Here is a 57,493-nt window from a genome sequence, read left to right on the forward strand (position 1 = left end):
CGATGACATGATTGCGCGCCTGCGCCCTTGGATCGAAACGGAAAGCCCGACCTTCGATGCAAGCGCAGTTAACCGCATGGTTGAGGTTGCCGCTTATGATTTTGCTGCGGCAGGTGCCACAATTGAATTCATTCCGGGTCGCATGGGGTTCGGCGGCTCCCTGCGCGCTCGTTTCCCGCATAAGGATCAGGGCAAGCCGGGTATTTTTGTGTCAGGCCATCTTGATACGGTTCATCCGCTCGGTGTGATCAACATCAATCCCTATCGCCGCGAGGACGGTAAACTTTACGGCCCCGGCATTCAGGATATGAAGGGCGGCAACTTCGTGGCGCTTGAAGCCATGCGTGAGATCGCACGGAGCGGTCTTGCAACAAAGCTTCCCGTTACGTTTCTTTTGACACCGGATGAAGAAGTCGGCACACCGTCAACCCGCGATCTGATTGAGCAGGAAGCGCTCAAGAATAAATATGTTCTGGTGCCGGAGCCAGCATTGCGTGATGGCGGAGCGGTTGTCGGTCGTTATGCAATCGCGCGATACAATCTTGAGACTGTAGGCAAGCCAAGCCATGCCGGTTGGCTTCTCAAAGAAGGCCGCTCGGCAATCCGTCGTATGGCCGAAAAAATTATCGAGATCGAAGCGCTCACAACAGACGATTGCACCTTCTCGGTTGGAGTCATTCATGCAGGCCAATGGGTCAATTGCGTCTCATCAAGCTGTAACGCCGAAGCGCTTAGCATGGCCAAAACGCAAAAAGACCTGGAAGACGGCGTTGCGCGGATCATGGCGCTTGGCGGAGACAAAGACGGGGTTGAATTGATCATCACCCGTGGCGTCACGCGTCCTGTGTGGGAGCCGGGTCAGCCGCAGGATATGAAGCTCTTCAACTTTGCCAATGATATCGCAAAGGAGATCGGCTTCACCATGTCCGTTCAAAGTTCGGGCGGCGGCTCGGACGGTAATTTTACCGGCGCGCTTGGTGTCCCGACAATCGATTCAATCGGCGTGCGTGGCGAAGGCCTGCATACGCTGGGCGAACATATTTTCGAAGACAGTCTGGTCGAACGTGCTCGCCTTCATGCGGGCCTGTTTCTCTCACTGGAATAACAGCCAGAGGTGCGGCCATGGCCGATGCTACAAGATCAACGGCAACCCGCATTGCGGGTTTGCTGAGCGAAGTCACGATCAATGTGGATCAATGGGGCGTCGCCCATATCAGGGCAGAGAACCTGCATGATCTGTTTTTCGCGCAAGGTTTTAATGCCGCGCGCGATCGGCTCTGGCAGATCGATATAGCACGCAAGCGCGGGCTTGGTCTGCTGGCGCGTGATTTTGGCCCCGGCTATCTTGAGCAGGACAGGGCTGCACGCCTGCTGCTTTATCGCGGAGACATGGCGCCGGAATGGACGGCCTATGGTCCGGATTCGGAACAGATATGCACGGCTTTTGCTCAAGGCATCAATGCATATATCGATGCCTGTGAAGCAGGCGAGCGGGCACTTCCGCCGGAGTTCTCTCTGCTCGGTCACAAGCCTGATCGTTGGTGTGCTGTAGATGTCGTTCGCGTACGCACCCATTCGCTGACACGAAATGCATCATCAGAGCTTCTACGCTCAAAAGTCATGGCAAAAGCGGGTGTGGAGCTGGGTGGTAAGCTCGATCAGTTGCGCAAGGAATTGTCGCATGGCGTGGTGCCAAAGCCGGTCGACGGCTTTGATCCCAACATCATGACTGACAGGGTTTTGCGTGACTTCCAGCTCGCTGTCAGTCCCGCCACCTTCTCCAAAGAACGCTTGGCTGCAACACTTGATGAAGCAGGTCTCTGGACGGTCGTTTCGGCGTCCGGCGACATCGCGCGCGCCTCTTTTGAAGAGGGTTCCAATAATTGGGCAATCGCAGCTGAAAAGACCACGACCGGGCGACCGATACTGGCACTCGATCCCCACCGGGCCCATGGTTTGCCATCGATACGCTACGTCGTTCATCTCACCATGCCGGGCCTTGATGTGATCGGCGCAGGTGAACCTATGGTTCCCGGAATATCCATGGGGCATAACGGTACCGCTGCCTTTGGCCTCACCATCTTTGGAGCCGATCAGGAAGATATCTACGTTTATCAGACTGATGAAAACAACCACGACCAATATGCCTATCAAGGCAATTGGGAGCGGTTCACGACGATTACTGAAGCCATCCCCGTTAAAGGGCATCTGGATCAAACCGTCGAACTCAAATTCACGAGGCATGGTCCTGTGCTCTATGAGGATAAAGCGAACAACCGCGCTTTTGGCCTGCGTACAGTCTGGATGGATGCGGGCATGGCACCTTATATGGCCAGCCTGTCCGTCATGCGGGCTAAAAACTATGCTGATTATGCCAGAGCGCTGGATGGCTGGGGATGCCCGTCGGTTAATCACATCTATGCAGATACAACGAACACCATTGCATGGAAGCCTTCAGGGGCCACGCCTGTTCGCGAGAACTGGGACGGACTTTTACCTGTCCCCGGTGATGGACGTTATGAGTGGAATGGCTATCTGGCTCCGCAGTCTGGCCCTGTTGAAGTTAACCCGCAACGCGGCTTTATCGCGACCGCCAACGCCATGAATGTGCCTGATGCGTGGACAGCCAACAATCCGGCCATTGGTTATGAATGGCTGGATAGCAGTCGTCACGACACCTTGCATCAAGCACTGTCGCGCAAAGCAACCATATCGCTTGAAGACTGCGCACGCCTGCAAGCCTCCACTTTTTCGCCTATTGCCGCGCGAGCACTGAAAAGCCTCAAGGGACTGTTCCAGCATAGTGATGATCCGGCTGTTCTGCTGCTTCGCGATTGGGATGCGGACCTTTCGGCAAAATCTGCAACGGCAGCGCTTTTTGAAGTCTGGTTTAGCAAGTATCTTGGTCCACTTGTTGCAAAGGCCGAGGGTGCCGCCCCGGATGTTGTACCGCTGCTCATGCCATCAGATTCACCAAGCATTGTGTCATGGCTGGAAAATGCGGAAACATCCTCCAAGCATATTGCGGCAATTCAGCAAAGTCTCACCGATGCCTGGGCTGAATGCGCCTCATTGATGGGGGCGGATGCTACGCAATGGGCATGGGGCGACATTCATAAGCTTGAACTCCGCCATCCCTTACAGTCGTTGACAAAGAACGACTGGTCGATTGAGCCGTTAGCCTTGGGTGGCAGCAGTTCGACGCTTAATTATGCCACGTACCGACTGCACGACTTCTCAGTTGTCGCGGGTCCATCTGTCCGGATGGTCATTGATGTGGGGGATTGGGATAACAGTTTGTTTGTCAATAATCCCGGACAATCGGGTTTGCCTTCATCGGAGCACTATAAGGATCTTCTAGCAAATTGGCAGGAAGCAAGCCCAGTTCCACTGCTCTATTCAAGAGAACGTATTGATAAGGTGACCACAACTAAAATAATGCTGAGAGCGCGTTGAAGATGCCTACGCTGCAGGGGGTTATTACTTCATTGTTATAACGACATAGGTCGGATAGACCTCAACGAAAATCACGGGCGTTGCATTGATAATGGTCGCCTGATCAATCGGTGAGATTCGAACGTTCGCAAGCATATTCTCCAGTTTGGCGCGGTTCTCTTTGCTGCTGAAGAATTTATCTTTTTCGTCTTCTGCGTCGACTTTGCCAAACTGGTGCACATTAGCTCGGTCCTGTCGGATGATGCCTGCAACTTTTGTAAGGCGCTGGCCAGATGAACTATAGTGGTCGCGCTCGCTTAAACGGGCGTAATAAGTGTCAATAGGTTTATCAGCTGCATTTGCAATTCCCGTAACCACCAGCATCATAGCTGCCATGATAATCAAGCGCATGATTTCTCCTTATATCCACCTTTAAGCCACTAGCAGTTTCGTGCGTGTTCTTCAGTCTATTCTTATCGTTTTACCCTCTTTTTTTGCAGCGAGCTGATAAAGGCGGAATTTTATAGTTTTGCCTCGCCTGCTGGCTGAGACCCGCCTGTACTGTTTCGAATAATTAGTGGAGACGCGATAACAGATTGGTGGTCGCGCTCGCCAATCTGCCCGGGCTCGCTTTCAGCGAGGATTTCTATCGCGCGCTCAACCATTTTTTCGCCGTCGTGAACCAGTGTGGTAAGGTTGTAAGATGCCCAGCCAGCTTCTGCTATATTGTCATAACCTCCAACGATGATGTCATCAGGGATGCGAACACCGATTTCCTTCCGTAAAGCATCTATAGCGCCAAGCGCCAATAGGTCGTTTGCACAGTAAATCGCATCTGGTAGCTCTTTTGTCGAACTCATCATGTCTTTAAGCTGTTTGATCGCAGCATATCCCGCTTCATAGCGATAGTTGCCCTCTAAAATGAGAGGGGGCTCGAAGCCAGTTTCCTCAAGACGCTTACAAAAACCGAACTGTCGATCAATGTTTGCCTGACTGTCGACTGGGCCGGTAATATAGGCAAACTTGCGTGCGCCACGTTCAATGAAATGCTCGGCCATAACACGCGATGCACCAACACTATCGCAGCTAATCGAATGCACCCATTCGCCGGAAAAGCGGGTGTTAAAAGAGATTACTGGTACGCGCAGTTGCGATAATTGTTCCAGCGCTTCTGGACTAAGAACCGCGAGTGCGCTGACGATGGCATCAACACGATAGCCTGCCAGCATTGGCACAATATCATCGAAAGTGTGTCCGCTTTCGACGTGCACCAGCAAGATGCGCCAGCCTTCTGCCTGGAGCATCTTGGAGAAGGTTTCAAGAACGGATGTATAGAAGGGGTTGTATAGGCCGCCTATTACCACCGCTACTAGTCGAGAGCGATGACTTAGCATGATGCTCGGGATGAAGCTTGGGCGATAACCCAGTTCTTCCGCTGCAGCCAAGACTTTTTTGCGCGTTTCGGGTGAAACGCTAGCGCCCGGCTTAAAGGTTCGTGAAACAGCGGATTGAGAAACGCCTGCCAGTCTCGCCACATCAGTGGATGATGCGTAGGGCTTATCACGTTTCATTCCATATCCTTTGCGGCTTCATGTCCCGTTTTTGAACAATCATCAGGTTTCGTTTTGCCATTATGTTCAAATGCTTTCAAGGATTTGAACTGACTTTCGCGTTGTCAGATAGCAATCACCAAAAATTTTCTATTGACGACACGCAATCTCTTTGCATAGCTATGCACTACTAGTGACTAGCTAGTCAATGCGGGTTTTGGGAGGAAAAACGCATGAGCCTAATTCGTACGACGCCATTCAGCAGGCGCGCCTTCATGAAGGGTGCTGCAGGTCTTGGTGCACTTTCAGCTTTCAGTGGAATGTCTTCGCTGCGCGCACTTGCCGAGCAGAAGCCAACGCTGGTGAATGCGATCCGTTCGCTTTCAAATCCATATCACGCCGCATGGAATAAAGGCGGCGAAGCTTTCGCAAAATCGCTTGGTCTGGACTATGTGACGCTCGTTACTGAAGGCGATAGCGAGAAGGGCATTGCCGATATTCGTGCAATTTTGGCACGCACAGGCGGTAATGCGGTTATCAATGTCGATCCAAACGACGCTGCCGATGCACGCCCTATTGTGGAAGCTTGCGCTGCAGCTAAAGCACATGTGCTGACGCAATGGAACAAGCCTGCCGATCTGCATCCTTGGGATCATGATCCATATTACGTTGCGCATGTGAGCTTCGATGGTCAGCGCTATGGCGCGGAGACTGCCGAAATCCTCATTAAGTCCATTGGTGGCAAGGGCGGAATTCTGGGTCTCGGCGGCACACTGTCGAACACGGTTGCTATTGATCGTCGTCAGGGCCTTGAGAAAGCGCTTGCAGCGCATCCTGATGTGCAGCTTCTTGATTTTCAGGTTGCCGATTGGCAATCAAGCAAGGCGTTTGACGTTGTTAGCGCATGGCTTACCCGTTTTGGCGACGACATTAAGGGCATCTGGTGCGCGAATGATGATATGGGTATCGGCGCGCTGGAAGCATTGCGTGCGGAAGGTCTCGCCGGGCAGATTCCAATCACCGGCGTTGATGGCATCGGAACAGCTGTTGAAGCTGTGAAGAATGGCGAGTTTGCCGCGACCGTTTCGTCTGATCCGTTCTGGCAGGGCGCTATGGGGCTTGCAATTCCTTACAGCGCGCGCGCTGGCGTCTTTGATCCATCGAAAGAGCCAAAAGATCATCGCGAGTTCTACGGTACGGCCTTGGTCGTGACCAAAGACAATGTTGATGATTTTTACGAAAACAACATCAAGAACACACCGAACCTTGATTTCAAGGATCTTTGGGGGCGTGCAAGCGGACAGATCCGCGAGGGTTAAGCCCCTCGCAGTCTGATGCGACACGCCGTATTCGGCGGAACATTGCCTGACAGGAAAAGCATATGAGAGTTGCGAGCCAGGATTTCAGTCCGGCGGACGCTAAAGGCGTAGCCATATCTAAAAACGGCCCTCAAAGCCGAATGCCGGAGCTGATGCGTCGGCTCGCACCTCTTATCGTGTTAGTCGTTCTATGCATTAGTTTGGGATTGATCAGCCCCAACTTCTTTTCGGTCAATAATTTCGTACGCATTGCATCAGCTTCGTCCATTCCAGTGGTGCTGACGCTTGGCGTAACGTTTGTGATCCTGCTTGGCAGCATCGATCTTTCCGTAGAAGGCGTGATGGCGATTGCAGGTGTGGTGCTGGCTTCCATGGTGGCGGCGGATAGTTCATGGTTGGGCAGTGTGTTGGGCGTAATCGCGGCAATTGCCGTGGGTGCTGCAATGGGTGCTTTTTCCGGCCTGTTGCATGTCGTCCTGCGCATACCGTCTTTCATGGTGACGCTTGGCATGTGGTTTATCGGGCTTGGCATTGCCACTTTGATGGTTGGCGGCGGGACGATTGCTATTCGTGAGGCTGCAATACGCAGTTTCGCTTTGGAGCGTTTTGCGGGGCTTCCATTCACTGTCTGGATCGCGCTGGCGGCCTTGTTTGTAGCTTGGGTGGTACAAAACCATACGCGCATTGGTCGCCATATCTATGCGCTTGGTGGCGGCGAGGACATTGCGGTTCTTTCCGGTGTATCGGTCCTGCGCACCAAATTGTTTGTTTTCGCGATGGCTGGTGCGTTTTATGGTCTTGGTGCAGTGCTTGCTGCCGCGCAGCTTGGGCAGGGCAATGCGGATATTGGCACGGGTCGCCTGTTCACCACAATCACGGCTGTTGTTGTCGGCGGAACCTCGCTTCTAGGCGGACAGGGCGGCGTGCTGCAATCGCTTATAGGTGTTCTCATAGTTTCCGTTCTGGCTAACGGCATGGTTCTGCTCGGTATTCCGCCTTATCTGCAACAGGCGTTTCTTGGTCTGATGATCATCGGAGCCGTTGCTTATGCCACGCGCCGCACCCGCTTCAAGATTGTGAAATAAGCCATGTTGACGATCAGTGGACTGACAAAATCGTTTGGCAGTGTTCATGCTCTCAAGGGTGTGGATCTGGAAGTCCATCCGGGCGAAGTGGTTGGACTTGTGGGCGAGAACGGCGCGGGTAAATCAACCCTTATGCGCATTCTCGCTGGCACCCAGCGTCCTAGCACTGGCACAATCACGCGCAACGGAAAGCCTTTTGCCGTCAACTCGCCGCAACAGGCGAACGACCAAGGCGTCGCTATGGTGTTTCAGGAGCAGTCACTGCTGCTGAACCTGTCGATCGCACAGAACATATTTCTTGGTCAGGAACAACGTTTCATCCGTTTTGGTCTTGTGAACTGGCGCAAGATGAATGAAGCGGCGGCCAAGCATTTGAAGCAGGTCGGTATTCACACCGATCCGTCTAAGCTTGCGGGTGATTTGTCCTTTACTGAACGGCAGATGGTGGAGCTTGCCAAGGCGTTGTCATTGGCCGATCGTGTCGAAGGCGATCTGATTATTTTGCTTGATGAACCAACATCGGTTCTGGAACAGTCTGAAATCGACATTCTTTTTGAGCGTGTTCGGGCACTCAAATCACGTGCAAGCTTTGTATTTGTGTCGCATCGCCTTGATGAAGTGCTGGAAATCAGCGACCGCATCTACGTGATGAAAGACGGGCAGGGCGTTGCCACGATGGATGCGGCGGGCGTCGATGGTGCTGATCTTCACCGGATCATGGTGGGCCGCGAAATGCACACCGAATATTATCTGGAGTCTGAGCAAACCGAACCGAGCGACAAGATTGCGCTCGAAGCGCGCAATCTGTCTTGCACGGGTAAATATCACAATGTCGATCTGTCGCTTCGCGAAGGCGAGATATTGGGTATTGCCGGTGTGATTGGTTCCGGGCGAGAAGAACTTATCCGTAGTTTCTTTGGCTTTGAAACACCGACATCGGGCGAAATGCTTCTTAATGGCAAGGCGGTTAAGCTCGCTAATCCGACTGAGGCGGTGGCGCGTGGTATTGGCTATATTCCAAGCGAGCGCAGGCTTGAGGGTCTCGTGATGATGATGCCGATTGCCTCCAACATCACGCTATCGCGTCTTGATGTTGTGGAAGGCCCGATTGGTATTCAGCATAGCCGCGAGACGGCATTGGCTGAAGACTGGATCAAGAAACTCTCCATCCGTGCGCCGGGGCCTCATGCTCTGTGTCAGGCATTAAGCGGTGGCAACCAGCAGAAGGTCGTTCTGGCCAAGTGGCTGACGGCTGGCTCCCGCATTCTGATCCTTGATCACCCGACGCGTGGCGTGGACGTGGGTGCGAAGGAAGAAATCTTCCGCCTGATGCGTCAGCTAAGCCGCGATGGCTATGCGATCATCCTAATCGCCGACACTCTCGAAGAGACTATCGGCCTGTCCCACAACATTCTTGTCATGCGTGACGGTGAAGTCACAGCGCGCATTCCTGCCCCGACAGGCGCAAAGCCGTCGCAGGTGCAACTGGTCGAACACATGGTGTGATCATGAACGAGAAAACCGCTCTCCCCAACGTTTCCGGTGTATCCACCTTGTTTACCGCAGCACAATTACGTCAATATGCACCGCTTGGCTTTCTGGTCGTTATGGTCGTGCTTATCTCGACCTATTCGCCGGGCTTTGCCAGCGTCAATACTGGTTTGATTTTGCTTGCAGATACCATGGCGCTGTTTACGCTTGCGGCTGGCTTGTCCTTTGTCATCGTAATCGGTGGCATTGATCTGAGCCTGCCAGCCGTGGCGTCACTTGCAAGCGTAGTAACGGCCATGCTCTTGCCTGAAGTCGGGCTGTTGGCCTTTCCAGTCGCGCTTCTTTGCGGCGTTGGTGCCGGGTTGTTCAGTGGGCTTGTGCATGTGCGCTTGAAAATTCCTTCTTTTATCGCAACGCTTGCCACTGGCGGCGTGGTCTCAGGTATCGCGCTTTATCTTTCCAAAGCACGTAGCATTGGTATCAGTGCGGCTGACCGTCCAATGCTCAACTGGATTGCTGGCACGACGCTTGGCGTTCCAAACATCATTCTGCTTGGATTACTGATGTGCCTCATCGGTATTTACATCCAGCGTTATACCCGCTTCGGTCGCTATTGCTATGCCATTGGCGCTGGCGAACCTGCCGCTATTGCTGCCGGTATTCATGTGGATCGCCAGAAGGTCTATGCTTTCGTCTTGTCTGCGCTCTTTGCAGCGGTTGCAGGCATCATGCTTGCTGCGCGTATGACCAGCGGTTCGCCAACGGGTGCCAGCCAGTTGCTTCTTCCAGCTATCGCCGCGGTTCTCGTTGGCGGTACGCCAATCACCGGCGGTCTTGGCGGTGTCGGGCGTACGTTGGTCGGTGCGCTTATCGTGTCGGTGGTGCGCATTGGCATGACATTTGTCGGCATCGACATCTTCGCCCAGCAGATCGTTTTTGGCGCTGTGCTCATTCTAACCGTCGCCGTCACCATGGATCGCGACAATATCCTCATCGCAAAATAGGCAGCCGCACGGCTGTATCGCAGGAGTTACTATGGATCTGCAATTAAAGGGCAAGACTGCCGTCATCACCGGCGCGTCAGTCGGTATCGGTTTGGCTATTGCTGAAGGTTTGGCGGCAGAAGGCACCAATCTTGTGCTCGTGGCGCGCGGCAAAGAACGCGTAGAAGCTGAAGCTTTGCGCATTGCTGAAAAATTCGGCGTCAATGCTATTGGCGTTGCTGCCGATATGGCGACTGTGGAAGGCACCGATGCTGTTATCGCTGCTGCCGCTTTCGCCGGTGGCGCAGATATCCTCATCAACAATGCAGGTACTGGCTCAAACGAAACCATCATGGAAGCGCCGGATGAGAAGTGGCAATTCTACTGGGATCTGCATGTCATGGCCGCAGTCCGCCTTGCGCGTGGACTGGTGCCGCAGATGAAGGCGAAAGGCGGCGGCGTTGTGCTGCATAATGCTTCGATCTGTGCCGTGCAGCCACTTTGGTATGAGCCGATTTACAATGTCACTAAGTCTGCTTTGATGATGTTCTCAAAGACGCTTTCTACCGAAGTCATTGGCGACAATATCCGTGTTAACTGTGTTAATCCCGGCCTGATCCTGACGCCTGACTGGGTGAAAACTGCTAAGCAGCTCACGGCTGACAAGGGCGGAGACTGGGAAGGTTATCTGCAAGACGTAGCCAACGAACATGCAGCCTCCAAGCGTTTCGGCACGCCGGAAGAACTCGCGCATTTCTTCGTTTTCCTATGCTCGCCGCGTGCAAGCTACAGCGTTGGTTCGACTTATTTTGTCGATGGCGGGATGCTCAAAACCCTTTAACGGGGTCGTTCAAGAATTCTCTACCTGGAGAACAACTCGTCGGAATTGCTCCTACAATTCCGGCACTTTTTTATGCCGAATTCAGATAGGTTGCATCTTGCGCATATCGCTGAGCAAACGCTTCATGCGATGAATGCGGTCTTGCTCGCCAGTCGGGCGGCGCATGGCAACGCTGGTCGAGAGAATATCGATCACCACCAAAGCGGCAATGCGCGAAATGGTCGGCGTGTACATATTTGTATTTTCAAGCGTTTCGACGATGAGCGAAACATCGCAATAATTGGTTAGCGGTGAATCTGAACCCGTAAGGCAGATTACCGCTGCACCGTTTTCTCGCGCAATACGGGCGATCTCGATGATCGAACGGGTGGTGCCAGTATTGGATATGACGAAAGCTACCGCACCTGGCTTCATCATCGACGCAACCATCAGTTGCTGGTGCGAGTCGAGTTCCGCACCGCAAGGCACGCCAAACAACGGGAATTTCTGCTGTGCATCCCGCGCAACTATACCCGAAGCGCCGAAGCCAAAAAACACGATAGCGTTGCAGTTCGACAGAATGTTGATTGCTTTGTGCAGCGCATCTTTATCCAGGCGCGACCGTGCCCAGTCGAGACTGGTCATAGTATAATCGAAGATTTTTTCAGCAACCACTTCCGGCTCGTCGGTTTCGACCAGAACCGAGTGCGTTGCCGGTGTGCCGAGTGCAAGGCTTTGGGCAAGCTTGATCTTTAAATCCTGAAAACCTGTGCAGCCAACTGCGGTTGCAAAACGCAAGACTGTCGGTTGGCTGACATCGGCAAGGGTTGCGGTCTCGCTGACCGTAGCGTTCATGATGCGGTGGGGATCTTCGAGCACAACATCGGCGACCTTGCGGTCTGATTTGCGGAGTTCAGGTCGCATGGTGCGAATGACTTCAATAATGTTGCGGCTGTTGAGGCCACGTGTCTCGCTGCGCCCTTCAATATCCATTCAAAAATCCCTCTCGCGGCCTCGTGTTTCGGGTCGCATTCTCAATATGTTACAGCATCAATTCGCAAATCGGAATCGATTTTTGACAAATATTCAATAGGTTAGGGCGCGGCTTACAAAAGCAATTTCCGTGCGTGCTCTGTGAATAGCAATGTCACTCATTGCGTTAACCGCAGCGTCAATGTTTTCCGGTGCTTCGGTGTTGAAGTCAAACATCCCATAATGATGGGCGATCATGTCTGTGCACTGAAGTGTTCTTGCTAGCGTAATCGCTTCTTCAAGCGTGAAGTTGCCCGGAACGCCATTGTTCGAGAGTTCGGGTCTTCGGCCATTTACCGGTAATAATGCTACATCGGGATTATAAGCGGTAACTTCGACTTCCAAGCCTTCAAAGGGAATGCAGTCGCCAGAGTGCCAGATGCGCAAAGCACCGCAATCAAACACATGGCCTAGAAATTTGTGATCGCCGTTTGGGTCTGTTTCCAGTGTCTCATGGGCGGCGCGTGTTGCAGTGATTTTGATCGGTCCGAGTTCGTATGCTTCTCCAGCACCAATCAAAGCCATACGGTCTTCTGATACACCTGAGCGGATCAATGCCTGTTCTTTCATCGCGCGGGGGCTAAGCAAAACTGCATTTGGATTTTGCTTGAGAAGTGTCGGCAAAGTGCCGGGGTCCATATGATCCGTGTGTGCATGCGTACATGCCACCAGATCGACATAATGAATGCCATTGGGTGAAACCGGCGGCGGCATCATGCGTGCATGTGGTCGCGGCGTGCCCTTGTATTTTTCGGCCAAGCTATCGGACAGATAAGGGTCAATGACGATGCGTTTTTCATGTGCTTCGAGCACAAAACCCGCTTGCCCCAGCCAGAAAAGACGAATGCCGGATTGCGGTGGTTTACGCAGATATTCTTCCAGTGGAAGTGTCTGAGCAATTTCCTGCAAACATCCCGGCATATCGAAGTCCTTTAATTCTTAAGTGCGGCGACCAGATTGTCAGCAGCAATTTTGGTGGCTCTGTCAACGCTTTCCGCAGTGAACCCGCCAATATGGCTGGTTGCAATAACGGCTGGGTGCGAGGCAAGATCCAGTGACAAAGGCGGCTCTTGTTCGAACACGTCTGTTGCGTAGTTTGACAACTGACCACAGTTGAGAGCGTCGATAATCGCCTGATCATCGACCAGCTTTGCGCGGGCAGTGTTGACGAGAATAAGTCCCGGCTTTGCGGTTGCCAATCGTTCACGCGAGATAAGTGTCGAGCCATCGCGCGGGGCGGGGCAATGCAGCGTCACAATATCAGCTTGAGCGATGATGTCGTCAACTTCTGCAAAGCTAAATGAGTCAGTAGGCAGGCCAAGATCAGGCTTGAGAGGATCATAGCCCAGAACCTTTGCACCAACTGCCACCAGCATACGTGCAACTTCGCGGCCAATCGCGCCACAGCCGATAACGCCAACGGTACGACCGCGAATTTCGATGCCGCGCTGGCGAGGCCAGCCACCGGCTTTGATGCCGGTATCAGCTTGTGGAATGGAGCGTAGTGCGCTGAAGATTAGGCCTATGGCCAGTTCTGCAACGCCGAGCGAATTCGCACCTTCTGCAATCAGCACCTTGATACCGCGTTCGGTTAGAAGTTCGACCGGCAAATTATCGGTCCCAACTCCATTGCGGCTGATGGCTTTGAGCGAACGTGCCGCTTCGATGACGCGCGGCGAGACGGGCTCCACACCCGCCAGCCAACCCGAAACATCGCTTACAAGACGCACAAGTTCGTCCTCGTCGGGCGTTTTTCCCGGCGTGGAATAGACGATTTCGAAGCCTGAATTGCGCAGGCTTTCGATGTGTGGATGCGGCTCGGCAGTAAGCGAGCGCGGCGTAACGAGAATACGCTGTGCCATCATTACCGTCCTGCCGCCTCAATAGCGATTTCCGAAATGCGGTCGAAAGCAGGACCGCTTGTTGGAATATCGATATGGAAGACTTCCGCGATCACCTGCGTCCAGCCGTGGATGAAGTAGGTCCAGCCATCCACAACTTGCAGCGACTTTTCCTGTTCTTGCGCGCGCGCCTGAGCAAGGAAAACGAGATTGCCACGATAGTTGAGATCCCAGACGACTGACTTTTCCGGGAAAATGGCCGCATCAGACAAAGGCGAGCCGGGCGCATCTTTGCCGAGGCCTGTCGCATTGATGATGAATGAACCGGGCTTGAGGCTGTTAAGCACAGCGTCATTGTCTTCCGGGCGTGGAGCCAGAATATATTCAACCTCAACGTCGCTGGCGACTTCCGCATGAATGCGCTTGATTTCATCAAGGCGATGCTGGCTGCGGTTAGAAACAATGATACGGCCCGGCACGTTTTTGCCGCGTGACTGGCGCATCAGGTGCCATGTTATTGCAATGGTTGAGCCACCTGCACCCATCGAGAAAAGATCGGCGCCCGTGCGTTCAAAATAATCCGCTCCAAGGAAACCGTCGATGGAAAGACCGGAGGAAATCGGATCTTTCGCATGACAGATAAGCTTGCCGTCCTTCTTAGAAATGCAGCTTGTTTCGTCCATTAGCAGCGCGTGCGGATCGATCACATCGAACATATCGCGGCATGCATGGAAGAGATCAATCTTGTGCGTGGTGACGAGAGCGCCCATGGATAGCGGGTCGTTACGGATGAACTCAACCGCTTCGCGGTAAGCTTCAGGCTCGTCATGCAGCTTAAAATCGATGCCTCTGATCACAGCGTCTTTAAGGCCAAGATATTCAGCCCAAGCCGGAAACACTTTCATGATCGAGCTTTTGCCGGTGGTCACGCCAATAAAATACAGTGTCGGCTGGGTCGCTGGCTGATACTTGCTCATGCACGCTTCTCCAGAGTTTCGCGCGCCACTTTCACGGCGCTGGCGGCATTCTTCTTGATTTCGTCAAAGCGGCCTTCGCGAATGTCTTCGGTCTTGGCGATCCATGTGCCGCCGACGGCCACGACCTGCTTGATTGTAAGCCAGTCGCCGATTGTGCCTTCTGTAACGCCACCGGTCGGGATGAAACGCACGCCAAGATGAGCGAATGGTGCTGCAATGCCGGAAAGTGCTTTCGGTCCGCCTGCAACACCCGCCGGGAAGAATTTTGCCAAACGCACACCCTGCGCGGTCGCAAGTGTCAGGTCGGTTGGTGTCATGATGCCGGGGCAGAATGGCAGATTGGCCTTGGATGCAGCATCAACGATGCGCGGGTCGTAGCCCGGTGCCAAACCAAAACGTGCGCCGCTTTCGATTGCTTTATCAAGATTGGCTGTGTCAAGAATCGTGCCCGCGCCAATGCAAAGTTCAGGACGTGCATCGCGGATTGCCGCCAGAACATCTGCCGCGGCTTCGGTACGGAACGTGATTTCAGCAACCGGCAAGCCGCCTTCGAGCAGTGCATCGGCCAGAGGAACGGCATCTTCGACGCGCTCAATCGCGATAACAGGGACGACGCCAAGGCTGGCGATTAGGTCAATAGGATTGCTCATGGCAATATCCTTCAAGTTGAATTTTCAGGCGTATTCGCGCATCAGCGCATCGACGGTCGCTGCATCGCGCGGCTTGTAATTCGGGTTTTCGACCAACTCCCAGCCGCCGTCTGCCTTGGCGATCACGCGATGGCGCATCCCGTTCGACTTCTCGATGATTCCATAATCCTGTCCGCTGTCGGACGGATAGGCGAAGACCATAACGAGGTCGGTATCGCCTATATTGATCGAGCGATGGATCCAGAATGGCGGCACGTAGCAGATTGTCTGTGCCTTGATCTCAACGATGCGGGTTTCGCCTGCGGGCGATTCGAGCTGCATCAGTCCGTGTCCGCTCTGTCCGTAGTAAATTTCCGGACGATCAGCCTTAGCGTGAATATGACCGCGGGTAAGAAAGAACTCGTTTCCAACGCGGCCCGGATTCATGCGGGTAACACCATAGATCAGGTCACCGCTATGGCTGCCGGGCTTGAAGTCCTCGACATCGTAAACAACCGTATTTCCATGCGTTTCGCGCAAGACTTTAAAAGCTTGTTCGTCACCATAGAGACCAACAAGGTCATTCAGGCGTTTTTCGTAGCGGCCAGTATTGCCGCTCATGCCGCCAGATTTCGGATCGACGACGCTCGCTACAGGTTCGCGTAACATTTATTCCTCCATTACGTAGTGAAATTACATAAAATATGATATGAACACAATCAAGTGGGTAATTACGGTTATATAACTGGTAAAAACGTTACAAAATTGACGTTAATTTTGTTGACGTAGAATTATTGTGTAATTATGCTACCTAAATACGACATAAGATCGGTAGGAGCCGATCCATATCCAGGAGGAGAAACCCGTATGCATTCTTTGAAGTCCGTCACGCTGAAATTATCGCTGGCTGTTGCCACGTCTTTTGTCGCGCTTGCCGCCGCGCAGGCTGCTGATTGCAAGATCGGCATTTCGATGAAGACGCTCGATGCGCCTTATTTTGCAGCGCAGGAAGTTTCGGCGAAGAAACGCGCGGAAGAGCTGGGTTGTGAAGTATTGACCGCCGACGGTCAGAATGATCTCAACAAGCAGGTTTCGGACGTTGAAGATATGGTTGCGCAGGGCATCAATGCGCTCATCATCAATCCACGCGACAGCAAGGGCCTTGTTCCAGCTGTTAACGCTGCAACTGCCGCTGGCGTAAAGGTTTTTGTGGTTGATTCCACGCTCGATCCATCGGCTAATTTCGTTACACTGGTTCAGTCTTCGAATGCCAATAACGGCCAGCTCGTTGGCCAGTGGCTCGCTAACCAGACCAAGGGAAAAGATCTCAAGATCGCTCTGATTTCCGGCGATAAGGGCAATGAAGTTGGTCAGGAGCGTCGTCTTGGTGTGCTCGCTGGTCTGGTTGAAGGCCAGTTGCGCAACGAAGGCCGCGTCCGTTTTGAAGTTGTCGGTCAGGGCTGGGGCATGTGGAACAACGAAGGTGGCCTGAAGGCTATGGAAGACCTTCTGACCGCAAATCCGGACATTAATGTTGTCTTGGGTGAAAACGATTCAATGGTACTTGGTGCACGCAAGGCATTGGAGCAGTCCAATCAGCTCGACGGCGTTGTTCTCGTTGCCGCAGCCGATGGCCAGAAAGAAGCCATGGCGATGATCAAAGAAGGCAATTACGGCGCGACCGGCCTTAATGATCCGGCACTTGTAGCTGCAACCGCAGTTGATCTAGCGAAGAAGGCAATTGATGGCGCGCTGCCAGCCGATACCTCAAAGATCACCTATACAACACCAGTCGCCATCACCAAGGATAATGTGGACAAGTATTACAAGCCAGACGCTGTATTCTAAGAATGCCCGCCTTCATAATGCAGCCGGTCTGGTACTTAAGCATCGGCTGCATTATGGGAATGCCTGAGGAGGCCTGCGAGGCTGATGTTATGTGTCAGTTGTGTTCGTGAAAGCGGTCGTAGTGAGACCATTTCTTCCGGGCTGAAGTGAAATGCGGGTGGAGCGTCCTGGATCTTGACGGTCTGGAATGATTGAAATGGAAAATCTTGTAGAGCTGACGGGCATAGCGAAGTCGTTTGGCGGCGTTCATGCACTTCGTGGTGTCGATTTTTCGCTCCGCGCTGGTGAGGTTCATGCCTTGCTGGGTGAAAATGGCGCCGGTAAATCAACGCTGATGCGTGTTCTCGGCGGTGAGTTTGTCCCGACTCGAGGCACAGTCAAAATTGGCGGTGAAGAACAGCATTTTCGCGGGCCAATGGACGCGATGTCCAAAGGCATCGCTGTTATTCATCAGGAAATGGCGCTCGCAACGGACCTGACCGTTGCTGAAAACATCTTCATGTGGATGTTGCCATCGGTTATCTCGTGGCCGGAACTCAACAAGCGCGCCAAAGAACTCACCACGAGCCTCGGCTTTTCCATTGCGCCAAGTGCTATTGTTGGCGATCTCCCCATCGCACATCAGCAGGTTGTCGAGATTGCGAAAGCCTTGTCGCGTAATGCGCAAGTGATGGTGTTTGACGAGCCGACTGCCGTTTTGTCCGCGCGCGATGCAAATCGTCTTCTTGATATTATTCGTACACTGCGCGAGCGCGGCGTTGGAATTATCTATATCTCGCATCGCCTTGATGAAGTGTTCAGCATTGCTGATCGCATTACGATCATGAAGGACGGTGCTTCTGTCACGACGACAGAATGTGCATCTGTGACCGTTGACGATGTAATCCGTCTTATGGTCGGGCGTCCGCTAAAGGCGCTTTTCGGTGAGGATCTTGAGCGCAAAGTTGGAAATGAAGTTCTTCGCCTTGAAGAACTTTCCGATGGATCGCGTATCAAGGGCGTGTCACTGACAGTCAAGGCTGGTGAGATCATCGGTCTTGGTGGACTTGTCGGGGCAGGGCGCACAGAATTGATGCGACTGGTTTTTGGTGCGGAGCGCGCGAAATCAGGACGTATTTTTATCCATAGCAAAGAAAAGACCATTCGCAATCCACGCGATGGCGTCAAGGCTGGTGTTGGTCTTGTGCCGGAAAGCCGCAAGGATCAGGGCTTGATCCTTGATTTCCCGATCCGCGTTAATTCCACCATGGCAAAGCTTTCGCCCTTGGTGAACCTGTTTGGTTTCGTGAAGGCGCGCGCCGAACGTTCTACGGTCGAAACGCTGTCAAAGCGGTTGCGTCTCAAAGCTGGCAGCATCGAAGACCCGGCGTCCAGCCTTTCCGGCGGCAACCAACAAAAGGTCGTTCTTGCCAAGTGGTTTCATGCTGACGGCGACGTACTGATTTTCGACGAGCCGACCCGTGGCGTCGATGTTGGCGCAAAGACAGAAATCTACTCGCTGATCAAATCGCTTGCGGCTGAGGGCCGGGCGGTTGTGGTGATCTCCTCTGAGCATCTTGAGCTTTTCGGTCTGTGCGACCGCATTCTGGTCATGCGTGAAGGCGCGGTGACAGGCTCGTTGCAGCCAGAGGAATATTCCGAAGAAAATTTGCTGAAGCTTGCCATGGTCAATACGGCCAGCAGCGAGCCTTCTGCATTAGCTAATTGATTGGGTAAAAACGTGACCGAAGTTGTTGAAACGCCAAAGAAAACTTTCAATGCCGGAGCTCTTCTCAATCGTTATGGCACGGTTGCCATTCTGATTGCAGTTCTGATCGTGGCTGCTTCCTTGTCAAATGTCTTCCTGACAGAACGCAATATCATGAACGTGCTGCGTCAGGTGGCAGGTCCAAGCCTCATGGCGGTTGGTATGCTGTTTGTCATTCTGACACGCGGTATCGATTTGTCGGTTGGTTCTGTGGCTGCACTCGGCAGTGTGTTATCTGCCATTCTCATTCAGCAATATGGAACTGGCATGGCTATTGGCGGTGTACTGCTGGCCGGTGCTGCGTGCGGTCTGGTTTCCGGCATTCTGGTTGCTTATCTCAAGTTGCCGCCTTTCGTGACGACCCTTGCCGTCATGACCATCGCACGCGGTCTTGCTTTCATCTTCTCATCGGGGCAGCCGATCATGATGGGTGACGCTGGCTCCGCTGTAACCGCATTTGGCTCTGGTACGCTTGGCAGTGTCCCATATCCGGTCATTCTCATGATCGTTATCTTTCTGATTGCCGGTGCGGTTTTGACCTTCACGCGGTTTGGTCGTCTGGTTAAGGCAATTGGTTCCAATTCCGAAGCGGTTCGCCTGTCGGGCATCTCGGTCTCTTATTATACGCTTTCGGTTTACGTGATTTCGGGCGTGCTTGCCGCCGCTGCGGGTATCATTTCGACCAGCCGTACGGGTATTGGTTCGGCCAATATCAGTGTTGGCGCAGAGCTTGATGCAATCGCGGCGGTTGTTATCGGTGGTGCGAGCCTGATGGGTGGTCGCGGCGGTGCTTTTAACACCTTCATCGGCGTTATCATTCTTGGCATTATAGCGAATATGATGAACCTTGCCCGCGTTCCAGGCTATCATCAGCAGGTCTTCATGGGCTGCATCATCATCGGCGCGATGCTTCTGCAATATGCATCAACCTGGCTGCGTAAGAACTAAGCCGATTATATCCTCCTCCAAACCCGATGACGTGTTCCATGCCAAATGAACTCTCACTTGCAATTGACGTCGGAACGGGCAGCGTGCGCGCTGCCCTCATGGATGGCCGTGGCAATGTCGTTGCCGTAGCCGCTCGTGAGCATGAGCAGGTCGTGCCGCAATTTGGTTGGTCGGAACAGCGTCCGGCGGATTGGTGGCAAGGTGTGGCTGCATCGATCCGCGATGTGCTGGATAAGGTTCCAGACGCTCGTGGTAGGATCATAGCCGTTGCTGCTTGTGGGCAGATGCATGGCACGGTTCTGGTTGGTGACAAGGGCGAATTGGTGCGCGATACCGCGCCTTTGTGGAACGATAAACGCACCGTTGATTATGTAACGGCCTTTGAAGCGAAGCATCGCCCGGCTGACTATCTTGCGCACAGCGCCAATCCAGCGGCACCGTCATGGCCGGGTTTCAAGCTGCAATGGCTACGCGACCATGATGCGCAAGCATTTGCTCGCACGGCTGCCGTTTTGATGCCGAAGGACTACATCAATCTGAAGCTCACTGGTGAAATTGCGATGGATCGCAATGATGGTGGTGCAAGTTTCCTAATGGACCCACGCACTGGTGACTGGTCGCAGCATATGGTCGATCTGCTTGGGTTGGATCGCAATCATCTAGCTCCTTTGCGCAATCCCACTGAAATTCTGGGGCATATCACGGCAGAAACCGCACGCGAGACAGGCCTTCGCGAGGGGACGCCAGTTTTGGTTGGTGGTGCGGATTATCCTGTTGCCTTGCTGGGCTCTGGTGTTTGTCGTCCGGGCGTCGGTTCCGAAGTGATGGGCACGTCTGCGATCATCACCGCGATTACTGAAAAGCCTTTGCTTGATCCATCCGTTTGTAATGTCGGCACGGTGGAAGGCAATTGGGGCGCGTTTATGCTACTGGAATCCGGCGGCGATGCGATGCGCTGGGCGCGTCGTGCTTTCCATGACAAGCAGGTTTCCTACGAGGAAATCGTAGCGAAAGCCGCAGAAGCGCCTGCCGGTTCCGAGCGTCTATTCTTCATGCCTTATCTTGCGGGTGAGCGCCTTGGCGAACACCGCAATGCGCGCGCGCAATATTTTGGCATCGGCGCTGCACATGGCATTTCGCACCTGCATCGTTCGGTACTGGAAGGCGTAGCCTTCGCCGTCAAACGCCATATCAATATTCTCGATAGCATTTCCGGTTCCAAGCTTGAGCGCGTGATTGCTTCTGGCGGTGGTGCCAAGACGGAATTGTGGCTGAAAATCAAAGCCAGCGTCTATGGCATACCTATCCTCGTGCCGAAGGAAGCGGAATGCGGTCTGGTCGGTTGCGCGATCATGACTGCTGCTGCAACAGGACGCTATTCAAGCGTTGAAGATGCAGCCGATGCGCTTGTGCAATATTCGACAGAGATCAAGCCCGACCCGCAATGGTCGGAAATCTATGCGCCGATGCAGGCCTTCTTTGAGAAGCTCTATACGCATAGCCAATCGCTCTATGACGATCTCGACAGGTTGCCGCAATGAGTGCACGTGCAGTTCTTTTTGACATGGATGGCACGCTCGTTGATAGCGAACCATTGCATTATGAAACGCTTTTGGAAGCTATCGCAGCCTTTTCGGGTGTGGTTCCGGATAATTTCGAAAACCGCGTAACCGGCACAACCATTGCCGATTGCCACTCCATGCTGCGGAACGAGACCGGCTTCACGGCTGATCTTGATGCTTTCGTCAAAGCAAAATACGCGGCTTATGTCAGTGGGGCGATCCGATTGAAATTGCGCCCCGGCACGGCGGAAGTTCTGGCCTATCTCGATAAGGCCGGCATTCCCTACGCCATCGTTTCCAATTCGGATCGTATGTTGGTTGATGCAAATCTGCGTGCGGTTGGTCTTCTGCGCCCTGATTTCATCAGTGTATCACGCAATGACGTGCGCGAAGGTAAACCTTCGGCAGAACCCTATTTGCGTGGTGCATATCTGCTTGGCGTCGAGCCTTCGCAATGCATCGTTGTTGAAGATAGCGTGCCGGGCGCACGTGCTGGCCTTGCGGCAGGCATGACCGTTATCGGTTGGCCGGAGCCACATCGCACCGATCTTACTTTCCCGGACGGCGTAATAACTGCAGATCCCGAAAATCTTCTTTCCAGTTTGCAGCCGCTTTTAAGCGCGGTTGCCCAATAGCAAGTCAGACAAGGATAGCATTTCCATGTTTCTCGAAAAGTTCAGAATTGACGGCAAAATTGCAGTCGTCACGGGTGCCGCGCGCGGCATCGGTCTTTCTGCCTCTGAGGCGTTAGCCGAGGCTGGTGCTAAGGTGATCCTCACCGATATGAGCCAGGAACTGCTGGACAAGGCCCTGGCTGAGCTATCCGCCAAGGGCTACAGCGTCGAGGGCGAATTGCTCGACGTGACTGATGTTGAAGGCGTTCAGCGTGTGCATGATGCGGTTATTGCACGCCATGGCCGCGTTGATATTCTCGTCAACAATGCCGGTATTGCGATCAGCAATCATCCAGCCGAGACAATGGCAGATAACGTCTGGAACAAGGTTATCGACGTTAATCTCAATGGTGTGTTCTGGTGCTGCCGTGCATTTGGTAAGACGATGCTCGAGAATGGTTCGGGCAACATTGTCAATGTTGGTTCCATGTCCGGTTTTATCGTCAACCGTCCGCAGGAACAGGCTAACTACAACGCATCCAAGGCCGCAGTGCATCATCTGACACGTTCGCTGGCTGCTGAATGGGGTGCGCGTGGCGTTCGCGTCAACTCGGTCGCGCCGACCTATATCGACACTGAAATGAACAAATACGTCTATGACGATCCCGAAATGTATCGCCATTGGGTTGGCGGAACGCCAATGAACCGTCTGGGCCGCACGGATGAAGTTGCGTCCGTCATTCTTTTCCTTGCAAGCGAAGCATCAAGCCTCATGACCGGCTCGATCGTTCTGGCCGATGGAGGCTATGTATGCTGGTAAATGCAGCTTCAACTGTGCGCGGTGCACGTTTTCCGGGTCGTTATATTCAAGGTGCGGGCATTATTGCGCGTCTTGGTGAAGAGGCCGCAAGCTTTGGTGACAAGGCTGTTGTTCTTCTCGATAATGGCATTTTCGACATTCTGAAACCAAAGGTTGATGCAGCATTTGCCTCTGGTCCAGAGGCGCGTATCGTGCGCCATGGCGGCGAATGCTCGGAAAGTCAGATTGCAGCACTTGTTGCAGAAGCTCGCGAAGCGGGCGCGAAAGTCGTCATTGGTGTTGGCGGCGGTAAGGCGCTGGATACTGCAAAAGCTGCAGCACGTGATCTCGGTCTTCCGTCGATTATCTTTCCAACGATTGCTGCATCTGATGCACCGTGCAGTGCGCTTGCTGTTGTCTATAATGACGATGGCTCGGTGGCTTATGATACGTTCCTGCCAAGCAACCCAAATTTGGTTCTGGTGGATACGGCGCTGATTGCACAGGCTCCGGCTCGTTTTCTCGCTGCCGGTATCGGTGATGCACTCGCAACTTTCTACGAAGCGGACTCCTGCCGCCAGTCGAGCGCGTTCAACTGCATGAAAATGCAGGGTGTTAGCCTTGCTTATGAAGTTGCACGTTTCTGCCGCGATACGATCTTCGAATTTGGTGCTGCTTCACTCAAGGAATGCGATGCCAAGCAGGCAGGCCCTGCGATGGAACGCGTGATCGAAGCTAATATCCTGCTTTCCGGCGTTGGTTTTGAGTCCGGCGGCGTTGCCGCAGCTCATGCTATCCATCACGGCCTTTGCGAACTCGATGATGTTCATCATCATCTGCATGGCGAAAAAGTTGCCATTGGTGTTCTCGCTGGCCTCAAGCTGCACGGTGCAGAAGAAGAATTCCAGAAGGTCCGCGAATTTTGTCTCTCGGTGCGTCTGCCAACCCGTCTCGCCGATATTGGCATTGAAGACGCGACGGACGAGAAGCTTGAAATCGTTGCCAAGCGCGCCTGTCGCGCAGGTGAAATCATTCATAATGAGCCGATCAAGGTAACGCCCGATATGGTCGTCGCCGCACTAAAGCAGCTTATCTAGCATTTATCGGGAGGTTATCATGCAGGAAGTTATTTCGTCTTTCGCCAAGGATCTGTTCGCTGGCAAGCGCGTGCTAGTTTCGGGTGCTACGAGCGGTATTGGCCTTGAGATTGCACGTGGCTTTGCGGCGCTCGGCGCCTCGGTTGCTGCAAGCGGCAGCTCACTTGCTAAGATTGAGAAAGCTGAAAAAGACGAAGCCAATAAGGGCATTGAGTTCTATGAACTCGACGTGCGCAGCAATGACGACGCCATTGCGTTCATGGCTAAGCAGCCACGCATCGACGTTTTGGTCAATGCACAGGGCATCGCGCGCGATCAGACCGAATGGGAAAATGACGTATTCAATGATGTCATGGACGTTAATCTGAACAGTGTTTTCCGCCTGACCATGGCGGCATACCCAAAGCTGAAAGAAAGCAAGGGCTCGATTATAGCGATTGCTTCGATGCTGAGCTATTTAGCCGATGCTGGTGTGCCTTCTTATACGGCCAGCAAGACCGGCATTCTTGGTCTTACGCGCGTTCTGGCACATAAGTTTGGTCCAGATGGCGTGCGCGTCAACGCAATCGGACCGGGCTATCATCGCACGGATATGACCCGCGCTCTTTGGGAGAATCCGGCAACAGAACAGCCAATTGCACAACGTTCAGCCTTAAAGCGTTGGGGTGAGACCGACGATCTGGTTGGTGCGGCACTCTTTCTTGCTTCGCCTGCGGCAAACTTCATCACTGGCGTTACACTGCCGGTTGATGGCGGCTTCCATAGCGGCTAATTTTATTTATTGAATTCAAAACGCGACCGAGCTTTCAGCACGTTGAAGCTTGGTCGCATTTTAAGTTTGCGATCAATTTTGATTTTACACCTTTCGTCTCGCCACTGTCTGGCGCTCGATCAGTTTGAACCCAACATCAATTAGTGACGATGCGGCTGCCGATATTTCTTCGGTATCGCTTTTTTCAAAAAGATTAAGTAACAATTCACCCGTTTTCACACCAATCCCAACAGCATCGACACGTATCGTTGTCATTGCCGGAACGCACTGACGCGCAATATCGAAGTCGCCGAACCCCATCAATGATAGTTGATCGGGCACCTTAATACCGCGACGATGGCATTCCATAAGTGCACCAAAAGCCGAAATATCCGAAACTGCGAATACAGCTTCCACATCTGGTGCGCGCTCTAGCAGAGTTGATATGGTCCGCGCGCCGTGATCATGCGAAACAGGTGCTGTTCCTTCACGCACTATTAGTTCATCGCTCACTCCCGCCTCACGCAACACGGAGGCAAACCCCATCAATCGACTTTCGCCGCGAAGATCTATAGCGTCCGCGTCTGTACGAGAGCCAAGTGCCCCTATGCGACGATGGCCAAGTGATAAAAGATGGCGTGCGGCGGCGCGCCCAACTTCATAGTTAGAAAAGCCTACAGAATGATCGATTGGCTTGTCGGGTTTCCCCCATATTTCGACGATCGGAATATCGGCACGCAGCAGCATTTCTGTGGCAGCTTTTGTATGGACCGTACCTGCAACTACAATTGCATCAGGACGTCGTTCAAGCATCGCTCGAATAATACGCTCTTCTTCCTCGAGCTTATACATCGTAAAGCCGATAAGCAGCTGATAACCTTTTGGACGCAACGACTCTGCAAGTCCCTGGGCGGTATCCGCAAAATTGGAGTTGGTCAGCGTCGGTAGAATGGCGGTGATGAAATTCGTACGCCGTGATGAGAGACTGCCAGCAACTCTGTCTGGTACATAACTTAGCTGCTCGATAGCTTCCATCACTCGCTTGCGGGTAGCTTCAGATACCAGTTCCGGATCTGCAAGAACGCGCGAGACAGTCATTTGCGATACGCCTGCAAGACGTGAAACATCTCGCATAGTTGCTTTTCTAGGGGCCGAGGCGATCATTCAAAGTCCTGTCCGGTCTGTTGTTTCATCAGGCGGTTTGCCTCAGGTCGCCCGTGGGAATGCTCTCATAGACAACGTGGTAGAAACGTCCGTCGAACATTTCCATCATTCGGTCTGTAATAACGCGCCCTTCTAGTCGTACCGGAGATGCCAAAGCTTCCTCAACTGCTTTCATGGACGGATAGTCTATTTCTTGAACCATGGCGATAGGTGGTGAACCGGGGTCGACATTCATCATACGCATTACACGCACTGCCTGTGCGTTTGGCATTCGTTTCCAAACAGGAAGTAGTTGCTCTTTCACAATGCGAAAGAATTCCTCTTCTCGGCCTGGGTGAATTGTACCTTCGAAAATTGCTGAACGTGTATGCATGGAAATTTCCCATTACCCATTTTATGTTGCAATGATATCGATAACATGCACTATTGCAAGCAGTAAGAATGACGACTTGTTCATTCTCAGCAGATTTAAATACTGGGGGAGATGTATTAGAAATGCCGTCTACGGGATGATATTTACCGGTTAGACGGTGCTTTTCTGGAGAGAAATTGAGAATCAAGTAGCATTCTACTAGCTGCCCTCTCTCGAGTTCTAAGTGTTATCGAAAACATCAAACGATAAGTCAAAAAAGCGAATTTCACCATATAGCGATGATGTCTTGCTTTCACTCAAGGAGGATTGATTGAAAGCGAGAAACTGGAGGAGCGATCATGCATATTCTGAAAGCAATTCGTAACATTGCCATGGGTTTGACCATGGTGGGCATGGCAGGTGTGGTAGATGCTCACGCCGTGACGATCAGTGACATTACGGCACGAGGCACCGTCAAGATCGGTGTGTTGACCGGTGCTCCTCCGATGGGCATGGTTGATGAAAAGGGCAATCCAACCGGCTATGATGTGGACGTGGCCAATCTGCTTGGTACCTATCTCAATTTGCCTGTTGAAGTTGTTCCGCTGACCCCACCAGCACGTATCCCCGCACTACAAACAGGCAAGGTAGACTTTCTTGTAGCAACGCTATCTCCTACTGGTGAACGAGCAAAGACAGTGATGTTCACTCAGCCATATAATGCATTCAATATGGATATCATTTCCGGTCCTGATCAGAACTTTGCAAAGCTTGAAGATCTTGCAGGGAAGCGTGTATCTGTGAACCGTGGTTCCACGCAGGAAACAGCGCTTCGCAAAGCGGCAATTCAGGGCCTTGAAATCGTGGTTTATGAAGACGATTCCACAAGCGCGCAGGCATTGATCGCGGGGCAGGTGGATGCTGTAGCGCTACCTTCCACCGTGGGTGAGGCTATTATTAAGCAGCGCCCAGAAGCGGGTTTAAAGGTTGGCTTTACATTCTTCCAGCAGGGCAATTCCATGGCGACCAAGCTTGAAGATTTTGAGCTACGTCAATGGCTCAATACAGCAATCTATCTCATGAAGATTTCCGGAGATTTGGACAAGATTGCAGTCAAGTGGACAGGTCGCCCTATGCCAGATCTGCCATCTTTCTAATTGATGGCTCCGTCGGCGGTTAGAGTGGATCTCGAAAAATGCTCTAGCCGTTCTGACGGGATTTTCACGCTCTTGCATAGAGATATCCGCACAAGCGCTGACATTCAGCGGGAGGCCGGACCATGTCCTATACATTTCAGTTTGGAGTCATAGCCCAGTATCAGGATGCCCTTTTTGCTGGCATTTGGCTGACTATTAAACTGTCGATCATGTCGATCATTCTTGGCTGCGCGGGCGGTATTCTCTTTGCCTCTTTGCGCTCGATGAACAGCGGGATAACCCGCTTCTTGATTGATGGCTATGTCGAAATTATCCGCAATACACCATTTCTGGTGCAGTTGTTTATCATCTATTTCGGTTTACCGGCGGTAGGCTTTCGCGTGGGTGCGGAAGTTGCAGCGCTCATTGGTATGACCATTAATTTGACAGCCTATTCGACTGAAATCATTCGCTCCGGTATCGAGGCGGTACACAGATCACAGATCGAAGCTGGCGAAGCGCTCGGCTTTACACGGCTGCAGATTTATCGCCATGTCATTATTTTACCGGCCTTGGCAAAGGTCTATCCGGCTCTTTGCAGTCAGTTCGTTCTTATGATGCTCGCATCCAGTGTTTGCTCGGTTATTTCGACCCAAGAGCTTGCGGCATCTGCAGCGTTTGTTGAGTCGCAGACCTACCGCTCATTCGAGGTCTATATTGTCGTTACGCTGATCTATCTTCTGCTGGCTTTGTGCTTGCGCGCAGTACTTGCATTGGTAGGTCTCTGGCTCTTTGGCCGTCGTGTCGCTCGCCGCTCGGTGGTTGCCATTCCGGAGGCTTCAGCATGAATTTCAGAAGTTTCGGACCAGACGAATTTCTCTTTCTATTGACGGGCTTACAATGGACCGTTCTGCTGACAGCCATAGCCCTGATAGGTGGTGGTCTTGCTGGCTTTCTGATTGCGCTTGCGCGTGTCTCAACGTTCAAATGGCTCCGTGTGTTCGCTGGCACCTATATCCAGATCATTCAGGGTATTCCTGTGTTGATGATTCTGTTTCTATCCTATTATGGGTTGAGCCTTGCAGGATTTGATCTGCACCCGCTGCTGGCTGCAGGGGCATCGATGTCGATATATGCATCGGGCTATTTGGCAGAAATCTGGCGTGGTTGTATTCAGTCGGTACCTAAGCAGCAGTGGGAAGCATCTGAGTCTCTCGCCATGACGAGGCTGCAGCAATATCGCTATGTGATCCTACCGCAAGCCGTGCGTATATCGCTGCCGTCGACAGTTGGTTTCGCCGTTCAGGTGGTCAAGAACACTTCGATCGCGTCGATTATCGGCTTTGTCGAACTTGCCCGTGCAGGCACGCTTATTAATAACGCAACATTCCAGCCGTTCCGCGTCTTTATCGTGGTTGCAGCGCTCTATTTTGCCGTTTGCTACCCGCTTTCATTGCTATCGCGTTGGCTGGAAAGGAGACTCAATGTCTGAAGTCGTCATCAACAATGTTCATAAAAGCTTCGGTGATGTGGAAGTCCTCAAGGGTGTTTCACTGACAGTCGAGCGCGGTGAAGTCATTGCTCTCATCGGGCGTTCCGGCTCGGGGAAAAGTACACTGCTGCGCTGCATAAACGGGCTTGAGAAGATCAATTCAGGCGAGATCGAAATTGCTGGTCACAAGGTAACAAGTGATGCGGCACAGTTGCGAAAACTACGCAAGGATGTCGGCATTGTCTTCCAAAGCTACAATCTTTTTCCGCATCTTACGGTGGGTGAAAATATCATGCTCGCGCCAAAGATTGTGAAGGATGTTTCGAAGGCTGAAGCCCGCAAGAAGGCGGAAGAGGTCCTGAAGCTTGTTGGTCTGTCTGAAAAGTTTGATGCCTATCCAGATCAGTTGTCGGGTGGTCAGCAACAGCGTGTCGCCATTGCTCGTTCTTTGGCTATGCAGCCTAAGGTGATGTTGTTTGATGAAGTGACTTCTGCGCTTGATCCTGAGCTGACCGAGGAAGTGCTGAACGTAATGGAGGAGCTGGCGCGCGGTGGTATGACGATGATCCTCGTCACTCACGAAATGGCCTTTGCCCGGCGCGTGGCGACACAGACGATCTTCATGCATCAAGGTAAGATTTGGGAAGAAGGACCTTCAGCAGAGCTGTTTGCTAATCCCAAGACTGCTGAGCTGCGCCAGTTCGTGAAGTCAGACGTCAAGTAACTCCCCAACATGAAATAAAGAGCCACATTATGTCAGTCGAAATACTACAGCTTTGCCCTTTGATCCCTGCAATGGAGCAAAGCCTGAATGAACAATACGAAGTCCACCGCTGGTTTGAGATTGCGGATCAAAGCGAATTTTTGAATGCCAATGGTAATCGGATTAGAGGCGTCGTCACTGGCGGTCATATAGGTATTCCAAATGAGCTGGCAGATCGCTTGCCCGCACTTGAAATTGTGGCCATTAACGGTGTTGGTTTTGACAAGGTTGATCTGTCGAAAGCTCGACAACGTGGCTATCGCGTTTCTAACACACCAGATGTTCTCACGACCGATGTAGCTGACACTGCGATTGGTCTCATCATCGCACAGGCTCGCCATATAGCGGCGGCTGACGCGCATGTGCGCAAGGGAGGCTGGTCGAAGTCGGAAGTCGGCCTGGGTACGCGCGTAAGTGGGCGGCGCTATGGCATATTTGGTCTCGGTCGCATCGGGAAAGCGATTGCCAAACGATTGGAAGGGTTTGAGGGTAAGATCAGCTATACGGGTCGCGCAAAACAGGATGTCGGCTATGACTATTATCCAAGTCTGACAGAGCTTGCTAAAAATTGTGATGTGCTGGTGATCGCGGCTGCGGCCAGTGCAGAAACGCGCCATTCGATCGATGCTGCTGTGCTTGCGGCGCTTGGTCCGGATGGTGTTCTGATCAATATTGCACGTGGTTCGCTCGTTGATGAAGGGGCGCTGGTCAAGGCTTTGCAACTAGGTCAGCTTGGCGGGGCGGGGTTGGATGTTTTTGAAGATGAGCCCAACGTACCTCTAGAGCTCTATGAGATGTCGAATGTTGTGCTGACCCCACATATCGGCAGTGGTACGCATCAGACCCGCAAAGCAATGGCTGATCTGGTGCTGGCGAATTTAAGTGCGTATTTTAGCGATAAGGAACTAGTGACACCGGTCGTTTAACAAACACTGAAGGAAAAGCGGCCATTGGCCGCTTTTTATGAAAGCTTACCGTCAAGCAGGCGCATCATTTCGGCTGAATCCTTGTCTCCTAATCCTGCTGCACACAACAGTCGATGGATTTCCACGACATGACCGGTCATTGGCAACGGAGTTTTGGTTTTCATAGCAAATGCCTGAAGAGAGTCCAGGTCTTTCAGCATGTTGTCTATGCGGCCTGTGGGGCTGTAATCGCGCGCGGCGAATTTGCCCATGAACTCCTGCATAATGTGGTTGTCGGCGCGTCCACCTGCGAGTGCTTGTGGAATAATGGTGGGGTTCACACCCCCAGCTTCTGCGAGCTTTACGGCCTCCGCGACGGCCTGAAATGCTACCGCGCAGAAGAGCTGGTTGATGAGCTTGGTTGTCTGTCCAGCGCCACTTGGTCCCATCAATGTGTAGTTTGCACTAAGATGTTGCATGACGGCAAAGGCGTTATCGAAATCCGCTTTCTCACCACCAGCCATAATAGTCAATTCACCGGTGAGTGCGCGTGGTGCGCCACCTGAAAGTGGACAATCAACCCATTTCATGCCGGTTTCAGACGCGAGTTGGTTTGCCATTTTCGCAGTCTCAGCTGGATCGATAGAAGACATGTCGATGAGTGTTTTTCCAGCAGTCGCAGCGGTAGCTACGCCGTTCTGGCCGAAAACAACATTACGTACAATATCAGCATGGTTGAGGCTCAGGATAACGAAGTCGCTGTCTTTGGTGGCTTCACCCGGAGATTTCGAGGCTGCTGCTCCTCTTTCGACAAGTTTCGTTATTTTGTCTTTATCAAGGTCAAAAACTCTCACCCGATGACCGGTTTCCAGCAGTCGCGTGGCGATGGCCGTACCCATAATACCCGCACCAATAACTGCGACATCTGATGTCTTATTCATCAATCTTCTCCCATGATTGACGTGAATTCTTTGCTCAAACGCTGGCGGTCATACCGCCATCGACATGAAGCACTTGACCGTTGACAAAAGACGAGGCTTTGCTGCTCAGATAAACTGCCGCCCCAACCAACTCTTCAACATTGCCCCAACGACCTGCCGGTGTGCGCTTTTCCAACCAGCCGGTAAACTCGGGATTGTCTACGAGCGCTTGATTGAGTGGTGTCTTGAAGTAGCCTGGCGCAATGGCATTGATCTGTAGACCGTGCTTTGCCCAATCTGTCGCCATGCCGCGTGTCAGATTGCGAACGGCCCCCTTTGTTGCGGTATAAGGTGCGATCGACGGGCGAGCCAATTCGCTTTGTACTGACGCAATGTTTATTATCTTGCCGTGTTTGCGTCCGATCATATGACGCGCCACAGCCTGACCGACATAGAAGACACTGGAAATATTGGTTTGAAGCAGTTGCTGCCACTTATCTTCCGGGAAATCCTCGAGTGGTGCACGAAACTGCATTCCGGCATTGTTGATGAGAATTTCTATCGCACCTATCTCGCGCTCGATTGCGTTCACACCCGCTTTTACAGCCTCGATGTCGGTGACATCGAATTTGGATACATGTGCTTTATGACCTGCATCGCGGAGGTCTTTTACCGCTGCTTCAACTTTGGTCGGATCGCGGCCGTTTATAATCAACTCCGCGCCGTGTTCGGCCAATCCTTTTGCAAGGGCCAACCCAATGCCCTGGCTCGAACCGGTTATCAAAGCCAGTTTGCCCGACAAATCGAACAGCGGAAATGTCATGAGTTCCTCCCGGGTAATATGACGCAAGAATGGTGTTTCATGTGATTAGCCTTGCATAAATGTTATCGATAACATATGCAAGTTTCAACAGGGAGGAGCGCATGAAAACTGTTGTCATTCACGCCGCCAAAGACCTTCGGCTTGAAGAGCGTGACGTCGAAGCCGTTGGGTCGGGCCAGGTTGAGGTTGCCATTCAAGCGGGTGGTATTTGTGGCTCCGATCTCCATTATTACAATCATGGCGGTATCGGTGCCATTCGGCTGTGCGAACCGATGATATTGGGGCATGAAGTAGCGGGAACAATTACCGCGCTGGGCAGTGGTGTGGTTGGTTTGACAGTTGGTGATCAGGTAGCTGTATCGCCAAGCAGGCCCTGCAATGCTTGCCAATATTGCCTGAAAGGTATGCAGAACCACTGCCTGAATATGCGCTTTTATGGTAGTGCTATGCCGATGCCCCACATTCAGGGGGCGTTTCGCCAGAAGCTGGTTGCTGAGAGCTGGCAGTGTCACAAGGTTGATAACGGCATCTCTATCCATGAGGCGGCATTTGCCGAACCTTTAGCCGTTACACTTCATGCTGTGACACGCGCCGGTTCATTGCTGAACAAGCGTGTTCTTGTGACGGGATGTGGGCCAATTGGTGCATTAATCATCATTGCCGCTCGTGCTCACGGCGCTCGCGAAGTGATTGTAACAGATGTCATGGAGCCAGTTCTGAAAAAGGCACGCGAAATTGGGGTCGATCGCACCATCAATGTAGCGGAAGATCCAGAGCAGTTAGCAAACTATGCGGCAAATAAAGGCTATTTCGACATTATGTTTGAGGCATCGGGCAATGAACGTGCCATGCGGGCAGGACTTGAAGTGCTAAAACCTCTTGGCATTTTGGTGCAAGTCGGGCTTGGCGGGGATGTATCGATTCCGCAAAATATCGTCGTCTCTAAAGAAATTGATATGCGTGGTTCTTTCCGCTTTCACGAAGAGTTCGGCCTCGCGGTTGATATGATTAATCGGAAGGCAGTCGATGTGAAGCCGCTTTTGAGTTCAGTCTATCCGTTGGAAGATGTTCTTGAGGCATTCGAAATTGCGGGTGACAGGAACCAGTCCATGAAAGTTCAACTGGCTTTTTAGAGCTATATCGCGTCAGGCGTGCTAACATAACGGTTCATGCCAATGTTCTTTGATGTGGCGCGGCGATGAATTTCAGCCATGGTTGAATGAAACGCTGCGTTGCGCTGTTCAAGCCTTGCATGTTCTGCCAGATGAGCTGGTACGAGTTCACGGATTTCCGCAAGGATTGCGGCTTCATCAATGGAACACATGTGCCCCTGATTAACTACAATGTCGCCAGCCACCATGACGGTCTCGATTGATGAACCGTTTTCGGCATAAACAAGGTGTTTGGCTACATCATTGAGTGGCATAAAGCTTAACGTTGTCAGGTCGAGTATCAGTAAGTCGGCAGCTTTGCCGACTTCAAGCGATCCTGTGATGTCTTCAAGAACAGCGCTGCGTGCACCATTAATCGTGGCCATTTTGAGAATCTCATCAGCATAGATCCATTGCTTATAATCCGGGCTGGATACACTGTGTATCAGTCCTGCAACTCGCATGACGTCAAAAATACGTGCGGTATCATTGGAAGAAACACCATCTGTTCCCAGGGCAATGGTGACACCCGCGTCCATCAACTGGCGAATGGGAGCAATGCCGGCACCAAGCTTCTGGTTGGATATTGCGTTATGAGCGACAGAGCATTTTGCAGCGCCCATCAGTTCGATGTCGTGAGGGCTTACCCATACGGAATGTGCGACGGTTGTATTGCGTGAAAGAACGCCAAGGTCATCCATATAGGCGATTAGGCTCTTGCCATAGAGTTCATGGCCGGTGACGGCTTGAGTTTTGGTTTCAAGCACATGAGTATGCAAAGGCACGCGCATCTTGATCGCGAGCTCATGACAAGCCTGCAGCAAATCTGCTGTGCAGCGCTGTGGTGCCGACGGTGCCAGCATAAAATTGAGACGACCGGCCTTGCCGTGCAGCGTTGAAAATGCGGATTGGCAATAATCAATATAGGCATCGGCGGACATGGGCGGCCCGAAATCGAGCTGTTCTTGCAGAGCAGGCAGCATAACCTCACGCGCATAGGGCAGGGCGTCAAGCGCATGGATATTCATAGCGGCGCTCGAAACATTAGCGCGAATACCCGCATCTTCATATGCTTTGAAAACAGTCGTAAGCCGTGAAAGATCGTGAGCTGGAGGGTCGAAGAAGTCGTCGCAAATTGTAGTGACGCCGTTTCGTAATGACTCAATCGCTAGAAGCAGGCTGCGCAGATAAAGCAATCTTTCGCCAATTACGGGGCCCATCAGTAGTGGGTATGCATAGAGCAACCAGATTTCGAGTGGCATGCCTTCATATCGTCCTCGGAAAAAGGTCTCGCTGGAATGCGTATGGGCATTGATCAGCCCTGGCATCACCAGACGGTTTTCGCCTTCGATGACGGAGGCATCCGGAGCCGCAGGTAAATTCTGACCGATGGCTGAAATTTTGCTGCCTTCTATCAGAATGTCGCCCTTGAACGGGCGGCTTCCTTGGTGCGCGCACATTGTAAGAATGGTCGCGTTCCTGATTAGCGTCTGCTTCTGTTTAAAAGTCATGGGCTTATCCTGGTACTTTTACTGATCCCGCAGTTCACTGAAACCGCTGGCTGCTTTTGTGCCACCGCGCAATTGCGTGCTTAGCCAGACACCGACAACTGTGGCGATATAGGGTAGTGCAAGCAGCAGGTCGTGTGGAACACGATTACCAAAGGTAAGCTGCGCCCTGATGCCAAGTGCGCCGACAATTGCGAAGAAGGCCGCAGCCAGACTTGCACCGATTGGATGTCCCGCACCAAAAATGACTGCTGCGAAGCCCATGAAGCCACGTCCGGCAGTCATGTTCTGGGCAAAGATCTGAAGACTTCCGGCTGCAAGTTCCGCACCAGCTAACGCACACAATACGCCGCCAATCATCAGGGCTACCAGACGCATAATAGCTGGGTTTACACCGACGCTTCGTGCGGCGAAGGGATGTTCACCAGCGGCAGCCAAGCGCAATCCAAAGCGAGTACGCCGCAAAGTGACCCACATCGCGAACGCAACAAAAGGCATGAGAAGAACAAGGATTGAAAGAGAGCCAAAAGCACCGAAGGCCACACCGATACGCGGAAGCCCAAAGGGGGCACTGATTGCTGCCTGTGTCCCGAAAATCGATTGAACCGCGAGTGCAGTGCCGCCGAGCCCCAAGCCGGTGAGTCCTAGTCCGGCAATGATCTGGTTGGCTTTGAGCTTCTCGACAACAAACCAAAACAGGATTGAACCGATCACGCAGACGATTATAGCACTTAAAAGCGCAAGCCAGATTGATTGTGTGAGCACAATACCCAGAATAGTTGCACAGGCACCCACAATCATGAGTCCTTCAAGGCCGAGATGCCAGATGCCGGTACGCTGTGCAATAACACCTGCAAGCGTGACGTAAATGAGCGGCGTGCCTGAACGCAGGATAGCGATTAGGAAGTCTTCCATATCCGTCCTCCGAGTTTTGCGATCCGGTCGACGACACTGGATTTTGCGGTGATGAAGAGAGCAATGGATGCGTTGATGATGTCGATTGCCGATGAGGGTAAGCCAGCCATGATTGGCAGATAAAGCGCTGCGGATGCCAGTCCGCCAAAGAACAACGAGACAAAAGCTGTTCCTACGACTGAGAAATTCGCAACAAGCGCAATCAAAATGGCGGTAAATCCATGTCCGGGCAGGAAGCCGCCTGTCAGGCGGCCGTTGGGGCCCATGAACTCAATCGTTCCGGCGAGGCCAGCAAGCGCGCCGCTTAGCAGAAAGCTTGAAAGGCCGATGCGCCATGTTCGTGCTCCTTGCCATTGTACCATGGTAGGGTTGCGACCAGCCAGGCCCGAAAGCACGCCAAAGGCTGTACGGTTGACAAGTAACCACATGGCCAGACCAACGATTACAGCGATTGCGATGATTGTTGGTGATAGCCCCAAAGAGTCGCTGATACGATAGGCGCTTGCCAATGGGCGGCTTGACGATTGCTGACCAGTGCCAGATGGATCTTTGAGAGGTCCGGCTGTGACATAGAGTAGGAAAAGTCCGGCGATGAAGTTTCCCATCAGCGTGGTAATGACTTCATCCGTTCCTGATTTCAGACGTAGCAGCCCCGGCCACAGCGCCCAGAGTGCACCACCCGTCATACCCGCAAGAAAACACATGGCAATGAGGATAGGTGCTGGGGCACCGTTAAGCCATTCGGCCATAAATGCGGCCGCGATGGCACCCATGTAAAACTGTCCCTGCGCGCCAATGTTGAAATAGCCGGCGCGGAATGACACCGCAACACCAACCGCAGTAATGAAGAGTGGTAAACCCCATCGCAAAGCCTGCTGCAACGCCCCGGGCCGAAGGAAGGCGCCCTCAGCAATCGACTGGAACATCAAGCTTGTCGAGTAGCCCGCAGTTTGAAAGATGATACCACACAATATGAGGCCGATCAGAATGAAGATCAGCGCGCGGAAAACGGAGACGAGCCGGTCAATCATTGATGGACTCCTGTCATAGCGGCTCCCACCGCAGCAAGGTCATAGGGCGGACGGAATTCGGCAACAATGCGTCCCGAAAGCATGACGATGATGCGGTCGGAGATATCGAAGATTTCATCTAAGTCAGATGAGATGAACAAAAGACCGCAACCGCGAATCCGTGCTTTGCGCATTGAATCCCAAACGAAGGAGGTAGCGCCGATATCAAGGCCGCGTGTTGGCTGCGCAGCAAGTATGAGCCGCGCATCCTGATCCATTTCACGAGAAAGGATTACTTTTTGCGCATTGCCGCCAGAGAGCGAACCTGCCCGCTGACCTACTTCGGAATAACGCACGTCCCATTCTTTGAGCGCCGTGTCGCATTGTTTGCGGATCGCTGACGGGCTGATCGTTGATAACAGTGAATTCTGGAGGAGGCTGCGTGCTGCCCAGTTTTCCCAGAGTGAACTGCTCAGGCTTAAGCCTTCGACATTGCGTTCAAAAGGAATGATACGCAGGCCCGCACTGCGCCTTGCAGCCAGTGGCGCGGTGGTCAAATTCTGGTTGTCGATGATGATATTGCCGTCAACCACATCGGCCATAGCGGCAATTGCGCGAACAAGTGTGCGCTGTCCATTGCCTTCCACGCCTGCCACGCCGATAATTTCGCCAGAACGAATGTCGAGACTGACCTGATCGAGTGCGGGACCCTCTGAATCTGGTCGCGTCGAAACCTTGGTCATGCGCAGTATCGGCGCGCTGCCCTGATCCACAGCTGGTTGATGCATATGGGGCGTTATGTTTGTGCCTGTGAGGGCAGCCTTGTCGTCAGCATTAAGCTTTTTTGCAGCAGCTGATCCGATAATCAGTTCGGCTAGCTTATCGGCATCAATGCCGTCGCATGGTAGCGGTCCATCGACGAGCTTACCGCCGCGTAACACCGTGACCGTATCTGCAATTGCCAGAACTTCTCTGATTTTGTGCAAAATAAGGATAACGGTCACACCGCGTTCTTTCAGACGGCGTACACGCTCGAATAATTTGTCTGCACCTTCAGGTGAAAGAACTGCTGTGGGTTCATCGAGGATGAGAAGTTTTGCGTCGGAAACAAGGGCGCGAGCGATTTCAACGCCTTGCTGCGTCTCGACCGGAAGATCGCGGATCCGTTGTCGGGCTTTAACCTTTACATCGAGCGCGTCGAGATGTGGTTGCCAGCGTTTTTCCAGTTGGTCTTTGGAAAACAGGATTCCACCTTCTGCACCGAACTGCATGGCTTCTGCCACAGTGAAAGAGGGTGGTAGTGCAAAGCTTTGATGAACCAGTTCGACACCGGAGCGTCGTGCATCTCTAACATTGCCTCCCAGGAGTGGGCGGCCGCCGATCTTAAGTTCTCCGGAACTGGGGCGGACAAGGCCAGCCAGCACTCTGGCGAAGGTCGTCTTTCCGGCGCCGTTCTGGCCGACAACGGCGTGGATTTTTCCACGCTCGAAGACGACGCCGACATCGGAGAGCGCAATGATGGAACCATATCGAACGGTTACATCATTGCATTCAAATATTGGAGGGCTGGCCTTGTTCATAGCAGCATGTTCTCGTCACAGATCAGAGAGTTGTGTTGAACGGGACTTTGAGAGATCCATCGAGGATCGCTGCACGCGCTACGGCGATTTCCGGTTCGATTTCCTTCGCCTTGGCGACGAGATCCGCGGGTCCCTGTTCTGCAAACAAAGGTGAAGGTATAAAGTCGATCACGCCTGTTCCCAGCCCGGTATGTTCATGTGTCCCACCCGCAAAGTTATCGCCAACAGCTTTGGTCACCTCGTTGTAAAGTGAGTTGCCGAAGTCCAGCCCGACGATGGAAACAACGTTCTTCGGTCCTTGCGGGAACTGCGCCGGATCAAGCACACTCACGAGGCGGCCTTCTCCTTCCTTGGCGGCGGCAATGATACCGAAATCGGTTGCGGCAGCGTCGGTTTGGATGAAATCAATGCCGCTTGAATACATTTGCGTTGCGATTTCCTGCCCCTTCGCCGGGTCCTGAAACGAGCCTGCAAAGGCAACCGCAACCGATGCATCAGGCCGGACCGACAGTGCACCTGCCTTGAACGCGTTATAGTCAGCATTGATCGGCGGAATGGATACACCGCCAATAAAGCCAAGTTTGCCAGATTTGCTCATACGTGCTGCAAAAATACCCGACAGATAGCAGCCGAGATAATAGTCGTAAGAGACGGTTACGACATTTGGGATTGCAGGTTCAAACGGATCGGCGAAAAGCTGAACCCATTTGGTGTTCGGATAAGACGGTGCGAGCGCTTTGAAAGGTTCCGCAACTTCATTGAATGTCGAAACGATCACTGAAGCGCCAGCATCACCAAGTGTGCGGAAAATGGTTTCATAGGTTGCGGGGTCCTGCGCATAGACGGCGCGCGACTGAAAGCCATGTTCGTCCGCAAGTTGCTTGAGCTTAGCGATCATCGAATCTACGGCGCTTGCGTCACCTGCGGCTTGTGTGTGCACGAGTGCGACGAGGCCACCAGCGGCGTGCGCAGCTGCCCTTAAAAGGCCGCTGGTCATGCTGAAAGCTGCCAGGCCCGCAGTGGTCTTGAGGAAATTTCTGCGGTCGATTGACCGACGCAGAAGGTTGAGTTCTGTTGAATTTCTGTTTGTCATGTTCCCATTTCCTTGCTCTGGAAGTTCGGTATCAGTTTTTTATTGGGGCGGCTTTTATGCCGCCCTTGGTTTTGCAGCTGCCCAATCGCAGCCGAATGATTTATGCGCCGGGCGAAAACGATGCCGGGTTCATAATCATCACATCCTGCGTCTGAATTGCATCGAGCGCCCAGACACCTGCAATGAAGCTCTGCCATTCCGGGTCCGCATACATGGCCGCACGCCGTGCTTCACGATCGGCGAGGCTGTCATAGCGCCACATTAAAACGGTGCGGTGCAGATGACCGATCTCGCTGACGTAAAGGCCTAGAAACGTGTTGAGGTGCCGCTTCTGAATCGGCAAGCCTTCGGTTTCATACTTTTTGAGCCAGCCATCGACAGTGCCTGGCTTGAATGTATATGTGCGATGTTCGACAATCACAGGGAGGCCTCCTTGAGAATGAATTCGGCAGCGCGCTCGCCGATCATGATCGCCGGAGCATTGGTGTTGCCGCTGGATATAATTGGCATGATTGATGCGTCTGCGACGCGCAGCCCTTCAATGCCGTGGACTTTTAATCGAGCATCGACCACAGACATCGGGTCGTTACCCATCTTGCAGGTGCCAACGGGATGGAAAGTTGTCATTGCATTGGCACGTAGCCATTTGATGAGTTCGGCATCGCTTTCGACGGCTGGCCCTGGTGCGAGTTCCTTGCCGCGATATTTGTCGAATGCTTTCTGCTGGATAATGTCGCGTGTCATACGTACCGCGTTGATCATCGTGCGAATGTCGAACTCGGTCTGAAGGTAGTTTGCGTTAATGCGTGGACGATCTGCCGGATCGGCGGAACGCAAACGGATTTCGCCGCGGCTTTCCGGATTTACCGGACCGACACGCAAGGAGAAGCCGTGATTGGTTTCAACACGCTCTTTCTTGAACGGGTTGGGAAAGTGTAGATTTGCAGTCTTTTCCAGTGCGGGCATAAAGTGAAGCTGGATATCAGGTGCCGCCAGATCGGTGCGCGATTTGACAAATGCGCCTGCCTCGTAAGGGAAGGTTGTGGTGATACCTTCCCCAAACAACATGCCCTGAATGACGGACCATGTGAGTTTGTCGGCGCGCAGATCAGAATAAAGCGTCACCGGTTCGCGGCATTCATAGGCCATGACGCAATCGACATGATCCTGAAGGTTTTTGCCAACGCCCGGCAGATCCTGAACAACATGAATATTGTGTTGCGTTAGTTCGTCTGCGGCGCCAATGCCGGAAAGCATAAGGATTTGCGGTGAGTTGACGACGCCCGCCGAGAGAATCACCTCCCGCTTTGCATGGGCCTTGATGACATTGCCTTTGCGTGCGTATTCGACGCCGATCGCGCGGCCATTCTCAATAAGAATGCGCCTTGTATGCGCCCGCGTAACGATGGTGAGATTGGGCCGCGACTTTGCAGGGCGCAGGAAAGCATAGGCAGTTGAACAGCGCTTACCTTTGGTGATGGTGAAATCATAGCGACCAAAACCCTCCTGTTCTGCACCGTTGAAGTCATCATTGAGTGGGTAGCCTGCTTGCTCGCCTGCTTCGTTGAAAACATTCAGCAGTCCGTTCCAGCCCCGCGCGCGGCAGACGGTAAGTTCGCCTTCGGTACTATGAAAGGCATCCTTGCGTTGCACATGGGTTTCGGAACGAAGAAATGCTGGTAACACTTCGTCATAAGACCAGCCGTTAGCACCCATTTGCGCCCAGCGATCATAATCATGGCGATTACCGCGCACATAGATCATGCCATTGATGGTGGAGGTCCCACCAAGCACTTTGCCACGCGGCCAATAGAGCGAGCGCCCATTAAGATGAGGTTCGGGTTCGGTATGGTAATGCCAATTATAGATGCCTGAGTGAAAGAGTTTTCCCATCAGCATTGGAAGGCGAAACAAGGGGTTCAGGTCGCGGCCGCCTGCTTCGAGCAATAATACTTTATTGGCAGGATCGGCCGAAAGACGGTTTGCAAGCACGCAGCCTGCCGAACCGGCACCAATGATTATGTAATCGAATGTCTTGGTTGCGGCCATATTACCAAGCAATGGGTTTGGAACCCATTTCCTCTAGAAAATTGTTGCAAAGAATGAATGGGTTGGGGAGCGTCAGAACTTCATCGGCCCGCGCCGGGTGCTCACGCAGAACACAGCGCACATTGCCGCCAATGGTTTCGTCAATGCCTGCCAGTTTGAGTGCCTGTGCCGCGGCATCACCAAAACATAGAAACACCAATGGTTTTCCGCGCGCAGCAAGTAAACGGAGCGTTTTAACGATCAGCGGACGCCAAAGCACGAGATGTCCCTGAGATTGATGTGGGTCGATATCCACCTTGAAACGCGTAAGCGTTAGCGACGCGTTAAGAAGCAGTGCGCCTTCGTTAACCCACCGATCTGCAATCTCGGAAGGCTGTTCCAGCTCCACCGCACCATTTTCTATTGCGTCCAAAGTCTTTGGCCAATCGGCGAAGCTTCGTGCATAGGACAAGTCGCCTGTGCGAGCTGCGATTATCTGCTGGGTGTATGCGCGGATGCTTTTGGAAAACATCTTGTCTAGCTCGTTCCAGCCTGCGAGGTTACCCGCCTCAAACGCCCGTCCGGTGGCAAAGCCCGGTTCAGGATAAGGGTCCTGTCCCAGAACGACGCAACTAACACTGTCAGGCAAAATGCCATCAAATGCGCGAAGGCAATGTGTGCCTTGAGGCATTCCCGGAAAATGCTTTCCACGACGAACGGGAAAAATCGGCTCCCAGATTTCCAGTTCGAGCTCAGGCGAAATGCCATCGAAATCAAGGGTGACATTACCGAGGAACGAACGCCAGGGTTCGGTCAGATCGGCAGGCCATTCCGCCAGAAATTCCTCCATTGCAGCTTTTAACCGCACAGTCATTCGCACCCTCCCCAAGGTTGCGTGGTCAGCAAATTTCAAGAACCTGACCGTTTTGTCAGCTTTTTATGAAAAGAAGTTGACCATTTTGTCAACTTCTTTTTTATTGGTGCTTCGATTCCAAAGGTCCCGTAGAGTTGTTTAGTCAGACTTGTGTCGAGCCTTTGATTGAACGAACGTTAATGACCGGGGCGAATGAACCGGGAAAAGATATTTGGAAATAATGGGATAACCAATGGTAGACCAAAGCAGATCGGTTGAGATGGAGCCAGAAAACCAAGTGGCTTCGGATGAGCCGATCAGAGCGCGAAACGTTCTTAAAATTCTCACTGCCGCTGTTGAGATTTTTTCTCGCAAGGGCCTTGATGGTGCACGTATCGTTGAGATTGCAAAGGCTTCGGGACTGCCAAAGGGAAATGTCTACTATTATTTCTCGTCCAAAGAAGAGATTTATAATGCTGCTATAGACCGGCTGATCCACAGCTGGGATGATGCTTTCAGACACATATCAGCCGAACGTGAACCGGCTGAGGCAATCGAAGCCTATGTTGGTGCCAAGCTTAATCATGCGTGGGAAAATGCAGCGGAAACGCGACTTTTTGCCAATGAGATTCTGCAGGGCGCAGAACATCTCTCTATAGATGCCCGAGAACACATGCGCAGGGTCACCTCAGAAAAAGCGGACGTGATCGATGCATGGGCTGCTGCGGGTAAAATTGTGCCTGTTGACGCGCGTCATCTTTTCATTTTGCTTTGGTCTGCGACGCAATTTTATGTCGAGTTTGAAGCTCTCGCCTGTGATGCACTCGATGTCAGTCAGCTGGAAGAAGGTGATTATGCGAAAGCCGCCAAGACAATAACCGAGACGATTCTACGCGGACTTATAGTCAGATAAAGAGCATTTGGAGCTGATCATAACAGCGCCAAATGCCTAATTTATCGGGGCAGCTTAGTACTTTTGCTGGCTGAGTGCGTCGCGCAATTTCAACATATCTGCACAAACTTCCTCCAGATCAGCGACTTCGAAGCCGTCTGCATAGCGGAAACCATGACGAGTAAGAGCGGTCTTTAAGTCGCCGCTATATTCAACACGACCATTTCTAATGATAAGCCCTTTTTCTTCTTCGAAAGAGGCATTCCAAGCAATGGCTTCTTGTTCGGTAACACTGTGTGGCAGGTTCAAGTGTAAAACTCTGTCTTGGAGTTTTACGGGGTAGCCGCCCGGCAAGCCATTCGGACCAGGCACATGGCCAGTCCATGGTTTGTTTGCTGCATAGGCGGCAATGAGTGTGACACCGCTTGCGCCTGATATTTCAATTGCCGGTTCAGTTGTAAGCTTGACGTCTTCAAATTCTTTGAAGACGTCTGCTACTTCCTTACTATCGATGAAGACACGACAAGGGCGAGTTCCCACTCGCTCCGACGACGGCCTGCGCCAAGCCGCGAGATTCTGATAATGCGCTATCACTTGAATGCGGGCTTGGTCTGTGATTCCTTTTGCGCCCGCAAAAACGTTTGAGAGAATGGCGACATTGCCTGTGCCGCTCAAAACGTTGAAACCAAGTGCTGAGATGATGCCGTTCACGACGTCGGGAAAGCCACAATTAATCAACGCAGTTTCAGGTGAAAACTTACTGATAGAGCGTGCCATGCGGCTTGAAATGAGCGCCTGAAATACTGCTGTCGCTGAAAGTCCACCTTCAGCGACAAGCGCTGTCCATTGGTTGCCAGTATCGGAAATAACGCTGGAAGTCTGAATAGAGGCACCTTGCACAGCTATGGTCGGTCGCGTATCTGCGATCAGTTGCTCTGTTGCCCCTTCCTTCACCAGATCGATCTCATAAGTATCGAAAGTGATAGGTTTGCTGAACATGGAGGCGCGTGCATTGCACGCTGTCTTAAGCCATATGAGACGATCACGGTTGCGGCCGGCGATCACTACATGCAGGGGTTCCTGAGATGTAGCGGCAAGGTCTAACGCAATGCGACCCGAAAAGGCACCCGTGCCGGAAATCAGAATGTCGGTCTTCGGTTTCTCAAGTGGTGAAGCCATGGTGGTGTTCCTCCCTTTTATTGATTGAGTCTATCCCAGACGTCGACGCCGTCGTTTGGCAACTTGTGTTTCATGATGCGTTGGCTGGGTGTTCGTTCGAACGAACTGACGAATGCGATGTAACGGGGCAGCTGATAATGTGCGAGACGGCTTTTCAGCCAGTCGTTTAACTCATGGGCATCAGGGATGCTTCCGCTCTTAAGCTGGACAAAAAGCTTGATATCCTGCTCACCGATCTCGGCTGCAACGCCGATCATCGCGCAGTCTTCTACATCTGGATGATCAGCGACCACATGCTCGACTTCCCAAGCGGAAACATTTTCGCCTTTGCAACGCACACTATCGGTCATGCGCCCGTGGAAGAAAAGGTTGCCATCTTCATCCCATGATCCAAGATCACCGGTAAAAAAGCCTTCGGCGCGCAATGCCTTGGCAGTTGCTTCGGGGTTGCGGTAATAGCCGGGGAAAATAGCGCCATCGATGGAAGCGTTGACGACAATTTCGCCTTTCCCCTGTCTGACGATCGCTCCATGCTCGTCAATGAGTTTGACTGTAAACCATGGAACTGTGCGCCCGACTGAACCAACAACACCCCTGTCATTGAATGTGGTAAGGCTCGAGGCTTCCGTCATGCCGTAGCACTCACGGATTTGCACACCGAAGCGTTCTTCGAATGCGCGCCATACTTCGATGGCACAACCACCACCCCATGCAATCCGCACATTATGATCGCGATCATTCTCCGATACTGGTTGTTTCAAAAGGATTTGAACTATGCCGCCGAGATGGTGGATATGCGTCGATCCCGCCTGTCGCAGTTCATTCCAAAAGCGGCTTGCACTAAAACGATCGGAGATGGTGAGGGTGACATTGCGCACCAATGGCAGAAGTAAAACCTGAGCACCACCAATGTGGAAGAATGGCTCCCACATGTAAAAATTGTCGCGATCCTTAGCGTCTGAACAAACTGCTACAGCTTCTGCTGCCAACCGCAACATTCTGTGTGTCACCAACACGCCCTTTGCAGGGCCAGTTGTGCCCGACGTGTACATGATTGCAGCGACATCGTCGGCAGTAGGCAGTTTTGCCACGAACTGTACTGCAGCATCTAAATCTGGCATTGCTTGATTATCAATTTCTACGACGTTCGGTAAATTCGAAGCACCGCAATCGGTGATAATTGGGTAATATTCGCTGTCGGCAACAATCAGTGCAGGCTGACTATGGCTAATAATGTACTCGAGCCCAGCCCCTTTAAGTGCCGTGTTGACCGGTACCCAGGATGCGCCCGAGCGGGTTATCGCATAGATGATAGCTAAAGCAGCTGGGCTGTTGCGCATCATCACTGCCACACGGTCCTTTGGCTTGATGCCGCTGTTATGCAGTTTTTGAGCGAAGATTGCTGAGGCGTTTTCGAGCTTTGCAAAGCTGATGTCGCCGGTCGGGTGTCGTGCAAAAAGTTGTTCAGGTGTTTTTGCCGCTTTTTCAAGCAGAAGGTCGATATAAGTATGGGAGGTCAGCATGGTCTCTAAACCTGTAAATCTGGATTATCTTGTCCCAGGCTGTCGGCCTCATAAAGAAGGCCACCAGCCGAGAAAGAATTTGGGAGGATGTTTCGAAATTTAGAAAGCTCAGCTCCGCTTCAGTTTATCAGCGAGCAGCAGGATCACCGTGACGATAGTCAGAACCACAACTGATACTGCAGCCAATGTTGGGTTGAGCTGGAGGATCATGTCATCCCACATCTGTTTTGGCAGCGTCGATTTCAGTCCACCACTTACGAAGATCGCAATTGTGAGTTCGTCAAAGGACGTGACAAAAGCAAACAGAAACGCTGAAATAATGCCACCACTAATCAGCGGAACTGTGATGAGACGTAAGGTCTGGAAGCGACCGGCACCCAGCGACTGAGCTGCTTGGTCAAGTCGCCAGTCATAACTCTTTAACACCGCTGCAATTGCGACAAAGGTGAAAGGAATAGAGAGGACAGTGTGGCCGATTACCAATCCTGCATTAGTTGCCACCAGCCCGATTTGGGCGAAAAGATAGAAGAGGCCGACTGCAATAACGATCCGCGGAACAATCATTGGTGCAAGCATGAAGGCGAAGATCAATCCACTCCAGCGTGACCGCGAGCGCGCAACAGCAAGTGCGGCAAATCCACCAATGAGGGTTGCAAGGATAGCCGTAACGAAGGCGACGCCAAATGATCGTATAGTGGCGGAAGTCCAGATCGGAGAATTGAAGTAGGTCTCGAACCAGCGAAGACTATAGCCGGGTGGTGGGAAATCTAGAAAGTTAGAACTAGTAAAGGCAATCGGGATAACCAGCAGTGTCGGAGCAATCAAGAACACCAAAACAGCGGTCACATAAGCCGGCAGAACGCGCAGACGTGATGGTAGATGATCGCTGAAGATCGCCGTTACACTTGCAAGCTTTTCGAGAAAAACAAGTCCCCAGCGACGCAAAATTCCATCCGACGATGCATCACGGGTTCCTGCACCTGATGAAAGTGAAGACAAACCAAAGAGATGGTTATAAATCCAGCATGCAAGCATGGCTGTAACAAGCAACATGGTAGCAAGTACACCTGCAAAAGCCCAATTTACCAATTCCTGCACTTGTACGATGATCAACTGTGCCAACATTGTCTGTTGACGACCACCCAGGAATGCCGGAACGATAAAGAAGCCGAGTGATGTAATGAAGGTGAGCAAACCACCTGCGGCCATACCCGGAATGGACAAGGGGAAATAGACCATCCAAAAGCGATGTGAATTACCTGCTCCAAGAGTTCCTGCTGCTTGGCCAAGCCTGCGATCAATGCCCGCCATAACAGGCATCATTGTGAGAACGGCGAGCGGCATCATGGCATGAACCATGCCGACAATGACGCCAAACTCATTATACATCAGCGGTAGAGGTCCGCTTATGAGACCTGCACCACTGAGTAGACGGTTTAGAATGCCATCATTGCCAAGAAGCAGCATCCAAGAAAATGTCTTGACGAGGTAGCTGGTCCAGAATGGGACAAGGACCAGAAGGAGCATCTGATTGCGGCGGCTTTCTTTGAGGCCAGACAACCAATAAGCGAGAGGATATCCCAACAGGAGAGAGAATAAAGCAGTCAGTGCTGCTATACGGAATGTAATACTCAGAATGCGCCAGTAAACTTCTCTATCGACCAGTTTGGCATAATGCAGGGTCGTCAGACTACCGTCTGCATCTTGTACGCTCAATGCCAAGAGCCGAAACACCGGCACAAGAAAAAAAATGCAAAGAAAGGCAATCGCAGGTAGCGCGAGCCACAAAGGACCAAACCTGAACGGGCCTGATCTCAGGAACAGAGTGCGTGAAGTATTTGTTGCTATATTCATACCACCAACACCGCCTGTTGGTTTGACCAATGATAGGTAATCGGATCACCGGCGGCAGGCATGGTACTTGTACCATCGTGGAGAACGATCAGAGTCGCCCCATCCCTCAGTGTCACGAGGAAACGCGTTTCCGAACCAACATAAACCACTTCGGAAACGGTGCCGTTGATATTGCTGACATCGGCACTTTCACTGCTTCCCTGTTTCATCTGTTCGGGGCGCAAAACAATATGCGCCACGCTACCGACCGGCAAGTTGTTCCTGTTCAGAACCGGGAACCGTCCGTGTTGCGTTTCTACAAGCGCGGAATCGCTAGACTGTTCAACGATTTTGCCGTCAAGGATATTGGACATACCGATGAACTTTGCAGCAAACACACTTGTTGGTTCGCTATAGATCTCGCGTGGTGTTCCAAGCTGTTCGATTTTGGCGTGGTTCATAAGGCAGATGCGATCAGAGAGAACAAGCGCCTCTTCCTGATCATGCGTCACGTAAATGACTGTGGTACCGAATTCACGATGCAGGCGTTTGATTTCAAACTGCATATGCTCGCGCAGGTTTTTGTCCAGCGCGCCGAGCGGCTCATCCATCAAAATGATTTGCGGACGATAAACAAAGCATCGGGCAAGCGCAACACGCTGTTGCTGCCCACCTGAAAGCTCGCGCGGAAAGCGTGATGCGAATTTTTCGAGCTGCACTTTGGCCAGTGTTTCGGTAACGCGCGCGCTTACTTCCGTGCTTGAGGTGCCGCGCATTTTCAATGGAAAGGCGATGTTTTCGCTGACTGTCATATGAGGAAACAGCGCGTAATGTTGGAAAACCAATCCCATGTCACGCTTGTTTACAGCGGTATGTGTGTAGTTTTTTCCGTCGACCCAAAGCTCACCATGAGTGGGGTCCACCAAACCAGAAATCATCTGTAAAAGCGTTGTTTTTCCAGAACCGGAGGGGCCGAGAAGGGTGACGAACTCACCAGTGTTAACAGTCAGATTGCTAGGTTCAAGCGCGGTAACGCTGCCATACTCTTTGCCCAACCCTTTTATCAGCATCTTTGGAGTTTGTTGTGATGTCACTGCATTCATGTTGAAGCCCTGATGCGCTGCAAACAGCGCAATTTAGTATATGGAAGTAGGGGGAGGGATCAGACAGGCACTGGCTCGCTACTCTTACGTATGGTGCAAAAGCAAATCGATGTGCCTATCTGGTCGCATAAGCTGACGGCTTTAAAACAGCAGCCAGCTGTTGAACCGCTCGGTCATCTCTGCACGATTTGCGCTCCACCAATCCTCATCGGCAAGACGCATCTCGCTAATGTTCTGTGGCGCAGTTGGCAGAATTTTAGCGCGCTCAGCTGGAATAAAGTCGTAGGCTTTCTTGTTCGTAGGGCCATAGGCGAGTTCTTCGGTGAACAAGGCCTGCTGTTCGGCGCGCGAGCAAAACTTAATGAATTCGCGTGCCTGATCTGCGCGCGGGTTACCTTTAGGAATGGCCCAACCTTCAATGGAGTAAAGTCCCTGGTCCCAGTGAATCTCTGCGGGCACATTGCCATCAATGGCTGATTGCAATCGAGCATTCCAGCCGCTGATCATCGAAACTTCACCGCTCTGGAGCAGTTGTGTTGATTGTGCGCCGCCAGTCCACCAGACCGAGATGTGGTCCTTAATCTTATCAAGGCTCGCAAAGGCGCGGTCTACGTCCAGCGGATAAAGCTCAGCGAGCGGCACACCATCGGCAAGAAGAGCCTGTTCCAATGTGTCGATTGGATTTTTGCGCAAGGAACGACGACCAGGGAATTTCTCGACATTCCAGTAGTCGGCCCAATTTTGCGGAATATTGTCTTTTAGCAGGTCAGTGCGGGTTGCAAAAATATGGCAATAGATTGTGATGCCGAGGAAGTCATCAAAAACTGCCTCCGGCATAATATCAGGTACTTGATCTTTGGTGATGCCGGTTGGTTCCAGAAGTCCGGATTCCGAAAGAATCTTACGTGCTGAAAGCGTTAGGGTACTCAAATCCCATATGTAGCTTTTTGTTTCAACAATCGACTTGAACTGCGCTGTCGGCTCCGCTTCACGGGCGACATTGACGATCTTGATGCCAGTTTCTTTTTCGAATGGATCGTAAAACGCTTTGCGAAACGCGCTATTGAAAGGGCCGCCTGGGTCAGCCAGGGTAAGTGTTGTCTGAGCCAGTGCGGGGCGCAGAATAGCGGGTGTTGCGAGTACTGCACTCGCACCTGCAAGCAGCGTGCGGCGAGTTAGCGTGAAAGACGATTTCGTAGTCATGGTGCTCCCTTTATTATTGTTTCAAAACCGTTCTGATGTTTTGAGTGGGTTCCCCTGCCTGAGCAGTTTTGATTATGATCGGTTTGCCGATCTTATGGTGCGGGACAGGCGGTACCCATCCCGCAATGTTTGACGGCGTTAAGTTATGAAGCTTTTCGCGCCTTACGTGCAGCAAAGAAGGCTTCCATCATGCGAGCAGGTTCCCCTGTCGCATAGGCTTCGCGCTGAATGCGAACACCAGAAGAAAGTGCATCCTGTAGGCCCGCTTCGGTCATTTCATAGAAACGCTGGCGATTGAGGCGCATGGCCACTGGTGGCTTGGCAGCCAATTCTTCACCAAGTGATTGAGCTGCAGCGTGAACCTGATCCTGTGGAACTATGGTGTTGATGAGGCCGATGCGGTGCGCCTCGTCGGAATCAAGCAGACGTCCCGTTAAAACCAGATCGACAGTGCGGGCAAAGCCGATCATTTCCCGCATAATCCAAGAGCCGGTCGTGGTTGGAATGCCGGAATTGATTTCCGGCTGGCCGATACGGACATCAGCATGTGCGATACGAATATCGCAGAGAAGAGCCACCTGAAAAGCCGATCCCGCTGCGACACCGTTAAGTGCAGCAATGATAGGCTTGGATAGGGTTCTGATCCGTGTGTAGAGGCGTTCCCATTCCCCCATCCAGACTTCTGCACGATCTGCGTCGAATGTCTTGGTTTCATTTAGGTCCTGACCCGCTCCGAATGCACGATCGCCAGCGCCGGTCAGAATGACGGCCTTAACTTCAGCGTTATCTTCCGCGGCCTGAAATGCCTTGATCAGCTGATCGCGCATCGCAGAGTTCCAGGCATTCATCACTTCCGGTCGGTTCAAAGTGATCGTTAGAACCGAATTTTTGAGAGAGGTGAGGATGAACTCAGACATCAATGTGTTCCCATTTACTATTGTAATGCAATAACTGTTATTGTATTTTGAATATCGGAATTGCAGTTTGTCAAGGCCGTTTTACTAATTTATGGAAAACCCGTGATGAGACGGGAGAATTGCTCGACCGTTTCAAGACTGATCTGATGATGTATAAACAGGTAAAAATTTGGAGATGGGCTGCCTACGCGGGCAACGGCACAGAGGGCAAAGCTCTCCTTAATTCAAGGCGCGATAATGAAAGAACCATTGAATTTGACAAAAGAAAAACAGTTGAGATCGTCGGAAGATTTGGCAGATACTGGCGGTGAAGCTTCAGGTCGCGGCGATGCGCTCATGGTGCGTTCGGTTGAAAAAGCATTCCGTGTATTGGGGGCTTTTAATTCTGACCAGTCGACACTGAGTCTTTCTCAGATTGTCAGCTTGACCGATCTAGATATGAGCGCTGCGCAGCGCTTTACGCATACGCTGATGAAGCTTGGTTTTCTCGCTAAAGACCCAATCACGCGTCAGTTCGAGTTGACTGCGAAGACGCTGGATTTGGGTTTTCATTACGTTCGAGCGAACAAGCTGATTGATCGTGCGATGCCTTATCTGCAACATCTGAGTAAAGAAACCGAAGAGACGATTAATTTAACCGTGCCCGATGGCACCGAAATTGTGTTCGTTTCGCGTTTTCTGAGCCGCCATGTGCTGAATACAGACGTCATTATCGGGACGCGTATGCCTGCTTATTGTACAGCACCCGGTTTGGCTATTCTTTCGCGTTTGCCGGAAAGCGAAGCGCAGGCGATTCTCGATCAGACACACTTTCGTAGTTATAATGCCAATACGATCACCGATCCAAAATCGATCATGAATGATATTCGTCGCTTCCGCGAAGATGGTTATGCGACGGCCTTCGAACAGGTCTATCACGGCGATGGATCAATTGCCTCGGCGATCACCGGACCGGATGGACGACCTATTGCGGCGATCAACATTGCAGCATCTTTGGCTCGATACTCGCGTGAAGATATCGTGTCGCGTTTCAGCCCTTATGTGATTGCAGCTTCAAGGACGATTTCCAAAGCCTGAGGCATGCCTACAGCTTTATCAAAAGTCTGAACATTACCCCACTCTGTCGCAGTCCCAAAAAACACTGTTGACAGAATTGACGCGATACGGAATGTTTGCATAAAAATAACAAATATTGCATTGCAATAATATATGGGAAGCCCGATGAATGCCACTCTTGGAAAAGGGCAGCTTGTTGCCGCAGTCGCGTCACTAGGGAGCCCGCTGACGTTTACTTTTGACGGAGTTGAATTTCAGGGGTTTGAGGGGCAGTCAGTTCTCGCGGCACTTCTGCACAGTGGTAAGGTTTTACGATATTCTGAGTTCGACGGAATGCCGCGTGCAGGGTTCTGTTTAATGGCTGCTTGCCAGGATTGCTGGATTTGGACAGTTGAAGGCAAGCGTTTGCGTTCGTGCTCAACCGTGCTGCGCCAAGGTATGGAGTTGCTGAGTGCTTTTGAAGCGTGGGGACAGCAATGATACGCCCTCTTATTATCGGATCGGGACCGGCGGGTATTAGTGCTGCGCAAACGCTGATTGAGAACGCTGCGCTTATCGGTCAACCAATCGAACCAACTTTATTGAGCGAGGCATCGTTTCCCGGCGGGCAAGGGTTACGCAGGCTCAATGCCCAAATGCAATTTGATCCGCAGAAACTCTTTCGCAATGAAGAGGAAAAATACCTGAATTTCCATATTCAGGCCAATAGGCTGATAGGACAAATAGACTATCGCCCGCTGACCACAGTGTGGTCTCTATATGAAGGCACAGCTTTTGTGGAGAGTGCTGGTCAAGTGGATGAACTGGCCTATTCGCACGTCATCATTGCCACCGGTGCAACAGACAAGATCATTCCGACAAAAGGTTGGACCTTACCCGGCGTTTACTCTCTCGGAGGCTCTCAGGTTGCGTTGAAAGATCAGGGCAGTTTTATTGGCCGAAAAGTAATTTTTGCAGGAAGTTCGCCTTTGCTACTTCTCGCGGCACTGCAATATCATCGTCTGGGTGCAAAGAATATTGTCGTGTTGGATACGACACCGCTCTGTAGCAAGCTTAAGGGGCTGGCTGGGCTTCGACACAGCTTCAAGACCGCATTTCAGGGCGCGCGCAATATGGCTGAGCTGAAACGTGCGTGTATTCCGGTTTACAGCGGCGTCTCTCTCGATGAGATTAAAGGTACCGCAAATGTTGAAGGCCTAAGTTTTCGTGATCGGAAAGGCAAACGCTTTAGTCTTTCCTGCGATGCAGTTGCTCTTGGTTATGGACTGCGTGCCGAAACACAGCTTGCAGAATTAGCAGGCTGCCAATTTGAGTTTGATCCGGATTTTCGTCAGTGGTTACCTGTGACAGATAACGATGGTCGCGGAGGCAAAGGTGTCTATCTGGCAGGTGATGGCGCTTCAATTGGGGGCGCCGACTGCGCCATTCAAAGTGGAAGGCTTGCTGCCCTTGCAATGCTCGAGGATATCGCGGCACAGGCAAACATAGAATTGCGGCATGAACAACGAATGGCTTTGCGCCAAAAGAAGCTTCAAGCAGCGTGTGCCGTGGCTCGATATCGTTCATTTCAGCGTAACCTTGCCAAAATTTTTCGCTGGCCGAGTGATAAGGTATCGGTAATTGGTGACGATACTGTTGTCTGCCGTTGCGAAGGTGTTTCAGCTGGTGAAATCCGCAAAAGCATCACCCAACAAGTTGGTCCCGTCGAGGTAAACCGCGTGAAGGCTATCACCCGTTGCGGGATGGGTCGCTGCCAAGGACGATTCTGTGGTTTGGCTCTTGCTGAAATTACGTCTCAGGCGACTGGTCTTAAGATCGAAGAAGTTGGTCGGTTACGTGCGCAAGCGCCCGTCAAACCATTGAATGTTGCTGCTGCCACTCGGGTTAGCTCAACATGACGTCACCCAAAGAAACGCAAACGCTTATCATTGGCGGCGGCTTAAACGGTGCATTTACAGCTTTCTTTTTAGCGCGTGCTGGCCATCGCGTTATGGTACTGGAAAAAGGATTTCTGGGCGCTCAGTCCAGCGGCGCAAACTTCGGCAATCTCCGCCTTCAGGGCCGCGATGTTCGGCAATACCCATTATCAATGCGTTCGCAGGAGCTGTGGGAGCAGCTTGATCACCTGATTGGTGATACATGTGAGTATGACCGCTCAGGCCACATCTACCTCGCATATAATGACGAGGAGGTCAGTAAACTTGAAGCTTATGCGATAAATTCTCGCAATTTTGGGCTGGATATCGAGGATGTTGACGGGGCGGAGATACGCAAGCGTTTTCCCTATCTGAGCAAGAATATCGTTGCGGGTACTTATTCAGCTCGCGATGCAACGGCCAATCCACGTCTAGCAACGCCAGCAGTTATGCGTGCTGCAAAAGCTTATGGTGCCGAGCTGATTGAGAACTGCGAGGTACTTGATGCAAAGCCTGCACCTGGCGGCTTTGTAATAGAAACGCGTGAACACGGCATGTTTCGTTCAGAGCAGTTGGTGAATGCTGCTGGAGCGTGGGGAGGGGCCGTTGCACTGCAATTTGGCGAGGAAACGCCGCTCTTTTCTGCGGGGCCACCGCAATTCGTAACAGAGCCGCTTCCATACTTCATTCGGCCATCTGTGCAAGCTGTGGCTGGCAATGTGATTTTCCGACAAATATCGCGTGGCAATGTCATTGTTGCGGGGTATCCGCGCACGGCGAGTGATCTCAAAAATCAGCGTACAGTGGTTCCGCCACATAAAACTTTAGCTGGTATGCAGAACCTTGCCGAAGTAGCACCTATTCTAGGAAACGCGCAGATCATTCGGGTGTGGTCTGGTATGGAGGGCTACTTACCAGACATGATCCCTATAATTGGCCCAAGTGCTACAACACCAGGCCTATTTCACGCCTTCGGTTGTTGCGGCCACGGCTTTCAGATCGCACCGGGAGTTGGTGTCGTTTTGTCGGAGATGATTTTACAAGGCGGTTCAAATACCGCCGTAGGAGACTTCAGTATCGAAAGATTCCGCAATGCTGTGACCGCACATGATAAAATTAAGAAAGAGTTTGATTGAAGCTGAAGTCCAGCCGACTTCATTTGTATTGTCTGAAAAGAGTATCGATTAATCTCTGTCCTGATGAATTATTCCCTTCAAATCGCATTGATAGAAGGGTAAATTGTCATGGGTGGAGTTCCTATAAATAGGACAATCAATGTCTTGTAATGATACTGTGACCTTCGATGTATGGCAACCTGTTCTGGAATTGCGCAAAGGTTCGACCAAGCATCGCCTCCTAACAGACAAGATCGTGGAAGATATTGAAAAAGGTGTGCTTAAACCCGAGACGCAGATGCCAACGCATCGCGATTTGGCACATAGGCTCGGGTTGTCCGTTCAGACAGTGAGTATCAGCTATAAAGAGGCTGAGCGACGTGGTTACTTGCGCGGCGAAGTTGGACGCGGCACCTATGTTTGTAATCGTGTGACAGAACGGGCTGATCGCTTCATGCTTGATCGCGATCCAAGCGGTACAGCTGATCTTTCTATCATACGCGCTGTCTATATGGGCGCTCATGAGCGCGCTTCTCGAAAACTTTTTGAAGAGATGAGCCAGACAGATAATGCGAGCTTCATGCGGCCCTGTCGTCCAATTGCTGGTCTCGATCTCCATCGCAATGTGGCTTGTGAATGGCTGCGTGGCTTATCGGTCGACGTTGATCCCGGTCGAGTGATTATCACGAATGGCGCAGCACATGGGCTTTTCCTCGCCGTCGCTGCTGTGGTGCAGCCCGGCGAAGTAGTTCTGACAGAAAACCTAACTGATCACGGTATCATCGGTATGGCCAATGTGCTGGGTTTTACGCTGCGCGGTCTTCCAACTGATCGAGAGGGTATATTACCTGAAGCCCTAGAAACCGCATGTAAAGCGGGTGATGTGAAAGCGCTGGTAATCATTCCAACACTTGGGAATCCGACCAGTCATCTGATGAGCGCAGAAAGACGTATCACAGTGGCTGATATCGCTCGCCGATACGGTGTTTTTGTCATCGAGGACGAAGTCTATAAGCCTATCCTTGAGGAGCGATTGCCATCAATGCCAGAATTATTGCCAGAGCTTGGCTTTTTCGTCACCAGTTTCACCAAGACAGTGATGACGGGATTGCGTACAGGCTATCTGGTTGTTCCGGCAAATTACTCTATCCGAGTAACGTCGATCCTGCGTGTGACGAGTTGGAGCGGCGTTAATCTGGTTGCAGAAATGGCCAGTCGCTGGATTGAAGATGGCACCGCAACACAACTGCTAGAAATCCAGCGGAATGAACTGCGCCTGAGACAGTCTCTGGTAAGCGACATTCTCGGAACGCATGTCATTGGAAGCAATCCGCTGTCGCTATGTGCCTGGCTGCAGATTCCACGTAACTGGTCTGAGGATGGTTTAGTCCGGGCCTTGGCCAGCAAAGGTGTCGCAGTGACACCGTCCGATCCATTTATTGCCGGTGCAGAACGGGGCAATGGTGGTATCCGCATCTGCCTTGGCGGAAGGCTTTCACAGTCCGCCTTGCAGATGGCGCTCGAGACAATTCGCGAGACATTCGCACAGTTGCCGCCGGTCTATGACGTGGGTTCAATCGCCTGAGATCAGAGTACTGATTGCAAAAACTCTTTGGTTCGTGCTTCACTTGGCGACTGGAAAATCTTTTCGGGCGTGCCTTCCTCACAAATTCGCCCTTTATCGAAAAAGCACACTCGATCTGATACTTCGCGTGCAAATCGCATCTCGTGGGTGACTAGAAGCATAGTCAGATCATGTTCTTTTGCGAGGCTGCGAATAACGGATAACACTTCGCCCACAAGCTGAGGATCAAGCGCGGAGGTCGGTTCATCGAAGAGAAGAACGCGTGGTCGCATTGCAAGTGAACGGGCAATTGCCACACGTTGCTGCTGACCGCCAGAGAGCTGCGACGGATAATGGTCCTTTTTATCGGTGAGGCCAACAAGCGATAAGAGTTCAAGGGCACGGGCCTCAGCTTCTCCACGTTTCATGCCCAGTACATGTATAGGGGCTTCTATGATGTTTCTGAGAACCGACATATGCGGGAAAAGATTGAAGCTTTGGAAGACCATCCCGACATGGGATCTGATCTTGCGCAAATGCGTTTCAGTTGCCTTAAAATGTCCTTTACCGTTGGGTTCATGATAGGGCTCCCCAGAAAGCTCTAAGCTGCCTTCCTGAAATGGCTCGAGCGTCATCAAAATTCGAAGCACTGTCGACTTCCCGGAACCGGATGGGCCAATCAGCGTGACTTTCTCGCCGGTTTTGACCGAGAAATTGAAGCGATCAAGCACGGTCAGCGCACCAAAGCGTTTCGTTACGTCCTTAAAGCGGATAATTTCCTTGGTCATTTAAGAGCAATCCCGTTCTTTGGAAGTGTGCGTTCGAGCAGACGGATTAGAGCTGAACAGATGAGTGTCAGCACTAGGAAGATCAGGCCGACCATGGATAGTGGAACCAGATATTCGAAGGTTCGATCACCAATCAGATTGGCTAGGTTGAGCATATCCACAATGCTGACAACCGATAAAACC

At 52.1% G+C, this 57,493-nt stretch carries 55 protein-coding genes (2 of these 55 only partly in view); 27 read left to right on the forward strand and 28 right to left on the reverse strand.

What is annotated here, in order from left to right:
* Positions 1-1,105, forward strand: partial view of a M20/M25/M40 family metallo-hydrolase gene (locus RT142_RS13920; RefSeq protein ID WP_113159025.1) — the 3' portion only. Its footprint begins 29 nt before the window's first position; only the last 1,105 of its 1,134 coding nucleotides appear in the window; the start codon falls outside the window, past its left edge; it ends in the stop codon at positions 1,103-1,105.
* 17 nt (positions 1,106-1,122) lie between these two features.
* The gene (locus RT142_RS13925) at positions 1,123-3,456 is read left to right on the forward strand and encodes a penicillin acylase family protein (protein WP_313029350.1); all 2,334 of its coding nucleotides are present in this window, start codon (positions 1,123-1,125) and stop codon (positions 3,454-3,456) included.
* 24 nt (positions 3,457-3,480) lie between these two features.
* On the opposite strand, the gene RT142_RS13930 is transcribed toward RT142_RS13925, so the two are convergent.
* Both RT142_RS13930 and RT142_RS13935 read right to left on the reverse strand, forming a co-directional pair.
* The gene (locus tag RT142_RS13930) at positions 3,481-3,846 is read right to left on the reverse strand and encodes a hypothetical protein (RefSeq protein ID WP_113159023.1); all 366 of its coding nucleotides are present in this window, start codon (positions 3,844-3,846) and stop codon (positions 3,481-3,483) included.
* Between the two features lie 110 nt (positions 3,847-3,956).
* On the reverse strand, positions 3,957-5,006 hold the full coding sequence (locus RT142_RS13935) for a LacI family DNA-binding transcriptional regulator (protein WP_064322067.1): 1,050 nt from the start codon (positions 5,004-5,006) through the stop codon (positions 3,957-3,959).
* A 212-nt stretch (positions 5,007-5,218) separates the two neighbouring features.
* Here RT142_RS13935 and RT142_RS13940 point away from each other — a divergent pair, with 212 nt between their 5' ends.
* The 5 genes from RT142_RS13940 to RT142_RS13960 all read left to right on the forward strand — a co-directional run bounded on the left by RT142_RS13940 (position 5,219) and on the right by RT142_RS13960 (position 10,704).
* Positions 5,219-6,304 carry a sugar ABC transporter substrate-binding protein gene (locus RT142_RS13940; RefSeq protein ID WP_113159022.1) on the forward strand — a complete coding sequence of 362 codons (1,086 nt, stop codon included), beginning with the start codon at positions 5,219-5,221 and terminating at the stop codon, positions 6,302-6,304.
* Positions 6,305-6,366: 62 nt separating this feature from the next.
* Complete coding sequence (locus RT142_RS13945; protein ID WP_313029354.1) at positions 6,367-7,389, forward strand: ABC transporter permease; 1,023 nt, start codon at positions 6,367-6,369, stop codon at positions 7,387-7,389.
* 3 nt (positions 7,390-7,392) lie between these two features.
* Positions 7,393-8,895, forward strand: a complete 1,503-nt coding sequence (locus RT142_RS13950) for a sugar ABC transporter ATP-binding protein (RefSeq protein WP_113159021.1) — start codon at positions 7,393-7,395, stop codon at positions 8,893-8,895.
* Between the two features lie 2 nt (positions 8,896-8,897).
* Complete coding sequence (locus tag RT142_RS13955; RefSeq protein ID WP_313029357.1) at positions 8,898-9,884, forward strand: ABC transporter permease; 987 nt, start codon at positions 8,898-8,900, stop codon at positions 9,882-9,884.
* 31 nt (positions 9,885-9,915) lie between these two features.
* A complete protein-coding gene (locus RT142_RS13960) occupies positions 9,916-10,704 on the forward strand; it encodes an SDR family NAD(P)-dependent oxidoreductase (RefSeq protein WP_313029359.1) in 789 nt (262 codons plus the stop codon).
* Positions 10,705-10,785: 81 nt separating this feature from the next.
* On the opposite strand, the gene RT142_RS13965 is transcribed toward RT142_RS13960, so the two are convergent.
* The 6 genes from RT142_RS13965 to RT142_RS13990 form a co-directional block, all read right to left on the reverse strand.
* Complete coding sequence (locus RT142_RS13965) at positions 10,786-11,676, reverse strand: SIS domain-containing protein (protein ID WP_079213577.1); 891 nt, start codon at positions 11,674-11,676, stop codon at positions 10,786-10,788.
* Between the two features lie 93 nt (positions 11,677-11,769).
* Positions 11,770-12,636: an MBL fold metallo-hydrolase gene (locus tag RT142_RS13970; protein WP_313029363.1), complete on the reverse strand. Its 867-nt coding sequence runs from the start codon at positions 12,634-12,636 to the stop codon at positions 11,770-11,772.
* 11 nt (positions 12,637-12,647) lie between these two features.
* Complete coding sequence (locus RT142_RS13975; RefSeq protein WP_079213579.1) at positions 12,648-13,580, reverse strand: phosphoglycerate dehydrogenase; 933 nt, start codon at positions 13,578-13,580, stop codon at positions 12,648-12,650.
* Positions 13,580-14,533: a shikimate dehydrogenase family protein gene (locus RT142_RS13980; protein WP_079213580.1), complete on the reverse strand. Its 954-nt coding sequence runs from the start codon at positions 14,531-14,533 to the stop codon at positions 13,580-13,582. The genes RT142_RS13975 and RT142_RS13980 overlap by 1 nt, the downstream gene beginning before the upstream one ends.
* On the reverse strand, positions 14,530-15,183 hold the full coding sequence (eda, locus tag RT142_RS13985; protein WP_079213942.1) for a bifunctional 4-hydroxy-2-oxoglutarate aldolase/2-dehydro-3-deoxy-phosphogluconate aldolase: 654 nt from the start codon (positions 15,181-15,183) through the stop codon (positions 14,530-14,532). Before eda ends, RT142_RS13980 begins: the two co-directional genes overlap by 4 nt.
* 24 nt (positions 15,184-15,207) lie before the next feature.
* Positions 15,208-15,831 (reverse strand): glucose-6-phosphate isomerase, encoded by a 624-nt coding sequence (locus RT142_RS13990; protein ID WP_113159019.1) that lies wholly within the window; start codon positions 15,829-15,831, stop codon positions 15,208-15,210.
* Positions 15,832-16,038: 207 nt separating this feature from the next.
* On the opposite strand from RT142_RS13990, the gene RT142_RS13995 reads away from it, so the two are divergent.
* The 8 genes from RT142_RS13995 (at position 16,039) to RT142_RS14030 (ending at position 24,549) form a co-directional block, all read left to right on the forward strand.
* The gene (locus RT142_RS13995; protein ID WP_039860978.1) at positions 16,039-17,010 is read left to right on the forward strand and encodes a substrate-binding domain-containing protein; all 972 of its coding nucleotides are present in this window, start codon (positions 16,039-16,041) and stop codon (positions 17,008-17,010) included.
* Between the two features lie 196 nt (positions 17,011-17,206).
* Entirely contained in the window at positions 17,207-18,718 is a 1,512-nt protein-coding gene (locus RT142_RS14000) for a sugar ABC transporter ATP-binding protein (protein WP_313029368.1), read from the forward strand.
* Between the two features lie 12 nt (positions 18,719-18,730).
* Positions 18,731-19,705, forward strand: coding sequence for an ABC transporter permease (locus RT142_RS14005; RefSeq protein WP_313029371.1), 975 nt, complete (start codon positions 18,731-18,733; stop codon positions 19,703-19,705).
* A 38-nt stretch (positions 19,706-19,743) separates the two neighbouring features.
* Positions 19,744-21,246, forward strand: a complete 1,503-nt coding sequence (locus RT142_RS14010) for a xylulokinase (protein ID WP_313029373.1) — start codon at positions 19,744-19,746, stop codon at positions 21,244-21,246.
* The gene (locus RT142_RS14015; RefSeq protein ID WP_313029374.1) at positions 21,243-21,902 is read left to right on the forward strand and encodes an HAD family phosphatase; all 660 of its coding nucleotides are present in this window, start codon (positions 21,243-21,245) and stop codon (positions 21,900-21,902) included. The genes RT142_RS14010 and RT142_RS14015 overlap by 4 nt, the downstream gene beginning before the upstream one ends.
* Before the next feature lie 25 nt (positions 21,903-21,927).
* On the forward strand, positions 21,928-22,701 hold the full coding sequence (locus RT142_RS14020; protein WP_313029377.1) for an SDR family NAD(P)-dependent oxidoreductase: 774 nt from the start codon (positions 21,928-21,930) through the stop codon (positions 22,699-22,701).
* Complete coding sequence (locus RT142_RS14025; protein ID WP_313029379.1) at positions 22,692-23,777, forward strand: glycerol dehydrogenase; 1,086 nt, start codon at positions 22,692-22,694, stop codon at positions 23,775-23,777. Before RT142_RS14020 ends, RT142_RS14025 begins: the two co-directional genes overlap by 10 nt.
* Before the next feature lie 19 nt (positions 23,778-23,796).
* A complete protein-coding gene (locus RT142_RS14030; protein WP_313029383.1) occupies positions 23,797-24,549 on the forward strand; it encodes an SDR family oxidoreductase in 753 nt (250 codons plus the stop codon).
* An 84-nt stretch (positions 24,550-24,633) separates the two neighbouring features.
* On the opposite strand, the gene RT142_RS14035 is transcribed toward RT142_RS14030, so the two are convergent.
* Together RT142_RS14035 and RT142_RS14040 are read right to left on the reverse strand one after the other, a co-directional pair.
* A complete protein-coding gene (locus RT142_RS14035) occupies positions 24,634-25,662 on the reverse strand; it encodes a LacI family DNA-binding transcriptional regulator (protein WP_007880048.1) in 1,029 nt (342 codons plus the stop codon).
* A 58-nt stretch (positions 25,663-25,720) separates the two neighbouring features.
* Positions 25,721-26,065, reverse strand: coding sequence for a hypothetical protein (locus tag RT142_RS14040; protein ID WP_064322049.1), 345 nt, complete (start codon positions 26,063-26,065; stop codon positions 25,721-25,723).
* Positions 26,066-26,436: 371 nt separating this feature from the next.
* Here RT142_RS14040 and RT142_RS14045 point away from each other — a divergent pair, with 371 nt between their 5' ends.
* From RT142_RS14045 to RT142_RS14065, 5 genes are all read left to right on the forward strand, one after another.
* Positions 26,437-27,201 carry a transporter substrate-binding domain-containing protein gene (locus tag RT142_RS14045; RefSeq protein WP_374891548.1) on the forward strand — a complete coding sequence of 255 codons (765 nt, stop codon included), beginning with the start codon at positions 26,437-26,439 and terminating at the stop codon, positions 27,199-27,201.
* A 122-nt stretch (positions 27,202-27,323) separates the two neighbouring features.
* On the forward strand, positions 27,324-28,028 hold the full coding sequence (locus tag RT142_RS14050) for an amino acid ABC transporter permease (RefSeq protein ID WP_113159013.1): 705 nt from the start codon (positions 27,324-27,326) through the stop codon (positions 28,026-28,028).
* Complete coding sequence (locus RT142_RS14055; RefSeq protein ID WP_064322047.1) at positions 28,025-28,672, forward strand: amino acid ABC transporter permease; 648 nt, start codon at positions 28,025-28,027, stop codon at positions 28,670-28,672. Before RT142_RS14050 ends, RT142_RS14055 begins: the two co-directional genes overlap by 4 nt.
* Entirely contained in the window at positions 28,665-29,396 is a 732-nt protein-coding gene (locus RT142_RS14060) for an amino acid ABC transporter ATP-binding protein (RefSeq protein WP_007880038.1), read from the forward strand. Before RT142_RS14055 ends, RT142_RS14060 begins: the two co-directional genes overlap by 8 nt.
* Positions 29,397-29,425: 29 nt before the next feature.
* Complete coding sequence (locus tag RT142_RS14065; RefSeq protein WP_105519875.1) at positions 29,426-30,361, forward strand: 2-hydroxyacid dehydrogenase; 936 nt, start codon at positions 29,426-29,428, stop codon at positions 30,359-30,361.
* A gap of 35 nt (positions 30,362-30,396) precedes the next feature.
* Here the strand turns inward: RT142_RS14065 and RT142_RS14070 are convergent, their stop codons facing one another.
* Both RT142_RS14070 and RT142_RS14075 read right to left on the reverse strand, forming a co-directional pair.
* Positions 30,397-31,281 carry an NAD(P)-dependent oxidoreductase gene (locus tag RT142_RS14070; RefSeq protein WP_313029509.1) on the reverse strand — a complete coding sequence of 295 codons (885 nt, stop codon included), beginning with the start codon at positions 31,279-31,281 and terminating at the stop codon, positions 30,397-30,399.
* 34 nt (positions 31,282-31,315) lie between these two features.
* Positions 31,316-32,083 (reverse strand): SDR family oxidoreductase, encoded by a 768-nt coding sequence (locus tag RT142_RS14075; protein WP_113159011.1) that lies wholly within the window; start codon positions 32,081-32,083, stop codon positions 31,316-31,318.
* A gap of 101 nt (positions 32,084-32,184) precedes the next feature.
* Between RT142_RS14075 and RT142_RS14080 the strand changes: the two genes are divergently transcribed.
* Entirely contained in the window at positions 32,185-33,216 is a 1,032-nt protein-coding gene (locus tag RT142_RS14080; RefSeq protein ID WP_313029389.1) for an L-idonate 5-dehydrogenase, read from the forward strand.
* Positions 33,217-33,218: 2 nt separating this feature from the next.
* Here the strand turns inward: RT142_RS14080 and RT142_RS14085 are convergent, their stop codons facing one another.
* The 8 genes from RT142_RS14085 to RT142_RS14120 form a co-directional block, all read right to left on the reverse strand.
* Positions 33,219-34,745 (reverse strand): amidohydrolase, encoded by a 1,527-nt coding sequence (locus RT142_RS14085; protein ID WP_313029392.1) that lies wholly within the window; start codon positions 34,743-34,745, stop codon positions 33,219-33,221.
* An 18-nt stretch (positions 34,746-34,763) separates the two neighbouring features.
* Positions 34,764-35,657 carry an ABC transporter permease gene (locus RT142_RS14090; RefSeq protein ID WP_007880029.1) on the reverse strand — a complete coding sequence of 298 codons (894 nt, stop codon included), beginning with the start codon at positions 35,655-35,657 and terminating at the stop codon, positions 34,764-34,766.
* Positions 35,642-36,688 (reverse strand): ABC transporter permease, encoded by a 1,047-nt coding sequence (locus RT142_RS14095; RefSeq protein ID WP_064322039.1) that lies wholly within the window; start codon positions 36,686-36,688, stop codon positions 35,642-35,644. The genes RT142_RS14090 and RT142_RS14095 overlap by 16 nt, the downstream gene beginning before the upstream one ends.
* On the reverse strand, positions 36,685-38,247 hold the full coding sequence (locus RT142_RS14100) for an ABC transporter ATP-binding protein (RefSeq protein WP_313029396.1): 1,563 nt from the start codon (positions 38,245-38,247) through the stop codon (positions 36,685-36,687). Before RT142_RS14100 ends, RT142_RS14095 begins: the two co-directional genes overlap by 4 nt.
* A 22-nt stretch (positions 38,248-38,269) precedes the next feature.
* Positions 38,270-39,295, reverse strand: coding sequence for a BMP family ABC transporter substrate-binding protein (locus RT142_RS14105; RefSeq protein WP_409558583.1), 1,026 nt, complete (start codon positions 39,293-39,295; stop codon positions 38,270-38,272).
* 145 nt (positions 39,296-39,440) lie between these two features.
* Positions 39,441-39,761 (reverse strand): NIPSNAP family protein, encoded by a 321-nt coding sequence (locus RT142_RS14110; RefSeq protein ID WP_007880025.1) that lies wholly within the window; start codon positions 39,759-39,761, stop codon positions 39,441-39,443.
* Positions 39,758-41,389, reverse strand: a complete 1,632-nt coding sequence (locus RT142_RS14115; RefSeq protein WP_113159006.1) for a GMC family oxidoreductase — start codon at positions 41,387-41,389, stop codon at positions 39,758-39,760. The genes RT142_RS14110 and RT142_RS14115 overlap by 4 nt, the downstream gene beginning before the upstream one ends.
* Position 41,390: 1 nt before the next feature.
* Positions 41,391-42,242, reverse strand: coding sequence for a uracil-DNA glycosylase family protein (locus RT142_RS14120; protein WP_113159005.1), 852 nt, complete (start codon positions 42,240-42,242; stop codon positions 41,391-41,393).
* A gap of 232 nt (positions 42,243-42,474) precedes the next feature.
* Here RT142_RS14120 and RT142_RS14125 point away from each other — a divergent pair, with 232 nt between their 5' ends.
* Entirely contained in the window at positions 42,475-43,134 is a 660-nt protein-coding gene (locus RT142_RS14125; RefSeq protein ID WP_313029403.1) for a TetR/AcrR family transcriptional regulator, read from the forward strand.
* A 54-nt stretch (positions 43,135-43,188) separates the two neighbouring features.
* Here the strand turns inward: RT142_RS14125 and RT142_RS14130 are convergent, their stop codons facing one another.
* The 6 genes from RT142_RS14130 to RT142_RS14155 form a co-directional block, all read right to left on the reverse strand.
* Positions 43,189-44,178: a hypothetical protein gene (locus tag RT142_RS14130; protein WP_313029406.1), complete on the reverse strand. Its 990-nt coding sequence runs from the start codon at positions 44,176-44,178 to the stop codon at positions 43,189-43,191.
* 131 nt (positions 44,179-44,309) lie between these two features.
* On the reverse strand, positions 44,310-45,815 hold the full coding sequence (locus RT142_RS14135) for an AMP-binding protein (RefSeq protein WP_313029408.1): 1,506 nt from the start codon (positions 45,813-45,815) through the stop codon (positions 44,310-44,312).
* Between the two features lie 108 nt (positions 45,816-45,923).
* Complete coding sequence (locus RT142_RS14140; RefSeq protein ID WP_313029410.1) at positions 45,924-47,531, reverse strand: ABC transporter permease subunit; 1,608 nt, start codon at positions 47,529-47,531, stop codon at positions 45,924-45,926.
* Between the two features lie 134 nt (positions 47,532-47,665).
* The gene (locus RT142_RS14145; RefSeq protein WP_313029412.1) at positions 47,666-48,751 is read right to left on the reverse strand and encodes an ABC transporter ATP-binding protein; all 1,086 of its coding nucleotides are present in this window, start codon (positions 48,749-48,751) and stop codon (positions 47,666-47,668) included.
* A 141-nt stretch (positions 48,752-48,892) separates the two neighbouring features.
* Entirely contained in the window at positions 48,893-49,954 is a 1,062-nt protein-coding gene (locus RT142_RS14150) for an ABC transporter substrate-binding protein (RefSeq protein ID WP_112806376.1), read from the reverse strand.
* Between the two features lie 143 nt (positions 49,955-50,097).
* Positions 50,098-50,871: an enoyl-CoA hydratase/isomerase family protein gene (locus tag RT142_RS14155; protein WP_064322030.1), complete on the reverse strand. Its 774-nt coding sequence runs from the start codon at positions 50,869-50,871 to the stop codon at positions 50,098-50,100.
* A 237-nt stretch (positions 50,872-51,108) separates the two neighbouring features.
* Here RT142_RS14155 and RT142_RS14160 point away from each other — a divergent pair, with 237 nt between their 5' ends.
* The 5 genes from RT142_RS14160 to RT142_RS14180 all read left to right on the forward strand — a co-directional run bounded on the left by RT142_RS14160 (position 51,109) and on the right by RT142_RS14180 (position 56,543).
* Entirely contained in the window at positions 51,109-51,948 is an 840-nt protein-coding gene (locus RT142_RS14160; protein WP_247645119.1) for an IclR family transcriptional regulator, read from the forward strand.
* Between the two features lie 144 nt (positions 51,949-52,092).
* Positions 52,093-52,407 (forward strand): (2Fe-2S)-binding protein, encoded by a 315-nt coding sequence (locus tag RT142_RS14165; protein WP_113159000.1) that lies wholly within the window; start codon positions 52,093-52,095, stop codon positions 52,405-52,407.
* The gene (locus tag RT142_RS14170) at positions 52,392-53,825 is read left to right on the forward strand and encodes an NAD(P)/FAD-dependent oxidoreductase (protein WP_313029417.1); all 1,434 of its coding nucleotides are present in this window, start codon (positions 52,392-52,394) and stop codon (positions 53,823-53,825) included. The genes RT142_RS14165 and RT142_RS14170 overlap by 16 nt, the downstream gene beginning before the upstream one ends.
* Positions 53,822-54,979, forward strand: coding sequence for an FAD-binding oxidoreductase (locus RT142_RS14175; RefSeq protein ID WP_313029420.1), 1,158 nt, complete (start codon positions 53,822-53,824; stop codon positions 54,977-54,979). The genes RT142_RS14170 and RT142_RS14175 overlap by 4 nt, the downstream gene beginning before the upstream one ends.
* A gap of 139 nt (positions 54,980-55,118) precedes the next feature.
* Positions 55,119-56,543 (forward strand): PLP-dependent aminotransferase family protein, encoded by a 1,425-nt coding sequence (locus RT142_RS14180; protein ID WP_313029422.1) that lies wholly within the window; start codon positions 55,119-55,121, stop codon positions 56,541-56,543.
* A gap of 2 nt (positions 56,544-56,545) precedes the next feature.
* Here RT142_RS14180 and ehuA read toward each other — a convergent pair whose 3' ends face one another.
* Both ehuA and ehuD read right to left on the reverse strand, forming a co-directional pair.
* Positions 56,546-57,310 carry an ectoine/hydroxyectoine ABC transporter ATP-binding protein EhuA gene (gene ehuA / locus RT142_RS14185; protein WP_112806368.1) on the reverse strand — a complete coding sequence of 255 codons (765 nt, stop codon included), beginning with the start codon at positions 57,308-57,310 and terminating at the stop codon, positions 56,546-56,548.
* A protein-coding gene (gene ehuD / locus RT142_RS14190; protein WP_313029424.1) for an ectoine/hydroxyectoine ABC transporter permease subunit EhuD crosses the window boundary here: on the reverse strand, positions 57,307-57,493 show its end. It continues 506 nt past the right edge of the window; the window shows 187 of its 693 coding nt (coding positions 507-693); its start codon lies off the right edge, out of view — the gene reads right to left on this strand; it ends in the stop codon at positions 57,307-57,309. Before ehuD ends, ehuA begins: the two co-directional genes overlap by 4 nt.

It is taken from the genome of Brucella sp. (genome assembly GCF_032066345.1).
GTDB classification, from domain to species: Bacteria; Pseudomonadota; Alphaproteobacteria; order Rhizobiales; family Rhizobiaceae; genus Brucella; species Brucella pseudogrignonensis.

Excerpts from the sequence above, each read along its gene's own strand:
- RT142_RS14025 (WP_313029379.1), top strand. The coding sequence starts at position 22,692 with ATGCTGGTAAATGCAGCTTCAACTGTGCGCGGTGCACGTTTTCCGGGT.
- RT142_RS14030 (WP_313029383.1), top strand. The coding sequence starts at position 23,797 with ATGCAGGAAGTTATTTCGTCTTTCGCCAAGGATCTGTTCGCTGGCAAG.
- RT142_RS14085 (WP_313029392.1), bottom strand. The coding sequence starts at position 34,745 with ATGACTTTTAAACAGAAGCAGACGCTAATCAGGAACGCGACCATTCTT.
- RT142_RS14045 (WP_374891548.1), top strand. The coding sequence starts at position 26,437 with ATGGGTTTGACCATGGTGGGCATGGCAGGTGTGGTAGATGCTCACGCC.
- RT142_RS14070 (WP_313029509.1), bottom strand. The coding sequence starts at position 31,281 with ATGAATAAGACATCAGATGTCGCAGTTATTGGTGCGGGTATTATGGGT.
- RT142_RS14100 (WP_313029396.1), bottom strand. The coding sequence starts at position 38,247 with ATGAACAAGGCCAGCCCTCCAATATTTGAATGCAATGATGTAACCGTT.
- RT142_RS13945 (WP_313029354.1), top strand. The coding sequence starts at position 6,367 with ATGAGAGTTGCGAGCCAGGATTTCAGTCCGGCGGACGCTAAAGGCGTA.
- RT142_RS14180 (WP_313029422.1), top strand. The coding sequence starts at position 55,119 with ATGTCTTGTAATGATACTGTGACCTTCGATGTATGGCAACCTGTTCTG.
- RT142_RS14080 (WP_313029389.1), top strand. The coding sequence starts at position 32,185 with ATGAAAACTGTTGTCATTCACGCCGCCAAAGACCTTCGGCTTGAAGAG.
- RT142_RS13990 (WP_113159019.1), bottom strand. The coding sequence starts at position 15,831 with ATGTTACGCGAACCTGTAGCGAGCGTCGTCGATCCGAAATCTGGCGGC.
- RT142_RS14160 (WP_247645119.1), top strand. The coding sequence starts at position 51,109 with ATGAAAGAACCATTGAATTTGACAAAAGAAAAACAGTTGAGATCGTCG.
- RT142_RS13965 (WP_079213577.1), bottom strand. The coding sequence starts at position 11,676 with ATGGATATTGAAGGGCGCAGCGAGACACGTGGCCTCAACAGCCGCAAC.
- RT142_RS14010 (WP_313029373.1), top strand. The coding sequence starts at position 19,744 with ATGCCAAATGAACTCTCACTTGCAATTGACGTCGGAACGGGCAGCGTG.
- RT142_RS14135 (WP_313029408.1), bottom strand. The coding sequence starts at position 45,815 with ATGCTGACCTCCCATACTTATATCGACCTTCTGCTTGAAAAAGCGGCA.
- RT142_RS13925 (WP_313029350.1), top strand. The coding sequence starts at position 1,123 with ATGGCCGATGCTACAAGATCAACGGCAACCCGCATTGCGGGTTTGCTG.
- RT142_RS14090 (WP_007880029.1), bottom strand. The coding sequence starts at position 35,657 with ATGGAAGACTTCCTAATCGCTATCCTGCGTTCAGGCACGCCGCTCATT.
- RT142_RS14040 (WP_064322049.1), bottom strand. The coding sequence starts at position 26,065 with ATGCATACACGTTCAGCAATTTTCGAAGGTACAATTCACCCAGGCCGA.
- RT142_RS13930 (WP_113159023.1), bottom strand. The coding sequence starts at position 3,846 with ATGCGCTTGATTATCATGGCAGCTATGATGCTGGTGGTTACGGGAATT.
- RT142_RS14060 (WP_007880038.1), top strand. The coding sequence starts at position 28,665 with ATGTCTGAAGTCGTCATCAACAATGTTCATAAAAGCTTCGGTGATGTG.
- RT142_RS14155 (WP_064322030.1), bottom strand. The coding sequence starts at position 50,871 with ATGTCTGAGTTCATCCTCACCTCTCTCAAAAATTCGGTTCTAACGATC.
- RT142_RS13940 (WP_113159022.1), top strand. The coding sequence starts at position 5,219 with ATGAGCCTAATTCGTACGACGCCATTCAGCAGGCGCGCCTTCATGAAG.
- RT142_RS14015 (WP_313029374.1), top strand. The coding sequence starts at position 21,243 with ATGAGTGCACGTGCAGTTCTTTTTGACATGGATGGCACGCTCGTTGAT.
- RT142_RS14050 (WP_113159013.1), top strand. The coding sequence starts at position 27,324 with ATGTCCTATACATTTCAGTTTGGAGTCATAGCCCAGTATCAGGATGCC.
- RT142_RS14115 (WP_113159006.1), bottom strand. The coding sequence starts at position 41,389 with ATGGCCGCAACCAAGACATTCGATTACATAATCATTGGTGCCGGTTCG.
- RT142_RS13960 (WP_313029359.1), top strand. The coding sequence starts at position 9,916 with ATGGATCTGCAATTAAAGGGCAAGACTGCCGTCATCACCGGCGCGTCA.
- RT142_RS14120 (WP_113159005.1), bottom strand. The coding sequence starts at position 42,242 with ATGACTGTGCGGTTAAAAGCTGCAATGGAGGAATTTCTGGCGGAATGG.
- RT142_RS14165 (WP_113159000.1), top strand. The coding sequence starts at position 52,093 with ATGAATGCCACTCTTGGAAAAGGGCAGCTTGTTGCCGCAGTCGCGTCA.
- RT142_RS13975 (WP_079213579.1), bottom strand. The coding sequence starts at position 13,580 with ATGATGGCACAGCGTATTCTCGTTACGCCGCGCTCGCTTACTGCCGAG.
- RT142_RS14000 (WP_313029368.1), top strand. The coding sequence starts at position 17,207 with ATGGAAAATCTTGTAGAGCTGACGGGCATAGCGAAGTCGTTTGGCGGC.
- RT142_RS13980 (WP_079213580.1), bottom strand. The coding sequence starts at position 14,533 with ATGAGCAAGTATCAGCCAGCGACCCAGCCGACACTGTATTTTATTGGC.
- ehuA (WP_112806368.1), bottom strand. The coding sequence starts at position 57,310 with ATGACCAAGGAAATTATCCGCTTTAAGGACGTAACGAAACGCTTTGGT.
- RT142_RS13970 (WP_313029363.1), bottom strand. The coding sequence starts at position 12,636 with ATGCCGGGATGTTTGCAGGAAATTGCTCAGACACTTCCACTGGAAGAA.
- RT142_RS13955 (WP_313029357.1), top strand. The coding sequence starts at position 8,898 with ATGAACGAGAAAACCGCTCTCCCCAACGTTTCCGGTGTATCCACCTTG.
- RT142_RS14020 (WP_313029377.1), top strand. The coding sequence starts at position 21,928 with ATGTTTCTCGAAAAGTTCAGAATTGACGGCAAAATTGCAGTCGTCACG.
- RT142_RS14035 (WP_007880048.1), bottom strand. The coding sequence starts at position 25,662 with ATGCGAGATGTTTCACGTCTTGCAGGCGTATCGCAAATGACTGTCTCG.
- eda (WP_079213942.1), bottom strand. The coding sequence starts at position 15,183 with ATGAGCAATCCTATTGACCTAATCGCCAGCCTTGGCGTCGTCCCTGTT.
- RT142_RS14125 (WP_313029403.1), top strand. The coding sequence starts at position 42,475 with ATGGTAGACCAAAGCAGATCGGTTGAGATGGAGCCAGAAAACCAAGTG.
- RT142_RS14150 (WP_112806376.1), bottom strand. The coding sequence starts at position 49,954 with ATGACTACGAAATCGTCTTTCACGCTAACTCGCCGCACGCTGCTTGCA.
- RT142_RS13935 (WP_064322067.1), bottom strand. The coding sequence starts at position 5,006 with ATGAAACGTGATAAGCCCTACGCATCATCCACTGATGTGGCGAGACTG.
- RT142_RS14095 (WP_064322039.1), bottom strand. The coding sequence starts at position 36,688 with ATGATTGACCGGCTCGTCTCCGTTTTCCGCGCGCTGATCTTCATTCTG.
- RT142_RS13950 (WP_113159021.1), top strand. The coding sequence starts at position 7,393 with ATGTTGACGATCAGTGGACTGACAAAATCGTTTGGCAGTGTTCATGCT.
- RT142_RS14145 (WP_313029412.1), bottom strand. The coding sequence starts at position 48,751 with ATGAATGCAGTGACATCACAACAAACTCCAAAGATGCTGATAAAAGGG.
- RT142_RS14075 (WP_113159011.1), bottom strand. The coding sequence starts at position 32,083 with ATGACATTTCCGCTGTTCGATTTGTCGGGCAAACTGGCTTTGATAACC.
- RT142_RS14055 (WP_064322047.1), top strand. The coding sequence starts at position 28,025 with ATGAATTTCAGAAGTTTCGGACCAGACGAATTTCTCTTTCTATTGACG.
- RT142_RS14065 (WP_105519875.1), top strand. The coding sequence starts at position 29,426 with ATGTCAGTCGAAATACTACAGCTTTGCCCTTTGATCCCTGCAATGGAG.
- RT142_RS14175 (WP_313029420.1), top strand. The coding sequence starts at position 53,822 with ATGACGTCACCCAAAGAAACGCAAACGCTTATCATTGGCGGCGGCTTA.